This is a genomic window from Pseudomonas putida (genome assembly GCF_001636055.1).
Taxonomy (GTDB): domain Bacteria; phylum Pseudomonadota; class Gammaproteobacteria; order Pseudomonadales; family Pseudomonadaceae; genus Aquipseudomonas; species Aquipseudomonas machongensis.
The window spans coordinates 1,710,019-1,766,152 of record NZ_CP011789.1 but is presented as its reverse complement, the minus strand read 5'-3'; the positions used below and the strand labels follow the sequence as shown (position 1 = coordinate 1,766,152).

Genomic DNA, 56,134 nt, shown 5'->3' with positions numbered 1-56,134 from the left:
GGCGCGAAGTGTCCAGCCGATGGATGCCGTCGATCTCGTCGACCGGCAATACCACCGGGCCACCTTCGGCAGCCAGGATCAACATCCGTGGCATCACCCGGCCGCTACGCTCCTGTGTCGGCGCCAGCTCCATGCCCAACAGGTCGGCGAACGACAGGCACGGCACCAGCGCACCTCGCACGTTGGCGACCCCCTGCAACATCCGCGAACGCTGGTGCGGCAGCGAGTGAACGGCCTGCAGCGGCGCGATCTCCGCCAGGCAGGCCGTGGCCAGCGCCAGCCACTCCTCCCCCAGCCTGAACAGCAGCATGGAACGGCCGACAGTGCCCTGTTCCACCTGCACGGTCTCGACATGCTCGTCCTGCAACAAGGTGTAGCGGTCGAGCAGGCGGGTAGCCGCCGCTGCATACACTTCGCAATTGCGGCAGTGGATGTGCCGGTCCAGCAGGGGACATTGCTTGTCGCCATGGACACCGATGCGATTCCAGCAGTCGTCGATGTCTTCATGGCCCCGGGCGATCAGGTCCATCGAGTAGGCATCACTCATCGTTCAGACTCCCTGCCCGCCCGCGCCGCCCGCTCCTGCAGGCGCCGTGCCCCTGTGACATCCCCCTGGGATGCCAACAGCGTGGCCAGGTGCAGCAGCGCCTCGGTGTGCTGGGGCTCGAGGTACAGGGCCTTGCGGTAATGCTTGAATGCTTCGCCGGCATCGCCCTGGGTATCGCTGAGCAGCCCCAGCCAGTAGTAGACCTGCGCCTTCGGCTCAAACAGACGCAAGTAGCGCTCGCAACTGGCGCGGGCCTGCTCGCTGGCACCGGCATTGGCCTGGCGGGCGATGGCTGCGAGCAACTCGCTTTCGTTCTCGTTCACGGTCGCCAACGCAACCGGCCTGGCGGGCGGGCGGGGAGCACGGGCAAAGGGTGGTGCCGCCACGGGCATGGCGACTGGACGCGGCGAAGCCACCGGCGCGATGGCGGGCCGTGCCGACGGCACCGGGTTGACCGGCGGCTGTACGCCAAGCTGATCCTGACGCACGTAGGCGAACGACTGCGCGATGCCGATCGGCCGCATGCCCAGGCGCGCCAGCAAACTGCCCTCGGCCGGGCCGATGAACAGCACGCCATCGTCGTGGAGCAGCTGTTTCAGCACCTCGAAAACCCGCTGCTGGGTAGGTACGTCGAAATAGATCAGCAGGTTGCGGCAAAAGACAAAGTCATAGACTCCCTTGCGGCTGCGCAAGGCGGGATCGAGCACATTGCCAGGCTCCAGGCTGACCTGCTGGCGCACGCGCTCATGCAACCGGTAACTGTCATCGGTGCAGTCGAAGTGCCGCTCACGGAATGCCAGTTCACTGCCACGAAACGAGTTGCGTCCATACACGGCCTGCTCGGCACGGGCGAGGGAGCTGGGGCTGATGTCCATGGCATCGATGCGCACGGCCGATGGAGACAGACCCGCATCGAGCAGCGCCATGGAAATCGAATAGGGCTCCTCGCCGGTCGAGCACGGCAGGCTGAGGATACGCAGTGGTCGTGATCCGGCCAGCTCGACCAGGCGTTTTTGCGCCAGCCCAGCCAATGCCGTGAACGATTCGGGATAACGGAAGAACCAGGTTTCAGGGACGATCACCGCTTCGATCAATGCCTGCTGCTCGCCGGGCGATTGCTGCAGGCGCAGCCAGTAGTCGTCGAGGTCACGCGCGGCAAGTACCACGCACCGCTGGCGCAGGGCCCGCTCGACCATCGGCGCGCCCACCGAGTCCACATCCAGGCCGATGCGCTCCTGCAGAAAGCGGAAGAAGCGTTTTTCGATCATCCTGCCACCTGCGCGGATTGATCCGGGAACAACAGCAGGCGTACGGCATCGCTCAACAGGTCGTCGACCTGGATGCGCTGCAACAACCCTTGTGCATCCTGTCGCACAGGCCCCAGGTAACGCGCCTCGCTATTGTCCAGCCCATAGGGCTGGAACTCGTCGGGTTGGCAACGCACGGTGTTGGTCGCCTGTTCGAGCACCAGCCCCAGTTGCAGGCCATTGCCATAACGCACCAGTACCAGGCGCGTGCTGGTGCGCTGCGGCGCAGGCGCGCCGAAGGTAAGGGACGACAGGTCGATGACCGGTACCAGCGCGCCGCGATGCCCGAGGATCCCGGCGACCCAGACGGGCGCCTGGGCGATGGGCTTGAGCGGGCGCAGCGGCAGCACCTCTATCACTTCGCGCACATCCAGGGCAAAGCGCTGTTCGCCAATATGGAACAGCAGGTACAACACGCCCTTGGCTTCGGCCTGCCGCTGATCACGCGGTTGCAGATCGTTCATCGCCGTCAGACTTTGAAGCGCGAGACACCGCCACGCAGCCCGGCAGCCACTTGGCTCAGTTCGTCGATGGCGAAACTGGCCTGGCGCAACGACTCGACCGTCTGCGTGCTGGCATCACTGAGCTGGGCCAGCGCCTGGTTGATCTGCTCGGCGCCGGTGGCCTGGGCCTGCATGCCCTCGTTGACCATCAGGACCCGTGGCGCCAGCGCCTGCACCTGATGAATGATCTGACTGAGCTGCTCGCCTACCTGCTGCACCTCGAACATGCCGCGGCGCACTTCCTCGGAGAACTTGTCCATGCCCATGACCCCAGCCGACACCGCGGACTGGATCTCGCGCACCATCTGCTCGATGTCGTAGGTGGCCACTGCGGTCTGGTCGGCCAGGCGGCGCACTTCGGTGGCCACCACGGCAAAACCGCGGCCGTACTCACCGGCTTTTTCCGCCTCGATGGCGGCGTTGAGCGACAGCAGGTTGGTCTGGTCGGCGACCTTGACGATGGTCACCACCACCTGGTTGATGTTGCTGGCCTTCTCGTTGAGGATGCCCAGCTTGGCGTTGACCAGGTCGGCGGCGCCCATCACCTGATGCATGGTTTCCTCCATGCGCGCCAGGCCTTGCTGGCCGGAACCGGCAAGGCTCGAAGCCTGGTCGGCGGCACTGGTCACCTCGGTCATGGTACGCACCAGATCACGCGAGGTCGCAGCGATCTCGCGCGAGGTGGCGCCAATTTCCGTGGTGGTTGCAGCGGTTTCGGTGGCCGTGGCCTGCTGCTGCTTGGAGGTGGCGGCGATCTCGGTGACGGAGGTGGTCACCTGCACCGATGAGCGCTGGGCCTGGGCCACCAGGTTGGCAAGCGCCTCGCCCATTTCATTGAAACCATTCTCGATGGCGCCGAACTCATCCTTGCGGTCCAGGTTCAGGCGCGCGCTGAGGTCACCCGAGCGCAGCTTGTCGAGGGCATGCACGATGCGTTGCATGGGAGCACTGATGGCGCGCATCAGCAGCAGGCCGCAGATGCCAGCAGCGACAATCGCCAGGATCAGCGAAACGATCATGCTGCCCTTGGCGGTGGCCACGGCGCTGACGATCTCGCGGGTGGCGGCATTGGCGGATTCGGTATTGCGGTCGATCACCGAGTTCAGGTGCTTGCGCCCGTCGGTCCAGGCCGGTGTCAGTACTTCGGCGATCAGGCGCTCGGCTTCGGGGTAGTTCTTCTCGCGGTAGGCTGCCAGGACCTGGTCGACCACCTTGACGTAGGCCTCCTCGAGACGCACGAAGGTGTCGAAGGATGCCTGGTCCTGCGCGTCCTGGATCGTGCCCTGGTAGTTGGCCATCTGCGCCCTGAGGCGGTCGTGGAAACCCTTGAACAGCTCGAGGTCGGCCGAGGTCAGCTCGCGATGGTTGGACAAGCCGACCAACTGCTGGCTGGCGACGTAGCTGTCGACCCAGGCGCTGCGGATCATCGAGCTGTAGTAGATTCCCGGAATGCTGTCCGTGCCCACTGCCTGCTCGCTGGCTTCGATGGTCACCAGGCGTGAATACGCCGCTACGATCATCAACAGCATGATGGCGATGATCACGGCGAAACTTGCCAGGATCCGTTGGCGCAAGGTCCAGTTCTTCACAATCAGCCCTCAGGAATTCTTCACGAGCGGGAAAATCGTCGAAGTATAGCCTAGGCGCCAGGCGCGTTATCGGTTGAATTGCGGAGTATTCAGGCATCCCTGCCGATTAAATAGCCAATCGCCACGTCACTGTGCCGCAGCGTCCCGTACCTGGCGTTCCAGTTCCTCGCGCAAGTTCGGGTCCAGGCGCAATTGGCGGGCCAGTTCGTCAAGGTAGGCGCGCTCCATGAAGTGTTCCTGATCGACCATCATCACGCTGGCCAGGTACATCTCTGCGGCCATTTCAGGGGTCTGTGCGGCACGGGCCACTTCGGCAGGATCGAGCGGCTTGTTCAGCTCGGCATGCAGCCAGGCCTGCAGCTCGCGATCGCTGTCCAGGCGCACGAACTCGCCCTCGATCAGTTCACGCTCGCGCTCATCGATATGACCGTCGGACTTGGCCGCCGCCACCAGCGCCTTGAGCACCGCCTGGCTGTGTTGCTCGGCTTGGGCCGGCGGCAGGCGATCGAGGGTCTGTGGCTCCTGCGCAGGGGCCTGGCCCTGGCGCGCCTGCCAGTTGCCATAGGCTTTGTAGGCCAGCACGCCAAGGGCGGCGAGGCCACCGTAGGTGAGTGCCTTGCCACCGTACTTGCGCGCCTTCTTGCTGCCCAGCAGCAGCCCCATGGCCCCGGCCGCCAGCGCCCCGCCTCCGGCACCGGAAAGCAGGCCGCCAAGGCCAGAGCCCTTGCCTTGGCCACCCCCGAGCAGATCACCAAGACCGGGCACCTTGCCCGCCCCGCCCTTGCCCTGCTGGTTCTGCAGCAGTGACTGGCCGGACTTGAGCAGTTGATCGAGCAGACCACGGGTGTTCATCTGGATGACTCCTGGACGGATAGGAAAGCTCCAGAGTAGGCCCGCAGCCTGAATTCTCCCTTAACGCATTTGCTTCGGGATGTTGCATCCGGCCAGTCGAACGGGACGCGGATCCATCACTCCCGCAGATCCGACTCATGAATCGGATTGGCCCGGCTGGTCGCACGTTGGTACTGCGCAGGCCAGGTTGCCTTGTTGCCACCCAGGTCATCGTCGGCATGCAGCGGCCAGTAAGGGTCGCGCAGCAGTTCGCGGGCGAGGAAGATCAGGTCGGCCTGACCGGTACGCAGGATGTGTTCGGCCTGCGCGGGTTCGGTGATCATGCCCACGGTGCCGGTGGCGACTTCCGACTCCTTGCGCACCCGCTCGGCGAAGCGGGTCTGGTAACCCGGGCCGGTGGGGATCTCGGCATTGACCGAGGTGCCGCCCGAGGATACGTCGATCAGGTCGACCCCCAGCGCCCTCAGACGACGCGCCAGCTCGACCGTCTCGTCTGGGTTCCAGCCATCCTCGACCCAATCGGTGGCCGATACCCGCACGAACAGCGGCAGCTCCTGCGGCCATACCTCACGCACGGCCTCGGTCACCTGAAGCGTCAGACGAATACGGTTCTCGAAGCAGCTGCCGTACTCGTCACGCCGCTGGTTGCTCAGCGGCGAAAGAAACTGATGCAGCAGGTAGCCATGGGCCGCATGGATTTCGACGACCTTGAACCCGGCCGCCTTGGCACGCTCGGCGGCCTGGACGAAGGCCTGGACAACACCCTGGATCTCATCGTGGCTCAGCTCGCGCGGCGGCGTATGCTCCGGATCGAAGGCGATCTTCGAAGGCCCGACCGGCTGCCAGCCGCCGTCCTCGACCTTGACGCTGCCGTGCTTGCCGAGCCAGGGACGATGGGTGCTCGCCTTGCGCCCGGCATGCGCCAGCTGAATGCCCGGAATGGCGCCCTGGGAAGTGATGAAGCGGGTGATACGTTGCAGTGGGACGATCTGGTCGTCGTTCCACAGCCCGAGATCTTCGGCGGTGATTCTTCCGTCGGCAGTGACAGCCACCGCCTCGGTGATCACCAGCCCGGCGCCACCGACGGCGCGACTGCCCAGGTGGACAAGATGCCAGTCGTTGGCCAGGCCATCGACGCTCGAGTACTGGCACATTGGCGAAACCGCAATGCGATTGGGCAGGGTCAGCTGACGCAGGGTATACGGCTCAAGCAGCAGGCTCATGAGGGGACCTCCCAAGGACTCCAATGGTGATCCGGCCCGGACACTCGTGTGCGGCCGTGGCCCGGTACCGGTCTTCTCTGAGACTAGACCAGATTACCCTGGGGGGAGGTTCCGCCGGATAGACGCCCCGCGCTGAGGGCTGCCCTCTGTCAGCGCGGCTCCATGTGCGCAATCATCAGTTGCACGCTTTCATTGCCGCGAAACTCGTTCACATCGAGCTTGTAGGCCACCTCCACCCAACGCACCGTCGGGTTGGGCCACACGTCGCGGTCGATGCCGAAGGCGATCCCATCGAGTTTCACCGAGCCGCACTCGCTCTTGAGCACCACTTTCAGATGCCGCTCCCCCACCACGCGCTGTTCGACCATCTGGAACACGCCATGGAACAGCGGCTCGGGAAAATGCTGCCCCCAAGGGCCAGCATTGCGCAGGGCGCGGGCCAGGTCCAGATGAAACTCCTCGACCGCCAGGGTGCCGTCGGACAGCAGGCGCCCGGTCAGGTCGTCCTCGCACAACTGGCGCCGCACCTCTTCGTCGAACGCATCGGCAAAGGCCTGGAAATTGGCCTCAGGCAGCGACAAGCCGGCGGCCATGGCGTGGCCGCCGAACTTGCTGATCAGGTGCGGCTGGCGTGCAGCCACGGCATCCAGCGCATCGCGGATATGGAAGCCCGGCACCGAACGGGCAGAGCCCTTGAGCATGCCCTCGCCCGCATCGGCAAAGGCGATGGTCGGTCGGTGGTAGCGCTCCTTCAGGCGCGAGGCGAGGATGCCGATCACACCTTGGTGCCAGTCGGCGTCGAACAGGCACAGGCCATAGGGCATGGACTCGATCGGCAGGTCCTTGAGCTGGGCCAGGGCTTCGCGCTGCATGCCCTGCTCGATGGACTTGCGATCCTGGTTGAGCCCGTCCAGTTGCCCGGCCATGTCCAGCGCAACGGCGGGGTCTTCGCACAGCAGGCATTCGATGCCCAGGCTCATGTCGTCCAGCCGACCGGCGGCGTTGAGCCGTGGCCCGAGGATGAAACCCAGGTCGGTCGAGGTGATGCGCCGATGATCGCGCCGCGCCACTTCGAGAATTGCCTTCAACCCAGGACGAGCACGCCCGGCACGGATGCGCTCGAGCCCCTGGTGCACGAGGATACGGTTGTTGGCGTCCAGCGGTACCACGTCGGCGACACTGCCCAACGCCACCAGGTCGAGCAGTTCGCCAATGTTCGGTTGGGCCTGCGTCTCATAGCGTCCAAGGCTGCGCAGACGGGCACGCAGGGCCATCAGCACGTAGAAAATCACCCCCACCCCGGCCAGCGACTTGCTGGGGAAGGTGCAGCCTGGCTGGTTCGGGTTGACGATCGCATCGGCGTCGGGCAACTGCTCGCCAGGCAGGTGGTGGTCGGTGACCAGGACCTTGAGCCCAGCAGCCTTGGCCGCCGCCACGCCATCGACACTGGAGATACCGTTATCGACCGTGATCAGCAGTTGCGGCTGACGCTGCAACGCCACCTGCACGATCTCCGGGGTCAGGCCATAGCCGTACTCGAAGCGATTGGGCACCAGGTAATCCACATGGGCCGCACCCAGCAGTCGCAGCCCCAGCACACCTACGGTGCTGGCGGTGGCGCCATCGGCGTCGAAGTCGCCGACGATCAGAATGCGCTGACGCAGGTCCAGGGCCTCGACCAACAGGTCGACGGCCGCCTCGATTCCTTTAAGTTGCTGGTACGGCAACAGGCGCGCCAGGCTCTTGTCCAGTTCGGACTCGCTCTGCACGCCGCGGGCGGCATACAGCCGGGTCAACAGGGGTGGCAGGTTGCCAAGGAAGGGCAGTGCCGATGGCAGGGGGCGGGGTTCGATACGCATGGGGTCTTCGGCTGTCAGATCGGATCAGGTCAGCCGCGCTCACCGAGCAGCCACTGCAATTGGACTTCGTGCTGGCCACGGTCGTCGGTGACGAATACCGTGCCTTCACTGATCATCACATCCCATTTGATGGTACGCGGCATGTCGGTGGCCAGAACCTCCAGGACTTCCTGCGGGACAGCAGCGATGCTCAGGTTTTTCAGGCCCTTGACCGCGCCGACCACCTTGTTCTCCCACACCCGCAAGCTGCCGTAGGCCAGCAGGCTGGTGCGCTCGGTACGGCGCGAGCACCAGGTGAGACGGTCGGCGTCGGGCTGGCCGACTTCGATCCAGTGCAGGATGCGATCATCCAGGCTTTTTTCCCACAGGGCGGCCTCATCGACATCCGACAGACCGCGGCCGAACGACAGGTTCTCGTTGTACCAAAGGGCGTAGGCCAGCAGACGGACGGCCATGCGTTCCTCGGTCTCCGACGGGTGACGAGCGATCGTCTGACGCACGTTTTCGTACACGCCGCGGTCGAGGTCGGTCAGATTCAGTTCGAACTTGTAGGTGGTGGAAGGCTGGGCCATGGGAAAGGGACTTCTTTGGAGAAAGTCGCAGAGTTTAACCGATCCGAGTTTGTTGGGGTGGGTGGTTGCGCATCTGCGTGCACTGGACTCTGCCTTGCAACAGTATCTGCCATTGACCAGCTGTGATAAAACCAAGCCTCTTTTCTGTCGCCACGGACGCACCATGCACACCCCCGCCAAACCCCTCGCCGGTCTGAAGGTCATCGAGCTCGGCACCTTGATCGCCGGCCCCTTCGCTTCGCGTATCTGCGCCGAATTCGGCGCCGAGGTGATCAAGGTCGAATCACCTGATGGCGGCGATCCGCTGCGCAAGTGGCGCAAATTATATGAAGGGACTTCGCTGTGGTGGTTCGTCCAGGCGCGCAACAAGCAATCGCTCACGCTCAACCTCAAGCACCCCGAAGGACGCGAGATCCTCAAGCAATTGCTGGCCGATGCTGACATCCTGATCGAGAACTTCCGCCCTGGCGTGCTGGAGAAACTCGGCCTTGGCTGGGAGGTGCTGCATGCCCTCAACCCACGCCTGGTAATGGTACGCCTGTCAGGCTTCGGCCAGACCGGGCCGATGAAGGACCAGCCAGGCTTCGGTGCCGTCGGCGAGTCCATGGGGGGCCTGCGCTACATCACCGGTTTCGAGGATCGTCCGCCCGTGCGCACGGGCATTTCCATCGGCGACTCGATCGCCGCTCTCTGGGGCGTGATTGGTGCACTGATGGCCCTGCGCCACCGCGAAGTCAATGGCGGTGAAGGACAGGTGGTGGATGTGGCGCTGTACGAGGCAATCTTCGCGATGATGGAAAGCATGGTGCCGGAGTTCGATGTGTTCGGTTTCATTCGCGAGCGCACCGGCAACATCATGCCGGGCATCACCCCCTCCTCCATCCACACCAGCGCCGACGGCCGGCACGTGCAGATCGGCGCCAACGGCGATGCGATCTTCAAACGCTTCATGCAGGCCATCGGCCGCGACGACCTCGCCGAGGATGCAACCCTGGCCAGCAACGATGGCCGTGACCTGCGTCGCGACGAGCTGTACGGGGTGATCGACCGCTGGGTCAACAGCCTGCCGCTGGAACAGGTGATGCAGGTGCTGAACGACGCAGGCGTGCCTGCCAGCCGCATCTATTCGGCCGAGGACATGTTCAGCGACCCGCAATTCCTCGCCCGGGAAATGTTCCTTCAGGCGAAGCTCCCAGACGGCAAGCCCTTCAAGATGCCGGGGATCGTGCCCAAGCTCTCGCAGACACCCGGCTCCACGGAGTGGGTCGGGCCTGCGCTGGGAGAGCACACGGCGACACTGCTCGCCGGGCTGGGCTATAGCGCTGCCGAGGTGGCACGCCTGCGCGAGCAGGGGGCGGTCTGATCGGGCGTCGAGCAAGCATGATGCGCATGTTTGTGCTGCTCTGCGTCCTGCTGTTGTCCTCGCAGCAGGGCCAGGCCCGTGAACGTTTGACCTGGCTGCTGCGCGACCTGCCGCCGTTCACTATTTTCGAAGGCCAGGAAAAGGGCCAGGGCGTGGTCGATCGCATGCTGCCCCTGCTCATCGAGCAGATGCCCGAATACGATCACACGGTGCTACGGGTAAATCGCGCGCGCGGCATCCAGATGCTTCAGGAACGCAGCTTCACCTGCGACCCCACCCTGCTATGGACACCGGAACGCGCCCGTTTCGTGCATTTCTCCCAACCCACGCTGCCCATCCTCAGCAGCGGGCTGGTCATCCGCAAGGCAGACCCGGGACGATTGGACGAATCCGAGGACAGCACGCCTGTGGACCTGAAGCAGGTGCTGGAACGGCCAGGGATGAAGTTGGGCATCGTGGCCCAACGCAGCTACGGAGTAGTGGTCGACGATATCCTGCGCCAGTTGCCAGAAACCACGCTGAGCCGCCACTACGGCAACGATGCCACCGCCAACCTCTTGCAGATGCAGCAACTGGGGCGCCTGCAACTGGTACTTGGGTACTGGCCGGAGGTGCGCTACCTGATCCAGCAGCAGGGCGGCTCGCTGGACAGCTACCAGTTCCACCCGATCAAGGGTGCGAATCGCTATCAGTTTCTGCATGTGGGCTGCTCCGACACGCCACTGGGACGCCAAGCCATCGCCCATATCGACAAGCTGTTGCCGCACCTGCGCCAGGAAGTACTCCCTGAGTTCTACGCAAGCTGGCTCGACCCCGAACTGCGCACAGAGTACCTGGAGCAGACACGGCACCTGGTCGAGGAGCTTCCCTCTGCAGCCAACCCCCAGCCATGACGCAGGCAAAAGAAACCCCGGATGCTGGGGAAGACATCCGGGGTCAACTCAAAGCCCTTGAGCGGACTCTGTACGGCGGTCCAACGCTACCGGAGCAAAGCAGCGTTCGAACACCCTATAAAGTCTGACGAGACACTCAGGCAAAGGTTCCCTGAGGTTGATGTCGGTGTTGCAAGGCCGCGATCACACAAGGCTGCAGACGCCCCTCGACGATCTGCAGGTCGCGGTGCAGACCGTCGACCAGATCGACCAGCAAGCGCTGCTCCTGTAGCTGACGCACACTCACGGCGCGGCGCAACACCTCGTTGCCCTGCGCATCGAGCAAGGTGAGTTGGCGATTGCCGCGCGCATCTACATCGTCGAGGCGGGTGTGATAAGGGGACAGGGCATCGTTGAGCAGGGAGCAGATTCTTTCCATCCGGCGTACTCGCTTTGTCGGGGACCTATCGGAACTGACCGCCAGGCACTTCGGAAAGTTCGCCCGCACGCGTCTGTATCAGCGAGCATGCGTGGGCAACATGACCGTTTCGATATCCCGCCCGGAGTACCTGCGCGGCGGCCGACGCAGCCGCTGCAATGCCGCCTGCAACCCCCTGATCGACAACGGCCAGGGCAATTGGGCAATAACCCACTGCCCCTGACGCTGGGCCTCGACAGCGAGATCAGGGCCGCGCACAGGGGGCTGTCCGACGAACAGTAGCGCACGCGCATGGCCTTGCCGGGTCACGTGCTTCAACAGTGCCTGGGCGCTCAGCGCCGGCATGCCATGGTCGATGATGAGCATGTCCAAGGCTTGCATCTGCGCCATGCTTGCCTTGGCGCTGGCCAGATCGCAGGCAATGCGCACGTTGAAAACCCCCAGGGCATTGCAGGCCTGGTGCAAAGCGATCTGCTGGGCGGGATGAGACTGGACGATAAGAATGTTGAGCCGGTGCATGAGCCGCTCCTGAGGGCTGCGAGCCCTGATGGACAGGGCGCCCACTCTAGAAAAGCAGCATAGGGACTCAAATAGGAAAAGCCTGAAAAGACGAAGGATGATTCTGTAATTAAAAGAACCGCTCAAACGCAAACGGGGCAAGCCGATGTTCCGACTTGCCCCGCCCAATGCTCTCGAGTGCCGCGTATTACAGCGGCTTGCCGCGGTTGCCGTGCTGGCTGACGAAGGCCTGGACCGCCTTCAGGTCATTGGCCAGGACCGTGCAACGCTCCTCGCGGCTGAACAGGTCGCTCAAGTGCGCCGGCAACTCGAGGGCCTTGCCGACACCGGCCTTCTCCACCGCTTCGGGGAATTTGACCGGATGCGCGGTGCCCAGGACCACCATCGGCGTGTCCAGGCTGCGACGGCACTCACGAGCGGCTTTGACGCCGATTGCGGTATGCGGATCAAGCACTTCGCCGGTGGCCTTGAACACCTCGGCGATGGTCTCGCAGGTCTGCTCGTCGCTCACCGCCAGGGAGTCGAACAGCTTGCGCGCCTCGGTCCAGCGATCCTGCTCCACGCTGAAACCGCCACCTTGCTTGAAGTTGGCCATCAACTCGGCGATCGCGGCACCGTTGCGACCGTGCAGATCGAACAGCAGGCGCTCGAAGTTGGACGAGACCATGATGTCCATCGACGGCGACAGCGTTGGGTGCAGGGCATCCTTGACGTACTGGTTGCCGCTCATGAAGCGGTGCAGGATGTCGTTGCGGTTGGTGGCCACCACCAGTTGGCTGATCGGCAGGCCCATGTTGCGTGCCAGGTAACCGGCAAAGATGTCGCCGAAGTTGCCGGTCGGGACCGAGAACGCGATCGAGCGCGCCGGGCCGCCCAACTGCAGTGCTGCATGGAAGTAGTAGACGATCTGGGCCATGATCCGCGCCCAGTTGATCGAGTTGACCGCCACCAGGCGAGTGCCCTTGAGGAAGGACTGATCGGCGAAGCTGGCCTTGACCATTTCCTGGCAGTCGTCGAAGTTGCCTTCGATGGCGATGTTGTGGATGTTGTCACCGAGGATGGTGGTCATCTGCCGACGCTGAACTTCCGACACACGCTGGTGCGGGTGCAGGATGAAGATGTCAACGTTGTCGCAACGGCGGCAGCCTTCGATGGCGGCAGAACCGGTATCGCCGCTGGTGGCGCCGACAATCACCACGCGCTCGCCACGCTTGACCAGCACGTGGTCGAGCAGACGGCCAAGCAGTTGCAGGGCAAAGTCCTTGAACGCCAGTGTTGGGCCGTGGAACAGCTCCATCACCCACTCGTTGCCGTTCAACTGGCGCAGCGGCGCCACCGCGGCATGGGCGAAGGCACCGTAGGTTTCCTCCAGGATCTTCTTGAAGTCGGCGTCGGCGATGCTGCCGGTGACGAACGGGCGCATCACCCGGAAGGCCAGTTCGTGGTACGGCAGGCCGGCCCAGGATGCGATCTCTTCCTGGGTGAAGCGCGGCAGGTTCTCCGGCACGTACAGGCCGCCATCACTGGCAAGGCCAGCCAGCAGGACGTCTTCGAAATTCAGGGCCGGCGCCTGGCCGCGAGTACTGATATAGCGCATTGTGCAAACCTTCGGTTCTGGGCGCGGGCCGCCGTCGCGGCCCGCCGCTGAATTAATTGAGCTGTTCGACGCGGATGCGCACGACGTTGCCGACCACATCCTGCAGGGCTTCAAGGGCGACGATAGCATCGTTGATACGCTGCTCGACCACGCCATGCGTCAGCAGGATCATCGGCACCAGGCCGTCCTGCTCCTCGGCTTCCTTCTGCATGATCGACTCTATGTTGATGCCACGCTCGGACAGGATGCTGGCGACCTGGGCCAGCACGCCTGGGTGATCCTTGGCCTGGATACGCAGGTAGTAGGCACTTTCGCAAGCCTCGATCGGCAGGATCGGGTGCGCCGACAACGAATCCGGCTGGAAGGCCAGGTGCGGAACGCGGTTTTCCGGGTCGGAGGTCATGGCACGCACCACGTCGACCAGGTCGGCGACCACCGACGAAGCGGTCGGCTCCATGCCGGCACCGGCACCGTAATAAAGCGTAGACCCTGCAGCATCACCGTTGACCATCACCGCGTTCATCACGCCGTTGACGTTGGCGATCAGGCGGTCGCTCGGGATCAGCGTCGGGTGCACGCGCAGCTCGATGCCGTCGGCGGTACGGCGGGCCACGCCCAGGTGCTTGATGCGATAGCCCAGGGCTTCGGCGTAGTTGACATCGGCAGTGGTCAGGCGGGTGATGCCCTCGGTGTAGGCCTTGTCGAACTGCAGCGGAATACCAAAGGCGATGGAGGCCAGGATGGTCAGCTTGTGCGCAGCATCGATGCCCTCGACGTCGAAGGTCGGGTCGGCTTCGGCGTAACCCAGCGCCTGGGCTTCGGCCAGCACGTCAGGGAAGGCACGGCCCTTTTCACGCATTTCGGTGAGGATGAAGTTGCCGGTGCCGTTGATGATCCCGGCCAACCAGTTGATGCGGTTGGCCGACAGGCCTTCGCGGATCGCCTTGATCACCGGGATACCGCCGGCAACTGCCGCCTCGAAGGCCACGATCACGCCCTTTTCACGGGCCTTGGCGAAAATTTCGTTGCCGTGCACGGCAATCAGCGCCTTGTTGGCGGTGACCACGTGCTTGCCGTTCTCGATGGCCTTGAGCACCAGATCGCGTGCAATGGTGTAGCCACCGATCAGCTCGATGACGATGTCGATTTCGGGGTTGGTCGCGACTTCGAACACATCAGCGGTAATGGGGGTACCGGTAATCTGGCAGTTCGGGTTCTGCGAGCGCATGGCAATCTGAGCCACTTCAATACCGCGCCCGGCACGGCGGGCAATCTCCTCGGCGTTGCGCTGAAGTACATTGAAGGTACCGCCACCGACGGTCCCCAACCCACAGATGCCTACTTTGACCGGTTTCACTGTGAACTCCCCATTGAACGGCCGGCACCTGCGCCGACCGTGAAACATGCCGTCACCCCATGACGACGGCGTATTGAATGAATTACTTGGCGGCTTGCGCCTGGCCGGCCAGGGCCAGCTTGGCCACCTGCGGTGCCGGCTGGTAGCCCGGGATCACCTGGCCGCTTTCGAGCACGATCGCTGGCGTGCCGTTGACACCGATCGACTGGCCGAGCTGGAACTGCTTGCTGACCGGGTTGGCGCACTTGGCCGCCTTGATTTCCTTGCCGTCGACCATCTTGTCCATCGCCGCACGGCGATCGCTGGAGCACCAGACGGCCTGCAACTGCTCGTCACCCGGCGAGCCCAGGCCCTGGCGCGGGAAGGCGACATAGCGCACTTCGATACCGCGCTTGTTCAGCTCTGGCACTTCGGCGTGCAGCTTGTGGCAGTACGGGCAGGTCGTGTCGGTGAACACGGTGATGTGCGATTTGGTTTCGCCCTTGGCCGGGTAGACCACCATTTCAGCCGCAGGAATACCGTTGATCAGCTTGGCGATACCCTGGCGTTCGGTTTTCTCGGTCAGGTTGACCGGCTTGCCATCCTGGATCTGGTACAGGTAGCCCTGCATGACGAACTGGCCGTCTGCGCTGGCATAGAGCACGCGACCGCCCTGCAGCTTGACTTCGTACAAGCCGCCGACCGGGCTGCTGGCGACGCTTTCGATCGGTACTTCCAATTCCAGGGTCTTGAGTGTGTTGCGAATGGCCTGCTCGGCACCGGCAGTGACGTCGGTGGCCGCAGCAACGGCAAAGGTACTGGCCAGCGCCAGGGCGGCGGCGGCAAAAATCTGGGTCACGCGCATGGGGTACTCCTGAAGGCGGACGGGGACCGGAGGACGTCGCCTGCGGAAAAATCGCGGCGACCGGGCGGTCCCTGGTGCAAACCGCTCAAGCCTACCACATCAGGCCGCAGCGAAATCACTGTCTGATGGCCGCCGGGCGGAACATGAAAATCATTCATCCACGCGGATGATGCTGGGCGTGCAACTGCTGCAAACGAGCCTTGGCGACGTGGGTGTAGATCTGCGTGGTGGAAAGGTCGCTGTGCCCCAACAGCATCTGCACCACCCTCAGGTCGGCCCCGTGATTGAGCAGATGCGTAGCGAAAGCATGGCGCAGGGTGTGCGGTGACAGCGGCTTGTCGATCCCCGCCACGCGGGCGTGATGCTTGATGCGATGCCAGAAGGTCTGGCGGGTCATTTCCTCGCCCCGCAGGCTGGGGAACAGCACATCGCTGGGACGCCCGTTGAGCAGCTCGGCCCGACCGTCACGCAGGTAGCGCTCGATCCACAGCACCGCCTCCTCGCCCATCGGCACCAGGCGCTCCTTGCTGCCCTTGCCCATCACCCGCAGCACGCCCTGGCGCAGGTTGACCTGATCGAGAGTCAGGCTCACCAGCTCGGTGACCCGCAGGCCGCAGGCGTAGAGCACCTCGAGCATGGCGCGGTCGCGCTGGCCGATGGCTTCGGCCAGGTCCGGCGCCTTGAGCAACGCTTCGACATCCGCTTCCGACAGGGACTTGGGCAAAGGCCTACCCAGTTGCGGCATATCGACCTGCAAGGTCGGGTCGACACCTATGAGCTTTTCCCGCAGCAGATAACGATAAAAACCACGCACTCCAGAGAGAAAACGTGCAGTGGAACGCGGCTTGTAACCCTGATCGAAGCGCCAGGCAAGGTGGTCGAGGATCGAATCGCGACCTGCATCGGGCAACGTCACGCCACGCTCCTGCAACCAGCCATTGAACAGGGCCAGGTCGCTGCGGTAGGACACGCGGGTGTTGTCGGACAGGCCTTTTTCCAGCCAGAGGGCATCGAGAAACTGATCGATCAGGGGGTGGTCCAGGGCGGGCATTCGGAGGGCTGCTGGGTGTTGAAAGTGGGCTAGTGTTTCACAGACGCATAATTGTTGTCTGTATCGGCCTCTTCGCGGGTAAACCCGCTCCTACAGGGATCGCGTAGCACCGGTGGGTTTACCCGCGAAAGGGCGCGCACTGGAGAACTCAGGCCTGGGCCAGTACTGGCACCGGCCGCTTGTCCTCGTCGATGGCGACGAAGCTGAAAACCCCATGAATCGCACGCTCGCGGCCGTCGAGGTACATGTTCTCGACGAACACATCGACCTGCACCTGCAAGCTGGTATTGCCCACCTTGATCACGCTGCCAACCAGCTCGACGATCGAGCCCGCCGGGATCGGGTGCTTGAAGTCGATGCGGTCAGTGGACACGGTCACCAGCGGCAGGCGACAGAAACGCGTAGCGGCGATGAACGACACCTCGTCCATCCAGGCCAGCGCGGTGCCGCCGAACAAGGTGTTGTGGTGGTTGGTGGTGTTGGGGAAAACGGCCTTGGTCACGCGAGTGATCGACAGCTCGGTACGCCGCTGGATTTCCTGATCTCTTGGGGTGGTAGTCATGGGGTACTCACTTTGCAAGGGAATGGCAGCGGAGCGACCCGCGAAGCAGGCAACACCAATACCACAGAATGCAAAAAAGCAGCCCGAAGGCTGCTTTTTCTCTCGCCAGGTGGCCGAAGCCACCGGTCAAACTGCACTCAGGACAGTTTTTCCTTGATGCGAGCGGCTTTGCCGGACAGGTCGCGCAGGTAGTACAGCTTGGCTTTACGCACGTCACCACGACGTTTCACGGCCAGGCTGTCGATCTGTGGGCTGTAGGTCTGGAAGGTACGCTCTACGCCAACGCCGCTGGAGATCTTGCGCACGGTGAAAGCGCTGTTCAGACCGCGGTTACGCTTGGCGATAACAACGCCTTCGAACGCCTGCAGACGCGAGCGATCGCCTTCCTTCACTTTAACCTGAACGACAATGGTGTCGCCTGGTGCGAAGGTCGGGATTTCCTTGCTCATCTGCTCGGCTTCGAGCTGCTGGATGATCTTGTTGGTCATGCTGTGCTCCTAAGATGGATAACTCGATCCACCATCGATACGTTAACTATCGTCCCGCTCGCGGAGGTATTCCTCGAGCAGCTTCTTCTCTTCTCCAGAAAGCGAGCGACTTTCCAGAAGATCGGCGCGTCGTTCGAAGGTCCTACCAAGGGACTGCTTCATTCTCCAACGCCGGATGTGTGCATGGTTGCCACTTAGCAACACGTCGGGTACACGCTGATCCGCATACACCTCAGGTCGGGTGTAGTGCGGGCAATCCAGCAGACCATCGGTGAAGGAGTCTTCCTCCGCCGAGTCCACATGCCCTAAAGCTCCGGGCAGCAGCCGCGTAACCGCATCGATCAGTACCATGGCCGGCAGCTCGCCACCGGAAAGTACATAGTCACCAATCGACCACTCCTCATCGACATGAGCTTCGATAAAACGCTCGTCGATGCCTTCATAACGACCGGCGATCAGGATCAACGATTCCTGTTCGGCCAGGCCTTTGACCGCCTGCTGAGTCAGCTTGCGGCCTTGTGGCGAGAGGTAGATCACCTTCGCCGATGCTCCGGTTGCCTGCCTGGCACTGGCCAGGGCGTCTTCCAGAGGCTTGATCTTCATCACCATGCCCGGACCACCGCCAAACGGCCGATCATCCACCGTGTGGTGGCGATCAGTGGTGTAGTCCCGTGGGTTCCAGCAGGTCACTTGCAGCAACCCCTGTTTCACCGCACGACTGGTAATGCCGTACTCCGTGATGGCCGAGAACATCTCGGGGAACAACGTGACGACTTCTACTCGAAGGTTACCCATCGTCTAGAAATCCGCGTCCCATTCGACTCGCATCACACCTGCTTCCAGGTCGATTGCCAGCACACATTGCTCCGTATAGGGCAACAGACGCTCGCGATCATCCAGGCTGCCTGCGCAAGGCTTGACCACCATTACATCGTTCGCACCGGTCTCCAACAGGTGATCGACCTTGCCGAACAGTTGTTCGTCCTGGTTGATGACCTTCAGGCCCTGCAACTGGTACCAGTAGTACTCGTCGGCGGCCAGGTTGGGCAAAAGGCTCCGCGCAATGCAGATTTCGTAACCGCTCAGAAGACGGGCTTCATCGCGATCGTCGAGGCCTTTCAGTTTCACGACCAGGCCCTTCTGGGAGCCACGACCGTTGACCAGCTCGACCTGCTTTACCTTGCCTTCGTGCCGAAGCGTCCAGCGCGGATAATCCAACAGGTTTTCAATCGGATCGGTAAAGGAATACACCTTCACCTCGCCGCGAACGCCGTGAACCGAAAAAATCTTGCCAACGACGATGAGGTCGTCAGCCTTTTCTGGCGTCGCGTTCATACTGCTCAGGCAGCAGCCTTGGCAGCGTCCTTCAGCAGCTGAGCAACACGCTCAGACGGCTGCGCGCCCTGGCTCAGCCAGTAGGTGACGCGTTCCTGGTTGACCGACAGCTTGACTTCGGCGCCCGAGGCGATCGGGTTGAAGAAGCCAACGCGCTCAACGAAACGGCCGTCACGGGCGTTACGCGAGTTGGTCACGGTCAGGTGGTAGAAAGGGCGCTTTTTCGAGCCGCCACGGGCCAGACGAATGGTTACCATGTGAACATCGTTCCTATAGTCGGTACTGCAGTCAGTGCTGCAAATCTGAATGCCAAATAGGCACACGGGTGCCCAAAAGGCCGCATATTCTCAGGGAATACACGGACATTTGCAAATGGCTTTTTCGCAAGAGCCATGCAAAGCAATCCAGACCTGCCGCTTAAGCCGCTGTTTTGCGGCGCTTTCCCGCCAAGGCGGGGTCTGCCTGGCCGCCTATCAAGGCGACCAAGCGGATTCGGTTACAGCTTCGGCATGCCGCCGCCCGGCAGCATCCCGCCCAGGCCACGCATCATCTTGGCCATGCCGCCCTTGGCGGAGAATTTCTTCATCATCTTCTGCATCTGCTTGTGCTGCTTGATCAGCCGGCCGATATCCTGCACCTGCGTGCCGGAGCCCAGGGCGATACGGCGCTTGCGCGAACCGCTGATCAGGTCGGGGTCACGGCGCTCGGCAGGGGTCATGGAGTTGATGATCGCTTCCATCTGCTTGAATTGCTTCTCGGCCGCCCCCTGCGCGTTGCCCATCTGCGACAGGTTGACGCCACCGATGCTGGGCAGCTTGTCCATCAGGCCACCCAGGCCGCCCATGTTCTTCATCTGCTGCAGTTGGTCGCGGAAGTCTTCGAGGTCGAAGCCCTTGCCCTTCTTCAGCTTCTTGGCCAGCTTGTCGGCCTTGGCCTTGTCGATGTTCTGCTCGGCCTGCTCGATCAGGCTGAGCACGTCGCCCATGCCGAGGATGCGCGAGGCGATGCGGTCGGGGTGGAAAGGCTCGAGGGCTTCGGTCTTCTCGCCCATACCGATGAACTTGATCGGCTTGCCAGTAATGGCGCGCACCGACAGCGCGGCACCGCCACGGGCATCGCCATCGACCTTGGTCAGCACCACGCCGGTCAGCGGCAGCGCCTCACCGAAGGCCTTGGCGGTGTTGGCGGCGTCCTGGCCGGTCATGGCATCGACCACGAACAGCGTCTCGACCGGCTTGACCGCCGCGTGCAGGGCCTTGATCTCGTCCATCATGTCGGCGTCGATGTGCAGACGGCCGGCGGTATCGAGGATGACCACGTCGATGAACTTGATCTTGGCTTCGCGAATCGCCGCCTCGGCGATATCGACCGGCTTCTGGCTGATGTCGGACGGGAAGAAGGTCACGCCGATGTCGTTGGCCAGGGTTTCGAGCTGCTTGATCGCCGCCGGGCGGTAGACGTCGGCGGACACCACCATGACGGTCTTTTTCTTGCGCTCTTTCAGGAAGCGCGCCAGCTTACCGGCAGTGGTGGTCTTGCCCGCGCCCTGCAGGCCTGCCATCAGTACCACGGCTGGCGGAGCGGCATTGAGCGCGAGGTCTTCGTTGGCCGCGCCCATCAGGCTTTCCAGCTCGGCCTGGACGATCTTCACGAACGCCTGGCCCGGCGTCAGGCTGCGCGACACCTCGGTGCCGACCGCACGCTCCTTGATGCTGTTGACGAAGTCCTTGACCACCGGCAGGGCAACGTCGGCCTCGAGCAGGGCCATGCGCACTTCACGCAACGTGTCCTTGATGTTCTCTTCGGTCAGCTTGGCCTTGCCGGTGACATGGCGCAGCGTCTGTGACAGGCGGTCGGTCAGGTTTTCGAACATGGTGATCCTTTCAGGCCCAATAAAGCCGAGGTTGTTCAGGTGCCCTGGCGGATATCCACACGCGAAGGGCACAGCAAGCCGCGCATTATAACGGAGAGCGGCGGTGGCGCACACCTTGGTGCCGAGCGGTGATCGGGGGGCCGTTCGCGGGCAGCCCGCGCCCACGAAACTCAGGGGTTGCAGGAGCAGGACTGGCCGCGAAAAGGCCGAGGCGGTCTGCAGTCTTCCTAGGCAACCGCGTTCTATGCCAAACTCCCCTCCTTTAAGGGCTCGCCTACCAGGACCTATGCTCTCCTCACCCAGCCTCATCCCCAACCTGATCGCAGCCATCCTTTATATTGCCGCGACGGCCTATCAAGGTTCGCGCCTGGCACAGGGTGCCAAGGTCGACAAACGCCTGCTCGGCCTGCTGGGCGTGATTGCCGTTGTCGCACAGACCTGCGCCCTGTTCTTCCAGTTGCTCACCCCGCTGGGCCTGAGCCTCGACTTCTTCAGCGCCGCCAGCCTGATCGCCACCGCGGTGATCGCCCTGACGCTGCTCGCCTGCCTGAGCATTCCGGTGGAGAACCTGCTGGTGCTGCTGTTCCCGCTGGGGGCAGTGACGGCGCTGCTGGCCCAGTTCGCACCGGCGGGCACCGTGCCGCTGGTCAATGAAGAACCCGGCATCCTGGCGCATATCCTGCTGTCGATCCTCGCCTACGGCCTGTTCACCATCGCCGTGGTCCAGGCGTTGCTGCTGTTGCTCCAGGACCACCAGCTCAAGCACAAGCATCCCTCGGGGCTGATCCGCAACTTCCCTCCACTGCAAACAATGGAAAGCCTGCTGTTCGGCTTTCTCTGGGCGGGCTGGATCTTCCTGTCGCTTTCGCTGATCTCCGGCTGGCTGTTCTTCGAGAACCTGTTCGCCCAGCACCTGGTACACAAGACCTCGCTGTCGTGCCTGGCCTGGATCGTGTTCAGCGTCCTGCTGTGGGGGCGCAATCGCCTGGGATGGCGCGGGCACAAGGCGATCCGCTGGACCCTGGCGGGCTTCTGCCTGCTGATGCTGGCCTATTTTGGCAGCAAGCTGGTTCGCGAATTCATCCTGCACATCTGACGGGCAATCATGGACACTTTGCCGTACGCCCCGCTGCTCGGCACCCTGATACTGGCGCTGCTGTGGTCGGCGCTGTTCAGCGCGGTCGAGGCCGCACGCCAGCAACTCAACGGCCATGCCCGCGCCGGTGAAGCCGAACAGCCCACCCTGCCCGCCCAGGCCTTGGTGCTCTGTGCCAGCCTGGGCAGATTGCTGGTGCTGGGCCTGGCCTGCCTGATCGGCCAGCGCTACAGCGGCGAGCATGGTTTCTGGCTGGCCGGGCTGTGCGCCACGCTGGCACTGCTGGTGCTGACCGAATACCTGCCAAGGCGCCTGGCCCGGCGCAACCCACAGGCCTATGTCAGCCTTGGCGCCAGCCTGCTCAAGCTGCCACTGGCGGCACTGCAGCCTGTGGCCTGCCTGCTCGACGGCACGGCCAAGCTGATCCTGCGCCCATTGCGCGTACAACCCAACGCCGTCGCCCTGCACCCACAGGATGACGACGCCCAGGATGACGACGAGCCCCACGAACCACCACGCCAGGGGCTGATCGAGGGCCTGCAAGCGCTGGACAAGATTACCGTCAACGACATTCTGGTCCCGCGCAACGAAGTCGACGGCATCAACCTCGACGACCCGATCGAACAGGTCATCGAACAGTTGATCCTCAGCCGCCACACCCGCCTGCCCGTCTATCACAACGACATCAACCAGGTCGAAGCGATCCTCAACACCAAGCTCATCAGCCACCTGCTGCCACGCGCCGAACTGACCCTGGAGAAGCTGCAGGCCGCCTGCTACGAGCCCTACTTCGTCCCGGAAAGCACCCCACTGCAAATGCAACTGCTGAACTTCCACAAGCAGCAGCGGCGAATGGGCGTGGTCGTGGACGAGTACGGCGAAGTGCTGGGGATCGTAACGCTCGAAGACATCCTTGAAGAGATCGTCGGCGAGTTCGAGGACGAACAGAGCCTGGACAACCCCCATATCCATCCCCAGCCCGATGGCCGCTTCATCATCGAAGGCACCGCCTCGCTGCGCGAGCTCAACCGCAGCCTGGGATGGCACCTGCCCTGCGACGGCGGCCCGAAAACCCTCAATGGCCTGGTCACCGAAGCACTGGAAAGCATCCCGGCAAGCGCGGTATGCCTGAAAGTCGGACGCTACCGCCTGGAAATCCTCGAAACCGAGGACAATTGCGCCAGCAAGGTACTGGTCTGGACCGTAACCCGATAGCTATACTCGGGCCACGCTTACCCAGCCCTGCCGTCCCGCCTGCTACCCGCACCCGGCGCCCCACGGCCAGTCCGCCTCACTGACGTGCCAGCAGCCCTGCGTCCTACCCCGAGCAGCGCCCGCTCCCTGCCACCCCTTGGGCCCTCGTCAGCCTGGCGAACCACAACAATACGCTGCGGCCCGCCTGCTCGGCCGCGCGAACGACTGTTCAGGGACCTACGCATGACAACCAGCAGCACCTACGCCGAGCCTGACTCGGCGACCCCGGTCAATTCGCCCGCCCGGGTCGCCACCGCCAGCTTCATCGGCACCGCCATCGAGTTCTACGATTTCTACGTGTACGCCACGGCCGCTGCGCTGGTGATCGGGCCAGTATTCTTCCCGTCCGGCTCAGGCACCGCACAGATGCTGGCAGCCTTTCTCACCTTCGGTATCGCCTTCCTTGCCCGACCGCTGGGCTCGGCCTTGTTCGGCCACTTCGGTGATCGTATCGGGCGCAAGTCGACCCTGGTCGCTTCATTGCTGCTGATGGGCGTATCCACCACGCTGATCGGTGTACTGCCAGGCTATGACAGCATCGGCGTGTGGGCACCGATCATCCTTTGCGTGCTGCGCTTCGGCCAGGGGCTGGGGTTGGGCGGCGAATGGGGCGGCGCGGCCCTGCTCGCCACCGAGAACGCACCACCCGGCAAGCGCGCCTGGTTCGGCATGTTCCCGCAGTTGGGCCCGTCGATTGGTTTCCTCGCCGCCAACGGTCTGTTCCTGACCCTGGCACTGGTACTCAGCGACGAGCAGTTCCGTGAGTGGGGCTGGCGCATTCCGTTCCTGCTCAGTGCTGCGCTGGTGCTGGTGGGGCTGTACGTACGCCTGAAGCTCGAGGAAAGCCCGGTGTTCGCCAAGGCCGTAGCCCGTCAAGAGCGGGTGAAAATGCCGGTGGTCGACCTGTTCGCCAAATACTGGATGCCCACCTTGCTGGGCGCTGCAGCGATGGTGGTGTGCTACGCACTGTTCTACATCTCCACGGTATTCTCGCTGAGCTACGGCGTGTCGACGCTGGGCTACAGCCGCGAAACCTTCCTCGGCCTGCTGTGCTTCGCCGTGGTGTTCATGGCCCTGGCTACGCCGCTGTCGGCCTGGCTGAGCGACCGCTATGGGCGCAAGCCGGTGCTGATCGTCGGCGGCCTGCTGGCCATTGCCTCGGGCTTCACCATGGAACCCCTGCTGACCTCGGGCTCCACTGCCGGCGTGGCGCTGTTCCTGGCGATCGAACTGTTCCTGATGGGCGTGACCTTCGCACCGATGGGCGCGCTGCTGCCTGAGCTGTTTCCGACCCACGTGCGTTACACCGGGGCCTCGGCGGCCTACAACCTGGGCGGCATCGTCGGCGCCTCGGCGGCACCGTTCTTCGCCCAGCAACTGGTGAGCATGGGCGGTTTGAGCTGGGTGGGGGGATATGTGTCGGTGGCGGCGGTGATCAGCCTGATTGCCGTGCTGTGCCTGAAGGAAACCCGCCATACCGAGCTTTGAGCAGTTGAAGCAAGCCCGCTCCTACAGGAGTCTGTAGGAGCGGGCTTGCCCGCGAATGGGCTGCTCGGCAGCCCCGTGCGATCTCAGATCAGAACTCGACCTTGACCGCCTGTGAAGCACGGGTCGCCTTGGCCCGTGCCGCTTCGACCGACTCGTCGCGGGCCAGGCACACGCCCATGCGGCGGGTGCCATTGATTTCCGGCTTGCCGAACAGGCGAATGGCGGTGTCTGGCTCGCTCAGCGCTGCGCCCAGGTTGGCGAAGCTGGTCTGCTGCGACTGGCCCTCGGGCAGGATCACTGCCGAGGCCGACGGTCCGAACTGACGCACCACCGGGATAGGCAGGCCGAGAATCGCACGGGCATGCAGGGCGAACTGCGACAGGTCCTGGGAAATCAAGGTGACCAGACCAGTGTCATGCGGACGTGGCGACACTTCGCTGAACCACACCTGGTCGCCCTTGACGAACAGCTCGACGCCGAACAGGCCACGGCCGCCCAGCGCATCGGTGACGGCCTGGGCCACACGCTGCGACTCGGCCAGCGCCTTCGGACTCATCGCCTGAGGCTGCCAGGACTCCTGATAGTCGCCCTTCTCCTGACGGTGACCGACCGGCGCGAGGAAGGTGGTGCCGCCCACATGACGCACGGTCAGCAGGGTGATTTCGTACTCGAAATCGATGAAACCCTCGACGATCACCCGGCCCTTGCCGGCACGTCCGCCTTCCTGGGCGTAGTCCCAGGCTTTCTGCAGGTCGGCATCGCTGCGCAGCAGGCTCTGGCCCTTGCCCGACGAGCTCATTACCGGCTTGACCACGCACGGGTAGCCAACATCGGCCACGCCCTTGGCAAAGTCTTCATAGGTGTCGGCGAAGTGATAGGGCGAGGTCGGCAGCTGCAGCTCTTCAGCCGCCAGGCGACGGATGCCTTCACGGTTCATGGTCAGCTGGGTGGCGCGGGCGGTCGGCACCACGTTGAAACCTTCGTTTTCCAGCTCGACCAGCGTAGCGGTGGCGATGGCCTCGATTTCCGGCACGATGTAGTGCGGTTTTTCAGCTTCGATCACCGCACGCAGGGCGACGCCGTCGAGCATGTTGATCACATGGCTGCGGTGCGCGACCTGCATGGCAGGCGCGTTGGCGTAACGGTCCACGGCGATCACCTCGACGCCCAGGCGCTGCAGCTCGATCACCACTTCCTTGCCCAGTTCGCCGCAGCCACACAGCAGTACGCGGGTCGCAGTCGGCGACAATGGGGTTCCGATACGGGTCATTTCAGGTCCTCGAAGGCGTCCGGGGCGCGCCGGCTGGTGCTGCCCGCTGAAAAAGGACCGGTATTCTACATCAATCGGGCGCGGATCAACCCACCGCCAGCGCGCGTCGCGCGCGCCATGCCATGATCAGCCAGACCGCCGTTACACCGGCGAACTTCGAGGCCATCGCCGTGCCGATCACGGCAGGCGTCAGCGCACCGATCATGCCGAAGAAGATGAAGGTGTCCACCGGAATACTCAGCGCCGAGCTCAGCCACAAACGGTCACGCAGGGGCCTGCGGGTGACGCTGAACACCAGCCAGTCGATCAGTTCGGAAACGAAGAAGGCCGTAGCACTGGCCAGGGCGATGGCCGGCTCCGAAGTCGCGTAGGACAGCACCAGCGCCGCCAGCATCGCAATCAGCGCGCCATGCCCGTAACGGGTCTGCACCATGTCGCGCAGGATGAACACCAGCCCGCCCCAGGCGGACCAGATGATGTCCAGGTGCGGGGCACTGGAGAAGGCGTAGTTGATCAGCACTACGCTGCTTATGTAGGCAATGAGATAGAACATGGCGGGTAATCTGTGGGCAAGCCGCACAGATTACCTTTGGGCAGTTCGCCGGTAAACCCGCGAAGAATCCAACGCGGTGGATGGCACCGGCTGTGCCAGTGTTCGCGGGCATGCCCGCTACCACAGGGTTCTGCATCAGACTAGAGGATGAGGCCAGCCTCTAGTGCCCTTTCGTGGCAAAGCTTGATCACCGCCCGGCGCTCGTCATTGTCCATCCGCGCCCACCGGGTGATCTCCTGCACCGTACGCTGGCAACCGATGCAGATGTCCTGCTCATCCAGCGCACAGACGTTCACGCACGGCGAAGCGACCGGCCGCTCGTCAGTCTTCATCGACCACCAGCTCCCGCGAATAGCGCTCGGCGTTGTGCACATAGTGCGCGGCGCTGGCTTCGAGCATGCGCATCTGCTGCTCGGTCAGCTCGCGCACCACCTTGCCTGGCGAGCCCATCACCAGCGAACCGTCGGGAATCTCCTTGCCCTCGGGGATCAGCGCATTGGCGCCGATGATGCAGTGCTTGCCGATCCGCGCGCCGTTGAGGATGACCGCATTGATGCCGACCAGGCTGTAGTCGCCGACGCTGCAGCCATGCAGCATGGCATTGTGACCGATGGTCACGCCCTTGCCCAAGGTCAGCGGCGAACCCATGTCGGTGTGCATCACCGTACCGTCCTGGACATTGCTGTCCTCGCCGATGTCGATCAGCTCGTTGTCGCCGCGCAGCACGGCGCCGAACCACACACTGGCCCGGGCCTGCAGGCGCACCTTGCCGATCAAGGTGGCAGTGGGCGCGGCCCAACTGCTGGGATGGGCTTCGACCCGCAGGTCGCCCAGGCGGTATTTCATGTCATGTTCCTCACGGTTGGACGCGGTCGGCGGGTGAGCCCCGCTCAGTTCTGGATAAAGCGCTCTGGCGGCTGGTGCAGGCTGATACCGGCATCGAACAGCACGTTGACCAACTCGACGATCATGATCGCCGACAGCCCCCAGATCTTGTAGTCGCCATAACGGTAGCTGGGCACGTACCAGCTGCGCCCCTGGTAGTCGATGCGATGGGTGTGGTCGCGTGGGTCCTGGCGAAAGAACGACAGCGGAACGTTGAAGACCGCTGCGATTTCGGCATCGTTGGGCTGGTACTCGACGTAATCCGGAATCAACCCGACGAACGGCGTAACCTTCAGTCCGTGCAACGAAATCAGCGGGCTCAGCGGGCCGATCACCTCGACCAACCCCGGCGGCAGGCCGATTTCCTCCTCGGCTTCGCGCAGGGCGGTGAACACCAGGTCCGGGTCTTCCGGATCGCGGCGCCCTCCCGGAAAGGCCACTTCGCCACCATGGGTGGAAAGCCCCTTGGCACGCAAGGTGAGCACCAGCTCGGGCTCTTCGCTACGGGTAATGGGCAGCAGCACCGCCGCCTCGGGAAAACGGCGATCCGCCTCCAGTGACGCGGGGGTATGGTTGCTCATTCGGCGAAGAAGCTCGTCCAGCATTACGCACTCTCGATTCCAAGGCCTGCCTTGCATGATGCACCAAAGCCGCGAGGCACCCAAGCCCCGACGGCTTGCAGCAACCCCGCCGGCCGCGCCAAGATAGCGGCTCACACAGGAATAAAAGCATGAAATTCTGCAGCGCGTGCGGCCAGCCGGTCATTCAGCAGATTCCCGAGGGCGACAGCCGCCTGCGGTACGTCTGCCCCTCCTGTCAGACCATCCACTACCAGAACCCCAACATCGTCGCAGGCGTCTTGCCCGTCTGGGGCAGCCAAGTGTTGCTGTGCCGTCGCGCCATCGAGCCGCGCCGTGGCTTCTGGACGCTGCCGGCTGGTTTCATGGAAAACGGCGAAACCCTCGACCAGGCGGCGCGCCGCGAGACCGTCGAGGAAGCCTGCGCACGCGTCGGCCCGACCACCCTCTACCAGTTGTTCGACCTGCCGCACATCAACCAGGTGCATGTGTTCTTCCGCGCAGAACTGGCCGACCTGGACTTCGACGTGGGTGTCGAGAGCCTGGAGGTGCGCTTGTTCGAGGAGCATGAAATACCCTGGAACGAACTGGCTTTCCGCACCGTCACGCGGACACTAGAATGCTATTATCGCGACCGCATCGGGCAGCAGTACCCCATAGGCCATGAATACCTGCCGCCGATGAACGTTTCGTCGTCCACCTAGCTACTTCAGGATACGTTTCATGCGCTGGTTGCTTGCCCTCTTCTGCTTGTGCGTTGCATCGGTGTCCCAGGCGGCGTTCACCGAGACCATCATTCGCAAGCCCCTGCCCGCGACCACGTCGCAGGGCACGCAGCCCCAGGCCAGGCCTGCGCAAAGCAGCAGCCAGCCGCAGATCGACAAGGTGCTGGTGCTCAAGTCAGAGCGGCGCCTGCAACTGATCAGCCGCGGCGAGCCATTCAAGACCTACCGCATCTCCCTGGGCAAGCAACCCAAGGGCGCCAAGGAGCGCGAAGGCGACAAGCGCACCCCTGAAGGCTTCTACTGGCTCGACTGGCGCAAGGTAAGCGACCGCTACAACCTGGCCATGCACATCTCCTACCCAAACATCAGCGACGCCGCCAAGGCGCGCCGCGAAGGGGTCAATGCCGGCAGCATGATCATGATCCACGGCACACCGATCGACGAAGAATACCCGGAGTGGTATTTCCACACCCTCGACTGGACCGAAGGCTGCATCGCCATGCGCAACGACGACATGCGTGAAGTGTGGAGCATGGTCAAGGACGGCACCATGATCGAGATTCGTCCCTGAGCCTGCGGGCTTCCTGCACCTTCCACTGCTGCGCTGCAGGGCGCCCACCTGAGGAAGGCGGCGTAGCCTGACGGGGCGGCGTCCTACATCTACAGCAAATCCTCAGAATATCCCGACTCAAAAACGTTATTTGCCTGATACCCAAGCAGGCAACGTACCGCATCCAAACGACTGTTCGAATTTTTAGAATCCACGCAAACGAGTACGCGAACCGTACGACCTCTGCGGAATTCTTCCATGGCGAACACCCCGTTTCCGGCTATTTGTCGCTCTATCACCCATGCATTGCTCGCGCTGCTGACCAGCTCGGTTGCCCTTGCAGCCGATCCCGCCAGCGAGCAACTGCGCGACCAGCAACGCGAGCTTCAGCACCTGCAGCAACAGCAGCGACTGGAGCAATGGCAGCGCCGCTCTGCCCCGCAAACGCTGGAGCACCAGGCGCCATCGGCAGCGCCTGCAGAGCAATGTTGGCCGGTCAGCGGCCTGCGCCTGAGCGGTAACAGGCGCGTCACCAACACCGCCCTCGAACAGAGCCTGCGGCCCCTGCTGCACGGTTGCATGGGGCCGGCGGACATCAACCGCCTGCTGCTGGCCATCACTGAACGCTACGTCCAAGCCGGATATCCCGCAAGCCGCCCTTACCTGGCGCGCCAACCAGGTGCTGGCATGCCCCTCGATATCGTGATTATCGAAGGATTCGTCGAAAGCATCGCACTCGACAACGCGCTGCCGCTGTCACTGGCCAGCGCCTTCCCTGGCATGCTCGGCCAGCCTTTGCACCTGCCTGACCTGGAACAAGGGCTGGACCAGTTGAATCGCCTCAGAGCCTATGATCTCGGCGCCAACGTGCGACCCGGCGACCTGCCTGGCGGCACCCACATCCAGATCGAACCACGCCACATCAGCTCGCGCTGGCACCTGGACAGCCGTCTGGACAATCGCGGCAGTGCACTCACCGGCCGCCACCGGCTGAGCCTCACGCTGGGCCTGGACAGCCCCTTGAGCCTCAACGACGACCTGCGCGTTTCGCTGCTATCGACGGTATTCGACGCGCCAGGTCGCAGCCAGGGCGCCAGCCTCTACTACAGCCTCCCCTATGGTCCCTGGACCTTCGCCCTCAACGCCAGCCAACTGCAATACCGCGCGCCGCTGCCCGGCAGCCAGCTCGGCAGCCACGGCAACAGCAGCCTGCAAGGGCTGAGCGTCGAGCGCATGCTCTGGCGCAATCAACAAGGCATGCTCAACGCCAGCCTGCGCCTGGATCACAAGCGCGTGGCCACCTGGTTCGGCCCGCTCAAGGTCGCCCAGCAAAGCCCGGTACTGACCACCCTGGAAGCCGGCATCAACCTGTTCTGGCTCGAAGCCGGCCTGTGGAACGCGTACCTCGGCATCGCCCAGGGCGTCGACTGGCTGGGTGCCGACCGCGAGCCGCTTGGACGCAAGAGCGCCGAGCCCGGGTTTCGCAAGTACCGCGCCACGCTTCTGTACCTGAACCAGGGCAAGTGGCGCTGGCAGAGCGAGCTGAACCTGCAGTACAGCCCCAACCGCCTGCCCGCCATCGAACAGCTTGCCCTCTCCGACGACCTGGCCGTGCGCGGCTTTCGCCAGCACAGCGTCTCCGGCGCGAGCGGCGCCGTGTGGCGCAACACGCTGAGCCGCCCCCTGTCCGTTGCCCTGCCCCTGGAAATCCGCCCGCACCTCGGCCTGGACCTGGGCTGGACCCGTTTCGACCACGGCAGCAGCCCGCAGCGGATGGTCGGCGCCACCCTGGGCGTGATGCTGAGCACCCCGAGCCAGCGCCTGCGCCTGGACTACCAGCGCGCGCTGAGCTCCAGCGACCTGCCGCGCGGCAGCCTGGAGCCCGGTGTCTGGGTGCTCGAATGGAACCTGAGTATCTGATTCACCCACAACAAGAGAGATAAGCCCGTGAACGACACCAAAAAACTGCATGTCCCAACCCCACCCAATGCCTTGCGCTGGAGCATCTTCCTGACGCTGATGGCCACCTCCCCGACCCTGCTCGCCCAAGGCGGGCTGCAACCGACTCCCGGCCCGGCGGGAACACCACTGATCAACAACGCCCATGGCGTACCGGTAATCGACATCGTCGCCCCCAACGCCAGCGGCCTGTCGCACAACCAGTTCCTCGACTACAACGTCGGCCAGGCGGGTGCGGTGCTCAACAACGCCCTGCAATCGGGCCAGTCGCAACTGGCTGGCGCCCTGGCCGCCAACCCCCAGTTCCAGGGACAGGCCGCCTCGACCATCCTCAACGAAGTGGTCAGCCGCAACGCCTCGCTGATCGAAGGCCCCCAGGAAATCTTCGGCCGCCCCGCCGACTACATCCTCGCCAACAGCAACGGCATCACCCTCAATGGCGGCAGCTTCATCAACACCACCCGCGCAGGTTTTCTGGTCGGTGATGTCCAGCTCGAGGACGGTCGCGTGCGCCTGCTTGACTCGATGAGCGCCAGCGGCGCGCTGAACGTGCTCGGCGGGGGCCAGAGCAACGACGGCGGCGCGCTCGAACTGATTGCCCCGCGCATCGACAGCAAAGGTACGCTCAACGCCCGCGACGACCTGCAATTGATTGCCGGGCGCAACCGCATCGACGCCACCAATGGCCAGGTCGTCGAGCACCTGCCAGGCACCCCGGCAAGCATCGACGCCAGCCTGTTCGGCGCCATGCACGCCGGCCGCATCCGCGTGGTCAGCACTGCCGAGGGCGCTGGCGTGCGGGTCGGGGCGATTGCCATGCACGGTCGCGACGGCATCGACATCCAGTCCGCCGGCAGCCTGTATATCGGTGACGACGGCACGCATAGCGCCGTACTGCGCAGCAGCCAAGGTAACCTCAACCTCAATGCCAGCGGCGACCTGAGGCTGCAGGCCGTCACGGGCCAGGGCAAATCGATCGACGTCAATGCAGGGCAGAAACTCACGCTGGACACCGCAGCCCAGGAGAACATCGAGCGTGAGCGCAAGGCCTGGGACAAAAAATGGTTGTTCGTCACCACCGAAACCTATGAAAGCAACACCACCACAACCCAGCACACACTGCAGGGCACGCAACTGAAAGCCGATGACCGCCTGGCGCTCAAGTCCGGCGGCGACATGCAACTGCAAGCGGCCACCCTGCAAGCCGGTGGCGCACTCGCCCTGGACAGCGCGGCCAACCTGAACATCGAAGCAGGCAAGGAGAGCGGACGTGTCGAGGAGCAGGTTCGCCATCGCAAGCATCTCTGGCGGGGTGACAGCGACAGTGACCACTATCAGGAAACCGCCAAAGCCAGCGATCTGCGAGGCGCCACGCTGACCGCCAAGGCCGGTGGCACGCTCAAGGTGCAAGGCAGCCACCTGCACAGCGAGGGCGATATGACCCTGGCCGCTCAGCAGGTCGAGATCACCATCACGGCCCTGGACAAGCGCGGCACGCAACGCGACTACCGCGGCGACCTGGTGTCCGGCAGCTTCTTCGGCGACCGCCAGGGCAAGGAGGACACCGCGCGGCAGGTCGCCGGGAGCACCATCACCTCGGGCGCCAACCTGAACGTCACCGCCGGGCAGGTCAGGGTCAAGGGCAGCACCATCGCCAGCGAAGGTGAATCGGTGCTCTACAGCAACAACGGCAACCTGGCGATCGAAGCCGACCACAACCGCTCCAGCACCACCGAAAAACAGAGCGACAGCAAGCTGTTCGGCCTGATCGGCCACGACCGCAGCCACAGCAGCCAGCAGGAAAAGGTGCTGGCGAGCGACGTCAGCTCGAAAAGCGACCTGCGCCTGGCCAGTGCCGAGGAACTGCGCATTGAGGGTGCCAAAGTCGAGGCTGGCAAGCAGCTCAAGATCGAGGCCAAGGGCGATCTGATCGTCGAAAGCGCTCAAGCGCGCAGCGACAGCAAGACCGACGAACAGCAGCGCACCCTCACAGCCCACGCCCGCCAGACCACCGAGGCCGACGGCGACAAGCCCGGTTCACGCCAGTATGAAGCCGGGGTCGGCTACGCAGTGGTCAACCGGCACAGCGAGCAACGCGCCACCGAGCAGGTCGCCAGCGAACTCAAGGGCGCGACGGTCGAGCTGCACAGTGACGCGCACTTGCAGGTCAACGGCTCGAAGGTCAAGGCCGATACCGGCGACCTCAACCTGCAAGGGCAACAGATAACGCTTGGCGCCACCCGCAACGACCAGCAGACAGACACCCAGACCACCCACAGCGGCGGCAGCCTGGCCGTGACCGGCGGCATCGACCGGATCGGCAGCCACTTCGAAGGGCATCATCAGAAGGAGAACGTGCGTGAGCGCGACAGCAAGATACAACGCAGCGAATTGCAGGCAGGAGGCGATGTGAAGATCAACACAGGGACGCTGGTGACCGAGGCCGCACGCGTCGACGCAGGCAAGGCGTTGGTGGTCAAGGCCAAGGATATCGAGAACCGGGCGGTACAGGACGTGTACGAACGCGAGCAGCGCAATGACGACTGGCGCGGCACCCTTGGTGCCAGCCTCGAATACCGCGACCTGACCCGGCCGATCGAGCGCCTGGTACTTGGCGAGGAAGCTGCGCGCTTCCAGCAGGCATCGCCCGAGGACGCGATGGTCGCGCCCAGCGTCGGCGGTGACATGACCGTGGAGCATCTCAAACGCCTGGAGAACCAGCGCCGCGGAATCGCCCAGGTCAGCGAGTTGTCGGGTGCCAGCGTCAAGGTCCAGGCCGAGCGTATCGACGACCAGGGCACCGCCTGGCGTGCCAATCAAGGGCTGCTGGCGATCAGCGCTAACCAGCATCACCAGCGTGCGGCAGTCGACGAGCAATCCCATGGCGTCGAGCAACTGGCCTTTGGTGGCGATGCCAGGGTCGACACCAGTACCGGCCAGGACCTCAATGTACGGGCCAGCGGCAAGGGCGGCTCGTCGAGCAGCATGCAAGACGTACGCACTGCGCGCGTCGGCAGCCTTTATGGGCAAACGGGCATCCAGGTCCAGTTGGGCGCCGACGGCCTGTATGAAGGCAGCCACTTCAACGCCGGCAACGGCGACCTCAGCATCACCAGCAACGGCAAGCTGCTGCTGACTCAGGCCAACGACCAACACAACGAGCACACACGCCAGACCGACGGCAACGCCTGGGCCAAGGTCGGCAACCGCCCCGGCAGCACTGGCATCGAAACCCGCGGCTATCTCGACCAAGCCGAGCGCCAGAAACAGCAAAGCAAGGCTCAAATGGCGCAGATCGACGCCAAGGGCAAGGTCGTGCTCGCCAGCGGCGGCGACCTCATCCTCGAAGGCACCCGCATCGGCAGCCGTGAAGCGCCTGTAGCCAGTATCGAACTGGACAGCGCCGGCCTGCTGCAGGTCAAGGCGGGCCACGACAGCCAACAGGCCACGGGGCGCAACCTGGGTGGCGGTCTGGAAATCGCTGCCAAGCTCGGCACCGGTAAAGGCGGTGCCCTCGGCGGCCACTTCGCCAACGGCAAGCTCGACGAGCAGGCAAGCCAGGCCGTCGATGCCCACTTCAACACTCAAGGCAAACTGCTGATCAGCAGCCGCGCCCGTGAAGATATCGCCCTGCACGTGCAGGGTCTGCACGCCTCGGCCAGCGAAATCAAGCTGCACGCCGGCAACGGCGGCATGCTGGTCGAAGCTTCGGGCAACACTGAAAAACGCGACAATCTCGACATCACCGCCGGTGCCGGCTTCAGGCTCAACGGCGGCGAGACGCCGGACAAGGATATCCGTGGTCTGCACGGCCGGGTGCAGGTCAACCTCGACAAGCGCGACAACCAGACCTGGAATGCCAGCACCCTGCGCGCCGAGCGCATCGAGCTGGCGAGCCAGGGCGACACCCGGATCGAGGGTGCAAGCCTGGATGCACAGAAGGTTCGCGGCGATATCGGTGGCGACCTGTTGTTGGCCAGCCGCAAGGACAGCGTCGACACCCTCACCGTCAAGGCCGATGGCCGCCTGAGCCACGAGAAGAACCCCCAGGGTTATCTGGATGCTGCCGGCGCCCTCTCCGGGCCTGCGGCGGGCAAGGTCACCGAGAAAGTCGGCCCGACGCTGTCCAAGGTGGACCCAAAGCTCTCGCCGACGGTAAAGGTCGAGGTGTCCCACACCCAACGCGACACGGTGGCCCACCAGGCGAGGATCAAGGGCAGTGAAGGCGTCGAGTTGAACGTCGGCGGCCAGGCACGCCTGGTCGGGGCACGGATACAGTCCGGCGCTGGAGATGTCGATCTGCAAGCCCAGTCGGTCAGCCGCGAAACGCTCACAGGCCGCGACTACCAACGCAATGTGTCGGTGGACTTCTCCAACTCACCGGTCGACATAGGGACGGCCATTGCCGAACTGTCCAAGAGCAAAGGCGCGGCGGACGGCGAAAATGCGCTGGACCTGGGGCTGCTGCGCACCAGTGGGCATAGCCGCAGTGAAGAGTGGGTATCGAGTGTCGGGAGCAAGGGCGGGCGCTGATCGTTGAGCGTGGGGCTTGTCTCGCGATGGCAGTACCACTGAGTGGCACCGGCGATGCCGGTGATCGCGGGACAAGTCGCAGCGGCGAACCGAGGCTCCCACAGGGGGGCAGGCATGAGTGCCGGGTATCTTTGGCGTCTCCTAAGCGCGCATTGTTCGAAAATCCGAAAATACGCCTTTCCTGTAGTCCATTTCCCAAAGATACTCCTACCGCCTTTTTTCCGTTGCGGCCCCTGGGGCAGCGCTCTAGTCTCGGCGCGTCGTTGCACATCAACGACACAGCTTTGACAGGCTGTGACGGTAAATAGCGTATGGCCAACCCTTGATGGCGGCTGTACGTGCGGGCACGCTCGCGTGCGCCGGAACTTTGCTATTTCCGCCGGTCTGTCAACCCACGTACAGCTGCCACCCTTCTGTTTGACAGCAGGTCGGTGGCCGCACATGAAGGTAAATAGCTATGTTAAAGATCGTCCCCGACCCACCCCACAACAACCACTCCCTCGAAGACACCATCATCCAAGCCACCGAGTACGCACTCTGCGCACAAACCGTGGCCCATCAAGCAGTCCTCCTCCAACCCAAGTCCCCCGTCTCACTCCTGATAATGGCTGCCATCCATGAAATGGAAGCGCTGAGGATTTTGCTGGAGTCGGCGTTGATACAGGTTCAGATGCCGGCAGAGCCGCAGACGGCTCACTAAGCGGTTTTCAGGGAGATGAAAGGATGGATACAAGCGACACCACACCGAATACCACTGTCGGCAAAACACGGTTCTACCAAGGCAAGGGGCTGACCCAGCCGCTGTTCTGCATCGAGCCGGGCATCCCGTGCGAGCGTGCGCGTGAGCAGGCTTCGGAGTTGATGGGGTATGTGCGCGACATGACCTTGAGCGGGGTGATGGATGAGAACCCGCAACTGGTCTGGGCTTCGTATTACCTGAGCGCATTGGCCAAGGCATTGATGGACGATGCGGAGCTGGGGATGCGCCGGTAAAAGCGGGTTTATCGGATCTGGCGTTGAGTTGCTTTTGGGAGCGGCGGTTCGCCGCTGCGACTGGTCCCGCGATGGCAACACCGCGGCGGATGGCACCGGCTATGCCGGTGATCGCGGGACAAGCCCGCTCCCACAGGGATTGGGCAGGCCTTTAGATTTTGATCAAGACAGTTACTCCCACAGGGGTTGAACTGGTCTTTAGATTTTGATCAAGACAGGTGCTCCACAGGGATTGAACTGGTCTTTAGATTTTGATCAAGACAGTTACTCCCACAGGGATTGAGCTGGTCTTTAGATTTTGATCAAGACAGTTGCTCCCACAGGGATTGAGCTGGTCTTTAGATTTTGATCAAGACAGTTGCTCCACAGGGATTGAGCTGGTCTTTAGATTTTGATCAAGACAGTTGCTCCACAGGGATTGAGCTGGTCTTTAGATTTTGATCAAGACAGTTGCTCCACAGGGATTGGGCTGGCTTTCAGATTTTTGGATAAGGGCGTTGCTCCGGCAAGCAACAGGCAAGCTGGGATCTCAAGCTCTGCAACTACCACCTGAGCTGCCGCTCGCCCTTGGCTGCCTCCGGCCCCAGCCACTGGGCGCCGCGCAACAGGGGCGTCAGCGCAGCATCAGGCTGGACTTCGAGTCCGACCCGGGCGCGTCGGGCCAGCAAGTCGGCGTCAAGGTCGAGTTGGTGTTGGCCTTGCAGGCGCAACGTGCCCTGCAAACGCCAGTCACTGGCACAACGCATTTCGAGCCAGCCCTGTCCCAGATCCAACGACCACGGCGAGACCAGCGCCAGGTCGTTCACCTGCAAACGCCCCTCGGCACCGACGCACCGCTGCCACACACCCTGCAGCGCGACACGCCCCTGCCAGTGCCCCGCCAGGCGATAAGCCAGCGGTACACTCGGCGCCGCTTCGAGCGCCTCGACATCCGCGCGCCAGCGCCAAGGCCAACCACTCAGCCGCGCCAACCAATCCTGCCCCTGATAACCCAAGCGGATTTGCGCCTGTAGGCGCCAGGGTTGCCACTGCCAGTTCAGCGGCCCGACATCACCCACCTGTTCGGCCTGCCCCTGCCAGAGGCTGCCGCTGACCGCCCGGCCTGGCACCAGCCAAGTCGCCGGCAACTCGACCAGCAGCGTAACCACACACACCAGCATCGGCCACAACAGCACGCGCACACTCATGGCCGAACCTGCAGGTCGAAGCGCAGGCGCTTGCCCTGCTGCTCCATGCCCCACTGCAGCGGCTGCGCGCCCTCGCCCTGCAAAGCCTGCAACCACGCCAGCAGCGCATGCTCGTCCGTGACCGAGCCGCGTACCTGCCAGCGCTCATCCTGCGGCTCGATCTCCGTCAGCTCGATATGCCGGGCCTGAGCGGACTGGCGCAGGTGCTCCAGGCTCAACGCAGGCCCGCCTTCAAGGCCGGCCGCCACTTCGGCCAGCCCGCGCCATTGGCTCATCTCGGCCCAGCGTGCACCCACCTCACGCACCAGGATGACGATCAGCAACAGCGCGATCAGCCCCCAGGCCACGCGCATGCGCTGGCGCTGCGAAAATGCGCGGATCATGAACTGCTCCCCAGATCGAACACCGCGCCCTGAGCCTGCACCTGCACCGCAGCGCCGACTGCAGCGGCCATTTCATGCCACGGCGCCAACGTGCCTTGGCCGTCCAGTTGCAGATGCCAGCGCTGCCCATCGAAGCGCACAGCGCGCAAGCGCCACTGCGGATGCGCGTGCAACCAGGCCTGCAACTGCTCCTGCAAGCCCTCGAGCCGACGCAGACGCAAAGCCCGCTCGCCGTCGGCGTCACGCAGCCGTTTGAGCGCCTGCGCGGCCTGGCGCGGCGTAGCCTGCGGGCCGCTGACCGCCATCACCTGCTCGCGATACAGCTGGGCCTGACGCCATTGCTGGCTGCTCCACAGACCGCCCCAGACGGCGGCAAGCACCAGGCAAGCGGCGATCAAGCGCTTTTGCTGGCGCGTGACATTCAATGATCGGCGCGGGCGACGCGTTTCCCGTAGCGTCGGCAAGGTATCGAGATCGGCAATCCGCTGAGGCCAGCGTCCATCGACCTGCTCAAGCACCTGGGTATCCCACGGCGCAGGTGCAGAGCCCAACCCCTGTGGCCAGGCCAGCCAGTGTTCTGCGCCATCCTCGTCGATCCGCGCATACAGGCTCGACTGCTCCTGCCGCCATTGCCATCCACAACCGCGGTCGAGCACCGGCAAGAGCTGGAACTGCGACCAGCAACGCTCAACCTCCAGCCCCCACTCCGCACATTGGGCCAACCAGCCGTCGAGCCGCTCGCGCGCCACCACCACCAGTCGCAGTTGCCCCGCCGCACGGCCGATGCATGCGCAGTGAACTTCATCGCTGCCTTGCAGCAGACGATCTTCCAGTAGCAGCGGCCATTCCTCCCGCTTGAGCCCGGGCGGGGCAGGCAACTGGAAAAGGCTGCACGCCTCGCCCGGCATCACCACGGCAACCCTGGCGCTCAGGTTCTGCGGCGGGCGGCCCTGCCCTTCGTCACGCAGCACGCCGCTGTCCAGCAGGCACCAGTGCCAACCGCCGTCAGCCCTCGGACGCAACAGCAACCAGGGCCGCGCTGGCGAGCGCCGCCGCCATTCAAACTTCATGAGCGCCCCCAGGGCAGGACGAATGTGCAGACATAAGGTGCTCCGTCACGCTGCAGATGCAGGCGCACGCCACGACCAGGGTGCGCCGGTTGATCGGATGGCCAGGCCAGCCAACTGCCGCCCTGGAAATACAGGATGCTCATCTCGCTGACCCGCTCCAGGCGCTCGCGGACCACCCAGCGCGGCTTGTCGGCGGCGTAGAGATCGGCGGAGGTTTCCAGCAGCACGCGCTGCTCCCTGGGCTCGAAACGCAGGCGCTGACGCTGCAAGCGCGCCCCCCCTTCGGCCTGGGGCCAGGCCGCAGCAGCGACCCACAGCAACTGCTGGTTTTGCGCCTGCCAATCGAGCCAGCGCGTGGCCAGCGGCAGGCGCTGCTCGTACACCTGGCGCAGCACCGGGCTGTCGAACCGGCGCTCCAGCGCGAGGCACAACTCCAGCACGCCGGGCTCGTTCTGCTGGTCGGCGAGACGCTCGCGCACCGTGAGCCAGCCATGCACCAAGGCCGCCAGCAGGATGCCCAGCACGGCGGTGAGCGCCAGCGCGACCATCAACTCGATCAGGGTCAGCCCCGCCTGGCGACGCTTCATGGGCGCTCCAGAAACAGGGTGTACAAGCCCAGCGGCACGCGCTGATCGCGGTCGGCGAACAGGCGCAGCTCGCCACGGCGCAGATCGCGCACGCCGGTGTTGCGCAGTTGCAAGTCCCAATGACACACCTGCCCACCCTGCTGCAGCTCCCCGGCAGTGCGATTGCTGCCCGGCCAGTACTGCTCGACGGCAAACCGTGCCTGCAGCTCACGGGCGCACAAGGCGCCGAGGCGGTGCTGCTGCACGCCGTCCTGCACCGCCAGGCGCTGGCGCAGTACCTGGCTGGTGATCACCGCCAGCACCGCGGCGATACCAAGCGCCACACTGACTTCGAGCAAGGTGAACCCACGCTGGCGACGCTTCATGGCAGCACCGCGACTTGCAGCCGCCCTTCGCGGCCCCAGCTCCAGCGCTGGCCACCTTCGGCACTCCGCCAGTTCACCTTGCCGGGCCTTGCCCAGCCTTCGGGGGTGAACACCAGTTGCGGCGCTGCTGCGCCTGGCCAGTCTGGGCGCAGGTCCTGCGGCCAGTCACCCAGCGTGACCGGTTCCACCACCCAGCCGGTGCCGTCATGGCGAACGAACTCAGGACGCTTGCCGTTCCAGCGCAGGCCACGCAACTGGCCGGTGTGGCGCGCCACGGCAGACTGCTCGCGGGTCGCGGCAAGCAGCCGCTGCATGGCCTGGTCGACCCGCGTACGACCGTTGTCGAGCCAGGCCACGCTCAAGCCGGTCATCAGCCCGGCGATGGCCAGCACCACCAGCAGTTCGAGCAGGCTGAAGCCGCGCTGGGAGGGCAAGTCAGAGCTCCCAGTTGCCCAGGTCGGCATCCAGCCCTTCGCCACCGGCCACGCCATCGGCGCCGAGCGAATAGACATCGACACGACCATGCTCGCCCGGCATGCGGTACTGGTACGGTGTGCCCCACGGGTCTTCCGGCAGGCGACGGATGTAGCCATCGCTGCGCCAGGCACGCGGCAGCGGCTCCTGGGCCGGTTTCTTCACCAATGCAGCGAGGCCTTGCTCGCTGCTGGGAAAGCGCAGGTTGTCGAGGCGGTACATATCCAGTGCCTGCTCGAGGGTGGCCAGGTCAGCCATCACCTTCTGGCGCATGGCCTTGTCCTGGTTGCCCAGCACGCTGGGCGCGACCACCGCGATGAGCAGGCCGATGATGAAGATCACCACCATGATCTCCATGAGGGTGAAGCCGCGCTGACGCTTGGCGCGATACTGCATGCAAAGACTCCTTTTCACAGTTGCAGACCCTGGTTGAGCTGCATGATCGGCAACAGCACCGCCAGCACGATGAACAGCACCACGCCGCCCATCACCAGGATCATCAGAGGTTCGAAGAGCGCCATGGCAGTGTCGACCTGGCGGGCGAAGCCGCGCTCCTGGTCGTCGGCCACGCGCTCGAGCATGTCGGCCAGGGTGCCGCTGGCCTCGCCGCTGCCGACCATGTTCACCAGCAGCGGTGGAAACTGGCCGCTGGCATCCAGCGCCCGATGCAGGCTGGTGCCGCCCTGGACCTGCAGGCGCACCTGCTCCAGGGCCAGGCGGATACGCTGGTTGGCAACCGTTTCGCTGGCCACCTGCAGGGCTTCGAGCAGGGCCACGCCACTGCCGCAGAGAATCGCCAGGCTGCGCGCCAGCCGTGCGCTCTCCAGCACTTGCAGCAGGCTGCCGATACGCGGCAGGCGCAGCAGCAGGTCGTCGCGGCGCAGGCGCCAGTGCGGCTTGCGCAACAGCCAGCCGCTCAACAGCGTCAGCGGGAGCGCTGCACCCAGCAGCCAGGGGCCGGCACTGGCCAGGCCCTGGCTGATGGCGATCAGCAGCGAGGTGATCAGCGGCAGCGCCTGCCCGGAATGGGCGAACTGCTCGGTCAGCTTGGGCACCACGAACGTCATCAGACCCACCACCACCGCCAGCGACACGCCCATCAGCACGCAGGGATAGATCAGCGCAGTGCGCGCCTTGTGCTGTTGGCGCTGGACCTGCTCCAGGTGATCCGCCAGGCGCGTCAACACCTGCGCCAGCCGCCCGGAGCGCTCGCCCGCTTCGACCAGCGCGCAGTACAGCCCGGTGAACGGCGCGCCTTGCCGGGCAAGGCTGCGGGCCAGCCCCAGGCCTTCGGCAAGCGCGCCGCGCACCGACACCAGCACGGCCTGCAAGGCGGGCGCGCGCAGTTGCCGTTCGAGCGTGGCCAGGGCATCGACCAAGGGGATGCCAGCGCCGGTCAGCGTGGCCAATTGGCGGGTCAGCTCGCACAGCTGGGCACGGCTCAGGCGCTGACGGCGCGGTTGCCGCAGGCTGCCTTCGTGGCGTTGCAGCTTGCGCGCGAACAACCCCTGCTCACGCAACAACTGGCGGGCATGGCGCTCGCTGTCGGCCTGCACGCTGGCCTTGTGCGGTTTACCTGCCAGGTCCAGGGCCTGGTAGCGATAGGTCGGCATGCTCAGCCCTGCACCACACGCAGCACTTCGGCCAGGCTGGTCTCGCCACGGGCCAGGCAGTCGCTGGCCATGGCCACCAGGCTCTGCCGACGCGTGGCCAGGTGCGCCTGCATCGTCACTTCGCTGGCGCCCTCATAAAGCAGGCCGACCAACCCTGCATCCAGCTCGATGAATTCATACAGCCCCAAGCGCCCGACATAACCGCTGCCCTGGCAACTGTCGCAGCCCACGGGGTGGTGGGTGGCCTGCAACGCCGCCAGTTCCGGCCACAGACGCCGCTCGGCGGCGAGCAACGGGCGCGGCTCGGCACAACTGCACAGGCGTCGGACCAGGCGCTGGGCCAGCACCCCGCGCAGGCTGGAGGCGATCAGGAAGGGTTCTATGCCCATGTCACGCAGGCGCGTCACTGCGCCGACAGCGCTGTTGGTGTGCAAGGTCGAGAGCACCAGGTGACCGGTCAAGCTGGCCTGCACGGCGATCTGCGCAGTCTCCTGGTCGCGGATTTCACCGAGCATGATCACGTCAGGGTCCTGGCGCAGGATCGCGCGCAGGCCGGTGGCGAAGGTCAGCCCGGCACGCGGGTTGATCGCGGTCTGGCCGATACCGGCAATGGCGTATTCCACCGGGTCTTCGACGGTGAGGATATTGCGGCTGCCGTCGTTGAGGCTGTTGAGGCTGGCATACAGCGTGGTGGTCTTGCCGGAGCCGGTGGGGCCGGTGGAGAGCACGATGCCATTGGGCCGCGCCAGGCACGCGCGCAGGCCCTGCAAGGCCGCGGCGGGCATGCCGAGGTTGTCCAGTGCCAGCAGGCTGGCCTGCTTGTCGAGCACGCGCATCACCACGCGCTCGCCGTGGATGCCGGGCAGCGTCGAGACCCGCACGTCCACCTCGCGCCCGGCGGCGCGCAGGGTGATGCGTCCGTCCTGGGGCTGGCGCTTCTCGGCGATGTCCAGGCGCGCCATGACCTTGATCCGCGACACCAGCATGGCCGACAGCGCACGCGGCGGGCGCAGCACTTCGCGCAGGTGCCCATCGACGCGCAGGCGCACCACCAGGCTCTGCTCGAAGGTTTCGATGTGGATGTCCGAGGCACGCAGGCGCAGGGCCTGGCCGAACAGGCCGTTGATCAGGCGGATCACCGGCGCTTCGTCGTCGCTTTCGAGCAGATCTTCGATGCGTGGCATTTCGCTCATCAGGCTGTCGAGGTCAACCTGCTCGCCGATGCCTTCGATCAATGCGGCGGTGGCCGAGTCGGCAGCCTGGTAGAGCTGACCCAGGCGCTCGTCGAAAGCGGCGCGATCGAGGCGCTCCAGGCGCAGTGGCTGGCCATGCACGCGCAGCAGCTCTTGCACCTGGTCGCTGTCGGCATCCTCGCGCAACCATAGCTGCCAGCCCTGATCGTCCGGGGCCATGGCAACGCCAGCCTGACGCGCCAGGCGGTAGCCGAGCATCACCAGTCACCGCCTTCAAGCCGCGCGCGACTGGCCGGAAACGCCTTGAGCAAGGCGCCACCTTCGGCGAGTTCCGGCATCTGCAAGGCGGTGTCCTGCTGCAGGCTGCGGTACTTTTCCTGGCTCAGCCCGGCAAGGCTCGGCCCGTCGCGCATGATCCGCGGGCGGATGAACACCATCAGGTTCTGCTTCACGTTGCGGTTGCTGTCGGAGCGGAACAAGCGACCCAGCACGGGGATGTCACCGAGCAACGGCACGCGCTGGTTGCTGGTCGTGGATTCGTCGCTGATCAGGCCACCGAGAATCACCAGGCCATTGTCATCGACCATGACCTTGGTCTTGATCTCGCGCTTGTTGGTGATCACATCGCTGGCGGCGCGCGAGTCGGCGATCGAGGACACTTCCTGGACGATGTCCAGGCGTACGCTGTTGTCGCTGTTGACCTGCGGCTTGATGCGCAGCTTCACCCCCACCTCCTTGCGTTCGATGGTCTGGTAGGGGTTGGCGTTGTTCTGGGTCACGGAGCCGGTGACGAAGGGCACCTCCTGACCGACCAGGATCGACGCCTCGGCGTTGTCCAGGGTCAGCAGGGTCGGGGTCGACAGCAGGTTGAACCCGCTCTTGCCCTTGAGCGCATTGATCAGCATGGCGAAGTTGAAACCGCCGCCGAAATGGCCGATGCCGGCGGTGGCGCCCGTGGTTGCCGAGAGCAGTTTGCCCAGTTCCTTGTTGTCGCCGCTGGCAGCAGCGCCAGCAATGTTGGCGATGTTCACCCCGTTGCTGCCGAAGTTGACGATGCCGGCGCCGAACTTCTCGTCGGCGAACAGCCACTGCACGCCGAGCTCCTGGGCGCTGCTGTCGGACACCTCGGCGATGATCGCCTCGACCACCACCTGGGCGCGGCGGATATCGAGTTGCTCGACGATGTTGCGATAGGCCGCAAGCTCGCTGTCAGGGCCAACCATGACCACCGCGTTGGCGCCTTCTTCATACTCCAGGCGCACGCCAGAATCGCTGGCCGTGCGTACCGGCGCCTCCCTGCCTTCGCCTGCGGGCGCATCGGGCACCCCGCCGTCCTGGCCGAGACCGCGCAGCACCTTGACCACTTCCGCAGCATTGGCGTGACGCAGGTAGATCACCTGGGTGTTGCTGCTGTGCAGGTTGTCGCTGGGCCGGTCGAGTTGACCAAGCAGCGCACGCACGCGCTCGCGGCTGTCGGCGCTGCCGCGCACCAGCAGCGCATTGCTGCGCGGGTCGGCCACCACCTGGGCACTGTCGGCGCCCTGCTCGCGGGCCAGCAGGCGGGTGACCAGGGGCGCGGTGTCGGCGGCGCTGGCATGCTTGAGTGGCATCACCTGCAAGGGTTCGTCGCTGACCTGGTCGAGCTGGCGTAGCAGCTTGTCGATGCGCTCCAGGTTGCTGCGCCAGTCGGTGACCACCAGCAGGTTGGCGGCAGGGTATGGGGTGATCACCCCGACGCGCGGGTCGATCAGCGGCTTGAGGATGCCGAGCATCTGTTCGCTGGCGGCGTTGCGCACATTGAATACTCGGGTCGCCACGCCGTCGCTGCCCTTGCTCTGTTTGCCGGCGTTCTCCACCGGCACCGGCTCCAGGCGCGCGGCCTGGTCGGGGACGATCTTCACGCTGCCGTTGGGCAGGTCGACGGCGGCAAAGCCCTGGGCACGCAACTGGGCGAGGAAGATGTCGTAGATGGCTTCGGCGTCGTGGCGATCGACGGTGCGTACCGTGACCTTGCCGGTGACCCGCGGATCGACGATGAACGTGGTGCCGGTGATGCGCGAGACGCTGTCGATGAACTCGCCCATGTCGGTGTCGACGAAGTTCACCTCGTATTGGGGCACGCCCTCTTCGTCGACTTCAGGGTCTTCGGCCCACGCCTGCGCAAAGCACAGGCCGAGGCTCAGCACGCAGGCCACAGCGTATCTTGCGATCATTGCTCATCCTTGCCGCTTGAAGCCGGTCACGGCGGGCCGTGGCGGCCAGGGCAGGCGCTCGCGCCGCCCCTGGTTGTCGAAAATCAGGCCATCGGCGTCGATGTCCTGCAGCACGATCCCTGGCGCCAGGCGCTGGCCGCGGCCCAGGGTGCGAACCTGCTGGCCGAAGCGCAGCACCACCACGGTGGCGGACAGCGGCTCGGCCTTGAGCCCGCCGAGGTATTGCAGGGGCAGGCGCGTCAGGGGAATGCCGCCCTCTTCGGGTGGCGCCTGCCAGTGACCGACCATCAGGCCTGGCAAGGTGGGTGTCTGTTCGCGCGGGACACTGAGCGGTTGCGGCTGGCGACTCAGTTGCAGGATGCACTGGGCAACGAGCCAGCCGGCCAGGGTCAGCAGCAGCACGTTGGGCAGGCGCGCCAGCCCGATCACGAGGCCACCTGGCGCGGATGCCACCCCGGATGCCCCTGCACATAGCGCACCTGGGGCAGTTGCAGCGACGCCAGTTGCCAGTTCGGCTCCTGGCGCGCCAGCCAGGCCTCGACCTTCTGCCACAGCGGCTCGCCGGCCTGGGCATCGAAGTGCAGGCCGAAGGTGCGGCACAGGCCCTGCACCGTGGGCAACCCGGCGACACGCTTGCCCATCGGGCTGTAGCTGACCTGCCAGGCGTGGCCTTGCCAGCGCGGCAGGTCCTGGCTGTTGTCGAGCAGCAGCGGATCGCCGAACAACTGCTCGGCGGCATTCTCCAGCACCTGTTCCACCTGGCGCGCAGGCGCCTCGACCACCGGCGCCGGGTAGCCGCCGGTGAGGCTGATCAGGTGCTCGCGGGTGATCGCCTGGCCTGCTGGCAGCGGATGGTCGTAACGCAGGCCCGGCAATAGCACCGGCATGCTCGAGTCGTCGGCCAGGGCCTGGTGCAGGAGACGGTCCCAGCTGCCGCCACGGGTGTCACGACGCCACAAGGGCTGCGGCGCACGGGCCAGCGGCTGGTCGAGCCAGGCGGCATGACCGGCGCGTTGCTGGCGCAGCGTGCTGCGTAACTGGCTGGCACGCGCCTGGGCAGTGGGCGAAAGCTGATCGTCGAAAGCGGGTACGAAGCGCGCCTCGAATCGCCACTGCCCTGCTGTGTGCTGACAGCGCAGGCGATAGACGCCACTGGCGCGACACCCGGCGAACAGCACCGGCACCTTGCGCCCCGACGCTTGCGTGACAGGTACCGGAGACGGCCACAGATCCTGGCCACGGGCACACAGCAGCACATCGATGTCGTCGATCCGCTCGGCAAGCCACAGGCCAGGGCCAGTGCCAACATCCGCCAGGGCGACCACCAGGTCGGCCTCGCGCCGCGCTTGTTGGAAACTTGGCAGCAATGATTGGTACCACTGCTTGAGCGAGGCTTTCTGATCCTGGGCGTAAGGGTCAGTCACACCGACCACCGCAATGCGCACGCCGCCGCGCTCGAACACGCGCAGGGGCTCGACACCCAGGCCCTTGGCCTGTTCAGCGCCAAGACCAGCGCCGAGGGTGATTGCAGGGGACTGGCGATAGAGGGCGGCGCAGCGTTGCGGCCACAGCACGCGCTCATCGCTGCTCACACGCACGTCGCTGGCCAGTATCCGGCTGCCTTGCACGCCACTATCGCCTTGGGTCAGGTAGGCCAGGCCGCTGCCATTCCAGTTCTGGCCGTTCTCCAGGGTCAGGCAGCGCTCGGCGCCGGCCTCGTTGCGCATCTGCTCCATCAGTGCGGCCAACACGGCATAACCGCCGAGGCGCGCCTGGCTGGCCTGGCCGGCATTGAGCAATGGCGCGAGCTCGGCATGGCCGCTACTGGCATGGCTGCCGGTCATCCATGGAGCACGCCCCAGATGGCTGACCGGCCCCAGGCGCGTGGCAGGCACCACTGGCAGGCCAGGCTCGCGGGCATCGAGGGTGTCGGCGACATAGAGCAGTTCGAGCGAGGCATCGCCGCCGCGCTGACCGGGGATCGCGGAGCAGGCGCCCAACAAAGGCGCCAAGGCCCCGACGCCCATCCAGCCAATCACTTCGCGTCTGCGCACACTGCTCGCCATCGACCCCGCCATCCCTAACCTGAGTTCACGTTCGGCCCCGGATATTGGGGTGGCTGCGTGACAGTTTGATGGCAGAAATCCGACAGCCGATGCGGTAAAGCTCTGACAAATCTTGTTACTAATAGCGCTAGGTTTTAAAACCCCGTTAATATTTTTGCCAATCAATCATCACACTTGCCCCCTAAAGTCGCGGTTCCTCTTACTCAGCCATTACAAGGACACCCTGATGAGTCGAGAAACCGGCGATAACCTGGACCGGAACCAGAGCGGCAACCTGCCGATGGCCAGTGTGATGGATACCTACCTGAGCCGTCGTACCGTGATGCGCGGCAGCCTCGGCGCGGCCATCGCGATGATCGCAGGCACCGGCCTGACCGCCTGTTTCGACGGTGGTGGCGGCAGCTCCCATCACGATGATCCGGTCACCGAGCCGCCTGTGACCGAACCGCCAGCCAAGCTCAAGCTGGGCTTCCAGTCCATCGCCGGTTCGCGCACCGACGCTTGCGTCATTGCCGCCGGTTACAGCGCCTACGTGATCGCGCCGTGGGGCACGCCGCTGAACAGCAACGGCAATCCGTGGAAGTCCGACGGCAGCAATACCTCGACCGACCAGGCCAACGCGATGGGCATGAACCATGACGGCATGCACTTCTTCCCCATCAACGGCAGCTCCGACGATGGTTTGCTGGCGATCAACTTCGAATACATCGAAGCCGACGCGCTGCACCCGAACGGCCCGACCACCGATGGCACTGGCAAGCGCCCGGTCGAGGAAGTGCGCAAGGAGATCAACGCCCACGGCGCCGGCGTGGTGCGCCTGAGCAAGGTCAACGGCCGCTGGCAGGTGATGCAGAACGACCCGCTCAACCGCCGCTTCACCACCGCTTCGCTGATGGACATCGCCGGGCCCCTGCGCGGCACCGATCACGTCAAGACCAAGTTCTCGCCGACCGGCACCCAGGCACGCGGTACCAACAACAACTGCGGTAACGGCTACACGCCGTGGGGCACGTACCTGACGTGCGAAGAAAACTGGCCTGGCATCTTCGTCAACAAGGGCGTGCGCCCGGCAGACCAGGTGCGCATCGGCGTCAGTGCCAGCAGCGGCCAATACAAGTGGGAGACGGCTGCCGGTGATGCCAGCGAGGTCAACGGTGAGTTCACCCGCTTCAACGTGACCCCGACCGGCGCCAGCGCCACCGACGACTACCGCAACGAAGCCAGCACTTACGGCTACATCGTCGAGATCGATCCGTACAACAGCGCCACCCTGGCGGTGAAACGCACCGCCCTTGGTCGCTTCCGCCACGAGGGCTGCTGCCCGGGCCTGGCGGTCGCTGGCAAGCCGCTGGTGTGGTACACCGGCGACGACTCGAACAACGAGTACCTGTACAAGTTCGTCTCCGACGCCGTCTGGGATCCGGCCGACGCCACCCCGGCCGACCGCCTGGCCACCGGTGCCAAATACATGGACAAGGGCAAGCTCTACGTGGCCCGCTTCAATGCCGACGGCAAGGGTGTGTGGCTGCTGCTGGACGTTGCCACCCCCACCACCGCCGGCAGCACGCTGGGTGCACTGTACGGCGACCTGCCGGGCATCATCCTCAACACCCGCGGTGCGGCTGACGCGGTCGGCGCCACGCCGATGGACCGCCCTGAGTGGACCGCCGTCAACCCGCTCAACGGCGATGTCTACCTGACGCTGACCAACAACAGCGCGCGTACCGCCGCCAAGGTGGATGCGGCCAACCCGCGCGGCCCGAACCGTCACGGCCACATCATCCGTTGGCACGACAGCGACGATCACAAGAGCTTCACCTGGGATATCTTCGTGTTCGGCGCCAACGCGGCCGGTGCACCGGATATCAACCGCTCGGGCCTGACCGAACTGAACCAGTTCGCCAGCCCCGACGGGATGAGCTTCGATAGCCGCGGAGTGCTGTGGTTCGAGACCGACAACGGTGAGACCACCTTGACCAGCTACACCAATGACCAGTTGCTGGCGGTGATCCCGACCGACCTGGTCGATGCCACCGGCAAGCAGATTCCGGTCAACGCGCAGAACCAGGTGGACCTGCGGCGCTTCTTCGTCGGCCCTAACGGCTGCGAGGTGACGGGGATCAGCTTCACGCCGGACAACAAGACGCTGTTCATCAACATCCAGCACCCGGGCAACTGGCCCTCTACCGACAAGGCGACGGATGTGACGCCTGCGGGGAGCCGAGTGCGACCACGGGCGTCTACCGTGGTGATTCAACGCAATGATGGCGGTGAGATCGGAACGGCCTGATCCGGAGCCTGTAGTCCGCGGTGCTCAAAGCCCGCGGATTGCCTGCCCAGCTCACCATCGCCGGGGGCCGCCTTGCGGCCCCATCTGGCTGCGGAGCTTGAACGCTAGAACACTGGCTCGCGCCCGCGAATCCGAACCTGTTGCGCCGGCACCCGCGCATGCCACTGCACCACCCCCAACGCCTCGACCTGAAACTGGCTGCGCACCACTCGCCCGTCTTCCTCGAACGAAAGCTGCAACAGGAAGAACCCGCTGTTGAGTAACAATCCCTCGCTCAACCGAGCAAAGCTCTCGTCATCCAAAGCGCCCAGTGCCTGGCGTAACCCTCCCGCATCGACATAACCCGACGCCGGCCGATTGGTGATGATCCGGCTGAGCAGCGAGCGGGAAAAATGCCCCTCGTAGAGCGCCTCCAACAACGGCAGGTGCTCCAGGTTCAAGGCATTGGCATTGAGCCGCCAACCGCTGGTCTGCGGCAATGCGCACAGCATCGGATAGCGCCCCTGGCGCCCGGCATCGGGCTCCAGCAGCAGGTTCAACTCGCTCGGGTCGAGCATCGCCTGGTTGGCCGCCAGACGTGGTGGCTGCTGGCGCAGGTACTGGCCGCTCTCGGCACCTTGCAGGCGGGTGTCGCTGTCAGCGTCCAGCCAATCGGCCAGGGCGTCGACCAATCGCTCGGCAGCCATGTCGTCGCCGAGCAATCGACGCAACTGGCGCTCGGCACGCTCGGCGTCTTCCCCCAGCAAGGCATTGACGTTGAAGCAGGTGTGCTGGTCGCGCACCTGCAGGCGCGCCTTGCCTGCACCAAAGTCATACTCCAGCGCCTGGCCGCGCAGGGCCTGCCAGAACAGGGGACTGGCGCGCCAGGTCGGATCGCGCAGGGCCTGGCTGGCATAGGCAAGGCCAGCCTGCTCCATCGCCCGCACCTGCACGCGCTGGCGCAGCAAGCGCGTCTCATCGACCTGCCGACGCCCCTCCTCCACCAGCCAGGCCAGGCCGGCCGCAAGCATCGCCAGCGCCACCATCACCATCAGCAACGCTGCACCCTGTTGTCGCCCACCACCCATTGCACCGCGCCTCGTCATCCGTGGAGGCGCCAGTCAACACGGTGCGTGTTGCAAGCACATGGCAACGTTTCCCGACAGTCACGTTGGCGTCATCTGAAGCAGGCAGGATTGGCCTTCCTTTTCATGACCTTACAGGAGTTCTCGCACATGGGCGGTATAGGCATCTGGCAACTGGTGATCGTGCTGCTGATCGTTTTCCTGCTGTTCGGCACCAAGCGCCTCAAAGGCCTGGGCAGCGATGTCGGCGAAGCGATCCAGGGTTTTCGCAAGTCGATGGGCGGTGACGACAACAGCAGCGCATCACCCAACGCACAGGTTCAACAGCAGCAGCCAACGGATCGCCAAGGCTGATGTTCGAGATCGGTTTCAGCGAACTGCTACTGGTTGGCGTCGTCGCTCTGCTGGTCCTGGGGCCCGAACGCCTGCCGGTGGCGATGCGCACCGTCGGGCGCGGTCTTGGGCAGGCGCGGCAGGCAATGAATATGCTGCGCGCCCAGGTCGAGCGGGAAATCGACATGCCAGCCCTGGACGATGCGGCGCTGCGCAAACTGGAGCAGGACATCCGCCAGGGTGTCAGCCTCGATGAAGCACCCGCCAGGGAACGTACATCATGAGCTTCGCTGTCCACGGAAGGTCGGCAGTGCCGCTGACCGAACACCTGCGAGACGTGCGCAAGCGCCTGGTGCGGTGCCTGCTGGCCATCGCCCTGGCGTTCGCTGTGTTGTTCCCCTTCGCCCAGACCCTCTACACCCTGGTCTCCGAGCCGCTGCGCCGCTTCCTGCCCGAGGGCGCGAGCATGATCGCAACCAGCGTCACCTCGCCGTTTCTCACGCCCTTCAAGCTGACGGCCATGTGCGCGCTGTTCATCAGCATGCCAGTGCTGCTGCATCAGGCTTGGGGCTTCATCGCGCCGGGGCTGTATCGGCGGGAGAAACGCATAGCACTGCCGCTGCTGGTGTCGAGCATCCTGCTGTTCTACGGCGGCATGGCGTTCGCGTTCTTCCTGGTGTTTCCGATGATGTTCGGCTTCTTCGCCAGCGTGACCCCCGAAGGCGTGGCAATGATGACCGACATCAGCCAGTACCTGGACTTCATTCTCGCCCTGTTCCTGGCATTCGGCCTGGCATTCGAAATTCCGGTGGCAACCTTCATCGTGGTCTGGGCAGGCCTGACCGATGTTGCCAGCTTGCGCCGTAGCCGGCCCTACGTGATCGTCGGCTGTTTCGTGGCCGGTATGATCCTCACGCCTCCTGACGTGTTTTCCCAGACCATGCTCGCCATCCCGATGTGGTTGCTGTTCGAGATCGGCCTGCTGGCCTGCGGGTCCCTTCAAAACCGCACCCGCCTTTCGTAGCGCCTACAGCGGGAGGCGTTGCCTGCTCCCTCTTGCACCACGCGGCTCACATGCTGGGGACTCCGTCAATTGATGAGTCCCCAGCATGATCCCACTACGCCTGCACACCCGCTTCGCTCTTGATCGACTCACCGAAATCAGCCGGCCACTCTCAGCACAGGCCTTCCGCGAAATGCTCATCCCTGTGTTCGGTGACGACCTGCCAGACAGTTGCTACCAGCAGTTGCAGGACGCACTGCGCGACGGCACGCTGAGCAACCCTGTACACCAGGTGAACCCACAGGTGGCAGGCAAAGCCTGCTACGACACTGCCACGCGTATCATCCACCTGCACCCCGAGGTGATCGCTACCGCGATGCTGCAGCCACAGGCGGCCTGTGAACTGGCGACCATCCTGCTGCACGAGTTCGGTCATCACCTGGACAACCTTCTGCGCCAAGACTTCGCGAAAGGCCTGGACGATGGCTTTGCCTCGATCGCCGAGGATGCAGAACTCGAGGAAGGTGCGCGCTTCGCCTACCTGATCGGTTGCATGGAGTCAGGCCCAAGCGGGGAGCTGCAGATCGCCCAACTGACCGAAGCAGGCCGAACCATCACCCTGCGAGCCGATGACCAGGCCATGCGTCTGTTCATCCGCCAGAGCCAGGATGAACATGCGCAACGCGCCAACACCAATGAAGGCAGCACCGAGGGCTTTTCTGCGGGCAAGGGCGACAAGAAAAACCCTGAAATGTCCTGGGGGCACGAGTCGATCGAGGAAGACCTCAAGTACGCCGGGTTCAATGAGCAACAACGCAAGGCGATCTATTTCGGCAACTGGTTGCGCGACTACTCGCAGTTGCTCGATCCCAAGCTGGTCCGCGCCGAGAACGCGCCCAAAGAGTTCCCGCGCAAGCTCTCCCGGAAAGTCCTGACCCAACTCGTAGACCTGCTCGCGCTCAAGGCATTTCCCAGCCTGCAATCCACGCCGCAAGAGCGCGCGCACTACATGGTCACACCGCAGATGCTCGGGGTGTATCGTCCTACCGAGCACATCGACAATCCCTACAACCCCAACCCGTCAGCGACTGATCCAAGCACCATCGATGCAGACTTCGAGCCGCCTGTCGCACAGGACGATCCGCGGTTGCAGGTCGATCCGAATACGTCCATGAAGCGCCACATCTTCAGTTCGGTCGATTACATGTGCGAACGACTACGCGAGGCAATGGCGGCGGGCCCGACCCCTGAGGGCCTGCGCGAATTCGGTGCAGCACTGCACGTGCTGGAAGATTACTTCGCCCACTCCAACTACGCCGAATTGAGCCTGCACAAGCAGGGTCACGACACGGTACTGACCTGGACCGCACAAGCCGACTGCAAGCACGGCTGGCCCATCGTCACCGGCATGTTCGCCGGCAGCGATGTGATAGCCAGCCTGGCCGAGCCGATGGCCAATGCACTCTTCGCCCCCTCCGGCGACTTCGAGAACATCACGCCAGGGCAGCGCTCGGACACTGAACTGGCGCTGCTGATCCTGCTTCAGGACCACCCCGATCCGCAGTGGCAGGAATACCTGAACACCGCACTGGAAGTTCGCGACACGTTGGCGGACCTCCCAGGGTTCAATGTGGCGAGGCGCATTTCCTGGATCACGGGCTCACCGCTGCGCCTTGCAACCGACCTGCCCAAGGTTGGCTACCGGGCCATCCTCAACCTGATCGGCAACTCGGTCGACGATATCCAGACGTACAGAATGGGCAATCCCATGCTCACCGGCTCGACCAATCCGACCCACTCCCAGCTTGCCAAGGACCATGACGTGCATCCGCTGCATACCCTGGCCACCCTGATGGCCCGGGTTGCAGTGCGCGATGTCGGTTTCGCCATGTTCAAATACTGGGAGGGGGGGCGGTTGCGCGATCCGGTCAAGATAGCGCGTAGCTACTTTACCCACCCCAATGACAGCGAATGGCAGGACGAACTGGTCAGCAAATGGGCAAGCGAGCATCCCAAGGAAATCCAGAAATCCAGCGACCCTGCTGTCTTCGAAGCGCTCAACCACGATCATGAGGCGCCAGCGGTGGATGAAAGCGCCTGGGAACGTCTGAAAGGGCTGTTCAGTTAAAACCTGTAGAAACGACAAGCCCCGGCAGAAGACTGCCGGGGCTTGTCGATTTGCAGCAGCACAATTTCAGCGCACTCAGATGTCCAGCAAAGGCCAGACCTCATACGCCGGCGTTTCATAAGGGTGGCTCTGCTTCAATGCGGCGACCACCTGGCGAACCTGCTCATCGGCCACCACCAGCTCCACCTTCCACTCCTCCACCACCTCGACCTGGCCCACCTGCCCGAGGAATGGCTGGCTGCCATCCAACGGGCGGAACTGACCCTGGCCAAGTGTCTGCCAGGCACAGTGGTCGTAGTCACCGATACGTCCGCCTCCAGCGGCGAACACGGCGGCCTTGACCACCTCGACATGGCTGGCGGGGACGAAGAAGGCGAGCTTGTGCACCGCTTAGTTCACCCACACCCGCGCGTTGCGGAACATGCGCATCAGCGCAGCGTCTTCCTGCCACTCATCCGGACGCCAGGAGTTCTGCACGGCACGGAACACACGCTCAGGGTGCGGCATCATGATGGTGACGCGACCGTCGCGGCTGGTGAGGCCGGTGATGCCCCGTGGCGAACCGTTCGGGTTGGCCGGATACTGCTCGGTGACCTTGCCGTGGTTGTCGACGAAACGCAGGGCCACGCAACCGGACAGGTCGGCTTCCAGCAGTGCCTCTTCGCTGGCGAACTCGGCATGGCCTTCACCGTGGGCGATGGCGATCGGCATGCGCGAACCGGCCATGCCCTGCAGGAAGATCGAGTTGGACTTCTGCACCTCGACCATGGCTACACGCGCTTCGAACTGCTCCGAGCGGTTGCGCACGAAGTGCGGCCAGTACTCGGTGCCCGGGATCAGCTCGTGCAGGTTGGACATCATCTGGCAACCGTTGCACACGCCCAGGGCGAAGCTGTCGGTACGCTCGAAGAAGGCCTGGAAGGCATCGCGGGCACGGCTGTTGAACAGCGCCGACTTGGCCCAGCCTTCACCGGCGCCCAGTACGTCGCCGTAGGAGAAGCCACCACAGGCGACCAGCCCCTTGAAGGCTTCGAAGTCGACGCGACCGGCGAGGATGTCGCTCATGTGCACGTCGATCGCGGCAAAGCCTGCACGGTCGAAGGCTGCAGCCATCTCGACCTGGCCGTTGACGCCCTGCTCACGCAGGATCGCCACTTGCGGACGCACACCCTTCTTGATGTAGGGCGCGGCAACGTCTTCGTTGACGTCGTAGCCGAGCTTGACCGACAGGCCTGGATTGTCCTCTTCGAGCAGGACATCGAACTCCTGGTCGGCGCAGTCGGCGTTGTCGCGCAGGCGCTGGATCTGATAGCTGGTCTCGGCCCACTGGCGCTGCAGCATGCGGCGGTCATCGTCGAACAGCACTTCGCCGTTCAGGCTGATGGACACCTCACCGTTGTTGACCGGCTTGCCGATCACCGCGACGCACTCCTCGCCCAGGCCGGCGGCGCTGAACTGGGCCAGTACGTCCGGCGTGGCGTCCTGGCGAACCTGGATGACCGCACCCAGCTCTTCGTTGAAGAGGATGG

The 56,134-nt window shown here is 64.3% G+C and carries 56 protein-coding genes (2 of these 56 running past the window's edge); 16 read left to right on the top strand and 40 right to left on the bottom strand.

The window, feature by feature from the left end; all coding sequences use genetic code 11:
- From AB688_RS08120 to AB688_RS08085, 8 genes are all read right to left on the bottom strand, one after another.
- Positions 1-547 carry the 5' portion of a chemotaxis protein CheW gene (locus tag AB688_RS08120; RefSeq protein WP_063543322.1) on the bottom strand. Its footprint begins 119 nt before the window's first position, so the window shows 547 of its 666 coding nt (coding positions 1-547); the start codon lies at positions 545-547; its stop codon lies off the left edge, out of view.
- Complete coding sequence (locus tag AB688_RS08115) at positions 544-1,815, bottom strand: CheR family methyltransferase (protein WP_063543320.1); 1,272 nt, start codon at positions 1,813-1,815, stop codon at positions 544-546. The genes AB688_RS08120 and AB688_RS08115 overlap by 4 nt, the downstream gene beginning before the upstream one ends.
- Complete coding sequence (locus AB688_RS08110; protein ID WP_063543318.1) at positions 1,812-2,318, bottom strand: chemotaxis protein CheW; 507 nt, start codon at positions 2,316-2,318, stop codon at positions 1,812-1,814. The genes AB688_RS08115 and AB688_RS08110 overlap by 4 nt, the downstream gene beginning before the upstream one ends.
- 5 nt (positions 2,319-2,323) lie before the next feature.
- Positions 2,324-3,946 (bottom strand): methyl-accepting chemotaxis protein, encoded by a 1,623-nt coding sequence (locus AB688_RS08105; RefSeq protein WP_063543316.1) that lies wholly within the window; start codon positions 3,944-3,946, stop codon positions 2,324-2,326.
- A 126-nt stretch (positions 3,947-4,072) separates the two neighbouring features.
- On the bottom strand, positions 4,073-4,798 hold the full coding sequence (locus AB688_RS08100; protein WP_063543314.1) for a tellurite resistance TerB family protein: 726 nt from the start codon (positions 4,796-4,798) through the stop codon (positions 4,073-4,075).
- Between the two features lie 116 nt (positions 4,799-4,914).
- Positions 4,915-6,021 (bottom strand): NADH:flavin oxidoreductase/NADH oxidase, encoded by a 1,107-nt coding sequence (locus AB688_RS08095; RefSeq protein ID WP_054895079.1) that lies wholly within the window; start codon positions 6,019-6,021, stop codon positions 4,915-4,917.
- Positions 6,022-6,170: 149 nt separating this feature from the next.
- A complete protein-coding gene (gene recJ, locus AB688_RS08090; protein ID WP_054895080.1) occupies positions 6,171-7,880 on the bottom strand; it encodes a single-stranded-DNA-specific exonuclease RecJ in 1,710 nt (569 codons plus the stop codon).
- A 29-nt stretch (positions 7,881-7,909) separates the two neighbouring features.
- Positions 7,910-8,452, bottom strand: coding sequence for a YaeQ family protein (locus AB688_RS08085; RefSeq protein ID WP_054895081.1), 543 nt, complete (start codon positions 8,450-8,452; stop codon positions 7,910-7,912).
- 163 nt (positions 8,453-8,615) lie between these two features.
- On the opposite strand from AB688_RS08085, the gene AB688_RS08080 reads away from it, so the two are divergent.
- Both AB688_RS08080 and AB688_RS08075 read left to right on the top strand, forming a co-directional pair.
- Positions 8,616-9,815 carry a CaiB/BaiF CoA transferase family protein gene (locus tag AB688_RS08080; RefSeq protein WP_063543312.1) on the top strand — a complete coding sequence of 400 codons (1,200 nt, stop codon included), beginning with the start codon at positions 8,616-8,618 and terminating at the stop codon, positions 9,813-9,815.
- 20 nt (positions 9,816-9,835) lie between these two features.
- Positions 9,836-10,708: a TIGR02285 family protein gene (locus tag AB688_RS08075; protein WP_063546659.1), complete on the top strand. Its 873-nt coding sequence runs from the start codon at positions 9,836-9,838 to the stop codon at positions 10,706-10,708.
- A gap of 136 nt (positions 10,709-10,844) precedes the next feature.
- On the opposite strand, the gene AB688_RS08070 is transcribed toward AB688_RS08075, so the two are convergent.
- The 12 genes from AB688_RS08070 to ffh all read right to left on the bottom strand — a co-directional run bounded on the left by AB688_RS08070 (position 10,845) and on the right by ffh (position 20,752).
- Complete coding sequence (locus AB688_RS08070; RefSeq protein ID WP_063543310.1) at positions 10,845-11,126, bottom strand: DUF3509 domain-containing protein; 282 nt, start codon at positions 11,124-11,126, stop codon at positions 10,845-10,847.
- Positions 11,127-11,204: 78 nt separating this feature from the next.
- Positions 11,205-11,645, bottom strand: a complete 441-nt coding sequence (locus tag AB688_RS08065) for a response regulator (RefSeq protein WP_063543308.1) — start codon at positions 11,643-11,645, stop codon at positions 11,205-11,207.
- A 187-nt stretch (positions 11,646-11,832) separates the two neighbouring features.
- Entirely contained in the window at positions 11,833-13,242 is a 1,410-nt protein-coding gene (gene thrC, locus AB688_RS08060; RefSeq protein ID WP_054895085.1) for a threonine synthase, read from the bottom strand.
- 52 nt (positions 13,243-13,294) lie between these two features.
- Positions 13,295-14,599 carry a homoserine dehydrogenase gene (locus tag AB688_RS08055; protein WP_054895086.1) on the bottom strand — a complete coding sequence of 435 codons (1,305 nt, stop codon included), beginning with the start codon at positions 14,597-14,599 and terminating at the stop codon, positions 13,295-13,297.
- An 82-nt stretch (positions 14,600-14,681) separates the two neighbouring features.
- Positions 14,682-15,443 carry a DsbC family protein gene (locus AB688_RS08050; RefSeq protein ID WP_054895087.1) on the bottom strand — a complete coding sequence of 254 codons (762 nt, stop codon included), beginning with the start codon at positions 15,441-15,443 and terminating at the stop codon, positions 14,682-14,684.
- A 154-nt stretch (positions 15,444-15,597) separates the two neighbouring features.
- Positions 15,598-16,494, bottom strand: a complete 897-nt coding sequence (gene xerD / locus AB688_RS08045; RefSeq protein ID WP_054895088.1) for a site-specific tyrosine recombinase XerD — start codon at positions 16,492-16,494, stop codon at positions 15,598-15,600.
- 148 nt (positions 16,495-16,642) lie between these two features.
- Entirely contained in the window at positions 16,643-17,056 is a 414-nt protein-coding gene (locus AB688_RS08040) for an acyl-CoA thioesterase (RefSeq protein ID WP_063543306.1), read from the bottom strand.
- Between the two features lie 137 nt (positions 17,057-17,193).
- Positions 17,194-17,544, bottom strand: a complete 351-nt coding sequence (gene rplS, locus AB688_RS08035; RefSeq protein ID WP_023629812.1) for a 50S ribosomal protein L19 — start codon at positions 17,542-17,544, stop codon at positions 17,194-17,196.
- A 42-nt stretch (positions 17,545-17,586) separates the two neighbouring features.
- A complete protein-coding gene (gene trmD, locus AB688_RS08030; protein ID WP_054895625.1) occupies positions 17,587-18,339 on the bottom strand; it encodes a tRNA (guanosine(37)-N1)-methyltransferase TrmD in 753 nt (250 codons plus the stop codon).
- A gap of 3 nt (positions 18,340-18,342) precedes the next feature.
- On the bottom strand, positions 18,343-18,879 hold the full coding sequence (rimM, locus tag AB688_RS08025) for a ribosome maturation factor RimM (protein WP_063543304.1): 537 nt from the start codon (positions 18,877-18,879) through the stop codon (positions 18,343-18,345).
- Positions 18,880-18,884: 5 nt separating this feature from the next.
- The gene (rpsP, locus tag AB688_RS08020) at positions 18,885-19,136 is read right to left on the bottom strand and encodes a 30S ribosomal protein S16 (protein ID WP_008094480.1); all 252 of its coding nucleotides are present in this window, start codon (positions 19,134-19,136) and stop codon (positions 18,885-18,887) included.
- Between the two features lie 239 nt (positions 19,137-19,375).
- Complete coding sequence (gene ffh, locus AB688_RS08015; RefSeq protein WP_063543302.1) at positions 19,376-20,752, bottom strand: signal recognition particle protein; 1,377 nt, start codon at positions 20,750-20,752, stop codon at positions 19,376-19,378.
- Positions 20,753-21,038: 286 nt separating this feature from the next.
- Here ffh and AB688_RS08010 point away from each other — a divergent pair, with 286 nt between their 5' ends.
- From AB688_RS08010 to AB688_RS08000, 3 genes are all read left to right on the top strand, one after another.
- Positions 21,039-21,848 carry a cytochrome C assembly family protein gene (locus AB688_RS08010; protein WP_054895622.1) on the top strand — a complete coding sequence of 270 codons (810 nt, stop codon included), beginning with the start codon at positions 21,039-21,041 and terminating at the stop codon, positions 21,846-21,848.
- Between the two features lie 9 nt (positions 21,849-21,857).
- Entirely contained in the window at positions 21,858-23,063 is a 1,206-nt protein-coding gene (locus AB688_RS08005) for a transporter associated domain-containing protein (protein WP_063543300.1), read from the top strand.
- Positions 23,064-23,285: 222 nt separating this feature from the next.
- Complete coding sequence (locus AB688_RS08000) at positions 23,286-24,590, top strand: MFS transporter (RefSeq protein ID WP_063543298.1); 1,305 nt, start codon at positions 23,286-23,288, stop codon at positions 24,588-24,590.
- Positions 24,591-24,678: 88 nt separating this feature from the next.
- On the opposite strand, the gene purT is transcribed toward AB688_RS08000, so the two are convergent.
- The 5 genes from purT to AB688_RS07975 all read right to left on the bottom strand — a co-directional run bounded on the left by purT (position 24,679) and on the right by AB688_RS07975 (position 27,903).
- A complete protein-coding gene (purT, locus tag AB688_RS07995; protein WP_054895619.1) occupies positions 24,679-25,860 on the bottom strand; it encodes a formate-dependent phosphoribosylglycinamide formyltransferase in 1,182 nt (393 codons plus the stop codon).
- A gap of 85 nt (positions 25,861-25,945) precedes the next feature.
- A complete protein-coding gene (locus AB688_RS07990) occupies positions 25,946-26,413 on the bottom strand; it encodes a VUT family protein (protein ID WP_054895618.1) in 468 nt (155 codons plus the stop codon).
- A gap of 140 nt (positions 26,414-26,553) precedes the next feature.
- On the bottom strand, positions 26,554-26,745 hold the full coding sequence (locus AB688_RS07985) for a DUF1289 domain-containing protein (protein ID WP_063543296.1): 192 nt from the start codon (positions 26,743-26,745) through the stop codon (positions 26,554-26,556).
- Positions 26,735-27,259, bottom strand: coding sequence for a gamma carbonic anhydrase family protein (locus tag AB688_RS07980; RefSeq protein ID WP_054894675.1), 525 nt, complete (start codon positions 27,257-27,259; stop codon positions 26,735-26,737). The genes AB688_RS07985 and AB688_RS07980 overlap by 11 nt, the downstream gene beginning before the upstream one ends.
- 44 nt (positions 27,260-27,303) lie before the next feature.
- Positions 27,304-27,903, bottom strand: coding sequence for a CoA pyrophosphatase (locus AB688_RS07975; RefSeq protein ID WP_054894676.1), 600 nt, complete (start codon positions 27,901-27,903; stop codon positions 27,304-27,306).
- A 125-nt stretch (positions 27,904-28,028) separates the two neighbouring features.
- Here AB688_RS07975 and AB688_RS07970 point away from each other — a divergent pair, with 125 nt between their 5' ends.
- The 6 genes from AB688_RS07970 (at position 28,029) to AB688_RS07945 (ending at position 36,636) form a co-directional block, all read left to right on the top strand.
- On the top strand, positions 28,029-28,580 hold the full coding sequence (locus AB688_RS07970; protein ID WP_063543294.1) for an NUDIX hydrolase: 552 nt from the start codon (positions 28,029-28,031) through the stop codon (positions 28,578-28,580).
- Between the two features lie 19 nt (positions 28,581-28,599).
- The gene (locus tag AB688_RS07965; RefSeq protein ID WP_063543292.1) at positions 28,600-29,172 is read left to right on the top strand and encodes a L,D-transpeptidase family protein; all 573 of its coding nucleotides are present in this window, start codon (positions 28,600-28,602) and stop codon (positions 29,170-29,172) included.
- Between the two features lie 237 nt (positions 29,173-29,409).
- On the top strand, positions 29,410-31,071 hold the full coding sequence (locus AB688_RS07960) for a ShlB/FhaC/HecB family hemolysin secretion/activation protein (RefSeq protein WP_063543290.1): 1,662 nt from the start codon (positions 29,410-29,412) through the stop codon (positions 31,069-31,071).
- Between the two features lie 27 nt (positions 31,072-31,098).
- Positions 31,099-35,643 carry a hemagglutinin repeat-containing protein gene (locus AB688_RS07955; RefSeq protein WP_231100305.1) on the top strand — a complete coding sequence of 1,515 codons (4,545 nt, stop codon included), beginning with the start codon at positions 31,099-31,101 and terminating at the stop codon, positions 35,641-35,643.
- A gap of 457 nt (positions 35,644-36,100) precedes the next feature.
- Positions 36,101-36,343: a hypothetical protein gene (locus tag AB688_RS27135; protein ID WP_054894680.1), complete on the top strand. Its 243-nt coding sequence runs from the start codon at positions 36,101-36,103 to the stop codon at positions 36,341-36,343.
- A gap of 23 nt (positions 36,344-36,366) precedes the next feature.
- Positions 36,367-36,636, top strand: a complete 270-nt coding sequence (locus AB688_RS07945) for a DUF3077 domain-containing protein (RefSeq protein WP_054894681.1) — start codon at positions 36,367-36,369, stop codon at positions 36,634-36,636.
- A gap of 542 nt (positions 36,637-37,178) precedes the next feature.
- Here the strand turns inward: AB688_RS07945 and AB688_RS07940 are convergent.
- The 12 genes from AB688_RS07940 to AB688_RS07885 are packed head-to-tail and all read right to left on the bottom strand — an operon-like array spanning position 37,179 to position 47,787.
- A complete protein-coding gene (locus AB688_RS07940; RefSeq protein WP_063543288.1) occupies positions 37,179-37,823 on the bottom strand; it encodes a hypothetical protein in 645 nt (214 codons plus the stop codon).
- Positions 37,820-38,206 (bottom strand): type II secretion system protein GspM, encoded by a 387-nt coding sequence (gspM, locus tag AB688_RS07935; protein ID WP_063543286.1) that lies wholly within the window; start codon positions 38,204-38,206, stop codon positions 37,820-37,822. Before gspM ends, AB688_RS07940 begins: the two co-directional genes overlap by 4 nt.
- The gene (locus tag AB688_RS07930; RefSeq protein WP_063543284.1) at positions 38,203-39,276 is read right to left on the bottom strand and encodes a type II secretion system protein GspL; all 1,074 of its coding nucleotides are present in this window, start codon (positions 39,274-39,276) and stop codon (positions 38,203-38,205) included. Before AB688_RS07930 ends, gspM begins: the two co-directional genes overlap by 4 nt.
- Positions 39,273-39,863: a type II secretion system protein gene (locus AB688_RS07925; RefSeq protein ID WP_063543282.1), complete on the bottom strand. Its 591-nt coding sequence runs from the start codon at positions 39,861-39,863 to the stop codon at positions 39,273-39,275. Before AB688_RS07925 ends, AB688_RS07930 begins: the two co-directional genes overlap by 4 nt.
- Positions 39,860-40,228 carry a type II secretion system protein gene (locus AB688_RS07920; protein WP_054894686.1) on the bottom strand — a complete coding sequence of 123 codons (369 nt, stop codon included), beginning with the start codon at positions 40,226-40,228 and terminating at the stop codon, positions 39,860-39,862. Before AB688_RS07920 ends, AB688_RS07925 begins: the two co-directional genes overlap by 4 nt.
- Positions 40,225-40,662: a type II secretion system minor pseudopilin GspH gene (gene gspH / locus AB688_RS07915; protein ID WP_155738193.1), complete on the bottom strand. Its 438-nt coding sequence runs from the start codon at positions 40,660-40,662 to the stop codon at positions 40,225-40,227. Before gspH ends, AB688_RS07920 begins: the two co-directional genes overlap by 4 nt.
- A gap of 1 nt (position 40,663) precedes the next feature.
- A complete protein-coding gene (gspG, locus tag AB688_RS07910) occupies positions 40,664-41,098 on the bottom strand; it encodes a type II secretion system major pseudopilin GspG (protein ID WP_054894688.1) in 435 nt (144 codons plus the stop codon).
- Positions 41,099-41,112: 14 nt separating this feature from the next.
- Positions 41,113-42,315 (bottom strand): type II secretion system inner membrane protein GspF, encoded by a 1,203-nt coding sequence (gene gspF, locus AB688_RS07905; protein WP_063543278.1) that lies wholly within the window; start codon positions 42,313-42,315, stop codon positions 41,113-41,115.
- 2 nt (positions 42,316-42,317) lie between these two features.
- A complete protein-coding gene (locus tag AB688_RS07900; protein WP_063543276.1) occupies positions 42,318-43,766 on the bottom strand; it encodes a GspE/PulE family protein in 1,449 nt (482 codons plus the stop codon).
- Positions 43,766-45,721: a type II secretion system secretin GspD gene (gspD, locus tag AB688_RS07895; RefSeq protein WP_063543274.1), complete on the bottom strand. Its 1,956-nt coding sequence runs from the start codon at positions 45,719-45,721 to the stop codon at positions 43,766-43,768. The genes AB688_RS07900 and gspD overlap by 1 nt, the downstream gene beginning before the upstream one ends.
- Positions 45,722-45,724: 3 nt before the next feature.
- Positions 45,725-46,150 (bottom strand): hypothetical protein, encoded by a 426-nt coding sequence (locus AB688_RS07890; RefSeq protein WP_063543272.1) that lies wholly within the window; start codon positions 46,148-46,150, stop codon positions 45,725-45,727.
- Positions 46,147-47,787 (bottom strand): hypothetical protein, encoded by a 1,641-nt coding sequence (locus tag AB688_RS07885; protein ID WP_063543270.1) that lies wholly within the window; start codon positions 47,785-47,787, stop codon positions 46,147-46,149. Before AB688_RS07885 ends, AB688_RS07890 begins: the two co-directional genes overlap by 4 nt.
- Positions 47,788-48,013: 226 nt before the next feature.
- Here AB688_RS07885 and AB688_RS07880 point away from each other — a divergent pair, with 226 nt between their 5' ends.
- Positions 48,014-50,077, top strand: a complete 2,064-nt coding sequence (locus AB688_RS07880) for a PhoX family protein (RefSeq protein ID WP_063543268.1) — start codon at positions 48,014-48,016, stop codon at positions 50,075-50,077.
- A 104-nt stretch (positions 50,078-50,181) separates the two neighbouring features.
- Here AB688_RS07880 and gspK read toward each other — a convergent pair whose 3' ends face one another.
- Positions 50,182-51,144, bottom strand: coding sequence for a type II secretion system minor pseudopilin GspK (gene gspK, locus AB688_RS07875; protein WP_063543266.1), 963 nt, complete (start codon positions 51,142-51,144; stop codon positions 50,182-50,184).
- A 147-nt stretch (positions 51,145-51,291) separates the two neighbouring features.
- Between gspK and tatA the strand changes: the two genes are divergently transcribed.
- The 4 genes from tatA (at position 51,292) to AB688_RS07855 (ending at position 54,605) form a co-directional block, all read left to right on the top strand.
- Positions 51,292-51,495 carry a twin-arginine translocase TatA/TatE family subunit gene (gene tatA, locus AB688_RS07870; RefSeq protein WP_054894695.1) on the top strand — a complete coding sequence of 68 codons (204 nt, stop codon included), beginning with the start codon at positions 51,292-51,294 and terminating at the stop codon, positions 51,493-51,495.
- Positions 51,495-51,758, top strand: coding sequence for a Sec-independent protein translocase protein TatB (gene tatB / locus AB688_RS07865; protein WP_054894696.1), 264 nt, complete (start codon positions 51,495-51,497; stop codon positions 51,756-51,758). The genes tatA and tatB overlap by 1 nt, the downstream gene beginning before the upstream one ends.
- Positions 51,755-52,498 carry a twin-arginine translocase subunit TatC gene (gene tatC / locus AB688_RS07860; protein WP_063543264.1) on the top strand — a complete coding sequence of 248 codons (744 nt, stop codon included), beginning with the start codon at positions 51,755-51,757 and terminating at the stop codon, positions 52,496-52,498. Before tatB ends, tatC begins: the two co-directional genes overlap by 4 nt.
- A gap of 85 nt (positions 52,499-52,583) precedes the next feature.
- Positions 52,584-54,605 carry an HET-C-related protein gene (locus tag AB688_RS07855; RefSeq protein WP_063543262.1) on the top strand — a complete coding sequence of 674 codons (2,022 nt, stop codon included), beginning with the start codon at positions 52,584-52,586 and terminating at the stop codon, positions 54,603-54,605.
- A 75-nt stretch (positions 54,606-54,680) separates the two neighbouring features.
- On the opposite strand, the gene AB688_RS07850 is transcribed toward AB688_RS07855, so the two are convergent.
- Together AB688_RS07850 and purL are read right to left on the bottom strand one after the other, a co-directional pair.
- The gene (locus AB688_RS07850) at positions 54,681-54,992 is read right to left on the bottom strand and encodes a hypothetical protein (protein WP_054894699.1); all 312 of its coding nucleotides are present in this window, start codon (positions 54,990-54,992) and stop codon (positions 54,681-54,683) included.
- A 3-nt stretch (positions 54,993-54,995) separates the two neighbouring features.
- Positions 54,996-56,134, bottom strand: partial view of a phosphoribosylformylglycinamidine synthase gene (gene purL / locus AB688_RS07845; protein ID WP_054894700.1) — the final stretch only. 2,761 nt of this gene lie beyond the right edge of the window; the window shows 1,139 of its 3,900 coding nt (coding positions 2,762-3,900); its start codon lies off the right edge, out of view; the stop codon is at positions 54,996-54,998.

Excerpts from the sequence above, each read along its gene's own strand:
- AB688_RS08115 (WP_063543320.1), bottom strand. The coding sequence starts at position 1,815 with ATGATCGAAAAACGCTTCTTCCGCTTTCTGCAGGAGCGCATCGGCCTG.
- AB688_RS08110 (WP_063543318.1), bottom strand. The coding sequence starts at position 2,318 with ATGAACGATCTGCAACCGCGTGATCAGCGGCAGGCCGAAGCCAAGGGC.
- AB688_RS08100 (WP_063543314.1), bottom strand. The coding sequence starts at position 4,798 with ATGAACACCCGTGGTCTGCTCGATCAACTGCTCAAGTCCGGCCAGTCA.
- AB688_RS08095 (WP_054895079.1), bottom strand. The coding sequence starts at position 6,021 with ATGAGCCTGCTGCTTGAGCCGTATACCCTGCGTCAGCTGACCCTGCCC.
- recJ (WP_054895080.1), bottom strand. The coding sequence starts at position 7,880 with ATGCGTATCGAACCCCGCCCCCTGCCATCGGCACTGCCCTTCCTTGGC.
- AB688_RS08085 (WP_054895081.1), bottom strand. The coding sequence starts at position 8,452 with ATGGCCCAGCCTTCCACCACCTACAAGTTCGAACTGAATCTGACCGAC.
- AB688_RS08080 (WP_063543312.1), top strand. The coding sequence starts at position 8,616 with ATGCACACCCCCGCCAAACCCCTCGCCGGTCTGAAGGTCATCGAGCTC.
- AB688_RS08075 (WP_063546659.1), top strand. The coding sequence starts at position 9,836 with ATGCGCATGTTTGTGCTGCTCTGCGTCCTGCTGTTGTCCTCGCAGCAG.
- AB688_RS08070 (WP_063543310.1), bottom strand. The coding sequence starts at position 11,126 with ATGGAAAGAATCTGCTCCCTGCTCAACGATGCCCTGTCCCCTTATCAC.
- AB688_RS08065 (WP_063543308.1), bottom strand. The coding sequence starts at position 11,645 with ATGCACCGGCTCAACATTCTTATCGTCCAGTCTCATCCCGCCCAGCAG.
- thrC (WP_054895085.1), bottom strand. The coding sequence starts at position 13,242 with ATGCGCTATATCAGTACTCGCGGCCAGGCGCCGGCCCTGAATTTCGAA.
- AB688_RS08050 (WP_054895087.1), bottom strand. The coding sequence starts at position 15,443 with ATGCGCGTGACCCAGATTTTTGCCGCCGCCGCCCTGGCGCTGGCCAGT.
- xerD (WP_054895088.1), bottom strand. The coding sequence starts at position 16,494 with ATGCCCGCCCTGGACCACCCCCTGATCGATCAGTTTCTCGATGCCCTC.
- AB688_RS08040 (WP_063543306.1), bottom strand. The coding sequence starts at position 17,056 with ATGACTACCACCCCAAGAGATCAGGAAATCCAGCGGCGTACCGAGCTG.
- rplS (WP_023629812.1), bottom strand. The coding sequence starts at position 17,544 with ATGACCAACAAGATCATCCAGCAGCTCGAAGCCGAGCAGATGAGCAAG.
- trmD (WP_054895625.1), bottom strand. The coding sequence starts at position 18,339 with ATGGGTAACCTTCGAGTAGAAGTCGTCACGTTGTTCCCCGAGATGTTC.
- rimM (WP_063543304.1), bottom strand. The coding sequence starts at position 18,879 with ATGAACGCGACGCCAGAAAAGGCTGACGACCTCATCGTCGTTGGCAAG.
- rpsP (WP_008094480.1), bottom strand. The coding sequence starts at position 19,136 with ATGGTAACCATTCGTCTGGCCCGTGGCGGCTCGAAAAAGCGCCCTTTC.
- ffh (WP_063543302.1), bottom strand. The coding sequence starts at position 20,752 with ATGTTCGAAAACCTGACCGACCGCCTGTCACAGACGCTGCGCCATGTC.
- AB688_RS08010 (WP_054895622.1), top strand. The coding sequence starts at position 21,039 with ATGCTCTCCTCACCCAGCCTCATCCCCAACCTGATCGCAGCCATCCTT.
- AB688_RS08005 (WP_063543300.1), top strand. The coding sequence starts at position 21,858 with ATGGACACTTTGCCGTACGCCCCGCTGCTCGGCACCCTGATACTGGCG.
- AB688_RS08000 (WP_063543298.1), top strand. The coding sequence starts at position 23,286 with ATGACAACCAGCAGCACCTACGCCGAGCCTGACTCGGCGACCCCGGTC.
- purT (WP_054895619.1), bottom strand. The coding sequence starts at position 25,860 with ATGACCCGTATCGGAACCCCATTGTCGCCGACTGCGACCCGCGTACTG.
- AB688_RS07990 (WP_054895618.1), bottom strand. The coding sequence starts at position 26,413 with ATGTTCTATCTCATTGCCTACATAAGCAGCGTAGTGCTGATCAACTAC.
- AB688_RS07985 (WP_063543296.1), bottom strand. The coding sequence starts at position 26,745 with ATGAAGACTGACGAGCGGCCGGTCGCTTCGCCGTGCGTGAACGTCTGT.
- AB688_RS07980 (WP_054894675.1), bottom strand. The coding sequence starts at position 27,259 with ATGAAATACCGCCTGGGCGACCTGCGGGTCGAAGCCCATCCCAGCAGT.
- AB688_RS07975 (WP_054894676.1), bottom strand. The coding sequence starts at position 27,903 with ATGCTGGACGAGCTTCTTCGCCGAATGAGCAACCATACCCCCGCGTCA.
- AB688_RS07970 (WP_063543294.1), top strand. The coding sequence starts at position 28,029 with ATGAAATTCTGCAGCGCGTGCGGCCAGCCGGTCATTCAGCAGATTCCC.
- AB688_RS07965 (WP_063543292.1), top strand. The coding sequence starts at position 28,600 with ATGCGCTGGTTGCTTGCCCTCTTCTGCTTGTGCGTTGCATCGGTGTCC.
- AB688_RS07960 (WP_063543290.1), top strand. The coding sequence starts at position 29,410 with ATGGCGAACACCCCGTTTCCGGCTATTTGTCGCTCTATCACCCATGCA.
- AB688_RS27135 (WP_054894680.1), top strand. The coding sequence starts at position 36,101 with ATGTTAAAGATCGTCCCCGACCCACCCCACAACAACCACTCCCTCGAA.
- AB688_RS07945 (WP_054894681.1), top strand. The coding sequence starts at position 36,367 with ATGGATACAAGCGACACCACACCGAATACCACTGTCGGCAAAACACGG.
- AB688_RS07940 (WP_063543288.1), bottom strand. The coding sequence starts at position 37,823 with ATGAGTGTGCGCGTGCTGTTGTGGCCGATGCTGGTGTGTGTGGTTACG.
- gspM (WP_063543286.1), bottom strand. The coding sequence starts at position 38,206 with ATGATCCGCGCATTTTCGCAGCGCCAGCGCATGCGCGTGGCCTGGGGG.
- AB688_RS07930 (WP_063543284.1), bottom strand. The coding sequence starts at position 39,276 with ATGAAGTTTGAATGGCGGCGGCGCTCGCCAGCGCGGCCCTGGTTGCTG.
- AB688_RS07925 (WP_063543282.1), bottom strand. The coding sequence starts at position 39,863 with ATGAAGCGTCGCCAGGCGGGGCTGACCCTGATCGAGTTGATGGTCGCG.
- AB688_RS07920 (WP_054894686.1), bottom strand. The coding sequence starts at position 40,228 with ATGAAGCGTCGCCAGCGTGGGTTCACCTTGCTCGAAGTCAGTGTGGCG.
- gspG (WP_054894688.1), bottom strand. The coding sequence starts at position 41,098 with ATGCAGTATCGCGCCAAGCGTCAGCGCGGCTTCACCCTCATGGAGATC.
- gspF (WP_063543278.1), bottom strand. The coding sequence starts at position 42,315 with ATGCCGACCTATCGCTACCAGGCCCTGGACCTGGCAGGTAAACCGCAC.
- AB688_RS07900 (WP_063543276.1), bottom strand. The coding sequence starts at position 43,766 with ATGCTCGGCTACCGCCTGGCGCGTCAGGCTGGCGTTGCCATGGCCCCG.
- gspD (WP_063543274.1), bottom strand. The coding sequence starts at position 45,721 with ATGATCGCAAGATACGCTGTGGCCTGCGTGCTGAGCCTCGGCCTGTGC.
- AB688_RS07885 (WP_063543270.1), bottom strand. The coding sequence starts at position 47,787 with ATGGCGAGCAGTGTGCGCAGACGCGAAGTGATTGGCTGGATGGGCGTC.
- AB688_RS07880 (WP_063543268.1), top strand. The coding sequence starts at position 48,014 with ATGAGTCGAGAAACCGGCGATAACCTGGACCGGAACCAGAGCGGCAAC.
- gspK (WP_063543266.1), bottom strand. The coding sequence starts at position 51,144 with ATGGGTGGTGGGCGACAACAGGGTGCAGCGTTGCTGATGGTGATGGTG.
- tatA (WP_054894695.1), top strand. The coding sequence starts at position 51,292 with ATGGGCGGTATAGGCATCTGGCAACTGGTGATCGTGCTGCTGATCGTT.
- tatB (WP_054894696.1), top strand. The coding sequence starts at position 51,495 with ATGTTCGAGATCGGTTTCAGCGAACTGCTACTGGTTGGCGTCGTCGCT.
- tatC (WP_063543264.1), top strand. The coding sequence starts at position 51,755 with ATGAGCTTCGCTGTCCACGGAAGGTCGGCAGTGCCGCTGACCGAACAC.
- AB688_RS07855 (WP_063543262.1), top strand. The coding sequence starts at position 52,584 with ATGATCCCACTACGCCTGCACACCCGCTTCGCTCTTGATCGACTCACC.